The sequence below is a fragment of the Microbacterium sp. NPDC076911 genome (genome assembly GCF_040687125.1).
Classification (GTDB): domain Bacteria; phylum Actinomycetota; class Actinomycetes; order Actinomycetales; family Microbacteriaceae; genus Microbacterium.
In genome coordinates this window covers 456,417-505,274 of record NZ_JBFBMP010000001.1, presented here as the reverse complement: position 1 = coordinate 505,274, position 48,858 = coordinate 456,417, and the positions used below count along the sequence as shown (strand labels likewise).

The following is a 48,858-nucleotide window of genomic DNA, read 5'->3' as shown; positions in this document are numbered from 1 at the left end:
GCCGTAACCTCACCCGGATACAACTCAAAGTCCGTGTCGTTCAAAGCCCGCACATGACCAAACTGACGAGACAAACCCCGCGCCTCCAAAACCGGAGTAGCCATATCAGCTCCTTTCCTCATTGTTGTGAGCGAGGTCTTGATGGCCCCTTAAGAACGCCTGAGCGACGTCCTCGAATGTGTCCGCCGAGCCCGCATGGAGCGCATAGGCGGCAAAAAGCGCGGCACCGTAAGCGGTGCTTTCGTCGTGAGATGACACCGTGATCGATGGCAGCACCGTGCGACGGGCGCGCACGACGCTGTCCATCTGCGCCCAACCTCCGGTTAGCAGGGTCGAGGTCGGTGCGCTCACCTCACGGTTCATGGTCTCGAGCAGCTCTTGGCACACGTCGTTGCCGTGACGCAAAGCCGCGGTAAAGAGTTCTGCCGGCGAAAGGTTGTCGCTCATACCCACAATTTTCAAGACGCCGTCGTGGTTCTGCGCGCCATTGATAGTGAGCCCGCCTGCCACGAGACGCCCCTCAACGGGAAGTTCCATCACCTGAGCATCGAGTACCGCTCGGCCGGATTCATCACTAATACCGAGGAGTTGCAAGACCCGTCGCATCAGGAGACCCGATTTGGTTCCCGCCAAAAGGAGATACTTCCCGGGAAGTACGTGGCGCACGGTGTTGATGCCAGCCAACGCGAGTCTTTCGCGGGCGGCGAAAGGCAAGACCTCGTCGAGCACGCGCACGAGAGCTTCGGCCGTGCCCATCGAGTCATAAATCTGCCCACTCGACGTGGCGCCAGCGACCACGGCGGAAACGACGTGGTCGTGTCCGGCAACCGTCAAAACGGCGTCCTGAAATGCGGAGGGCATGCGCTCGTCACTCACGGTGCCCGCAGGCGAGCCGGCAGCGACGCGCGGGGCCAGTATGTCGGCTTGTACTCCGACGACGTCAAGCGCCGCTGGCCAGGGGGTGCTGTCGTCCTGATCGATCATTCCGGTGCGTGACACCAGCGAGTTTTCCGCGACCCGCGAGCCCCCCAGCGCCGACACGATGAACTCAGGAACGTTGAGAAAGGTCTTGCCCGCCAACGAGATTCCAGACTCACGCAAATACAAGAGCTTGGAAATCGATGCCAACGGACCGACAGGAAGGCCCGTGCGCCCCGGAAACTCCGCGCGAAAATTTGCCGGCGTCGCGAGAATCTGCTCGGCACCGCGGGGGTCAAACCACGCCATGATCGGGGCGCTCGGCACACCGTCCGCGTCGAGAAGCACTCCGGCCTCGGCCATTCCCGAAACGCCGATCGCGTGCACCGTGTAGTCGCCGCGCTCACGGAGGGCGGCATCGGCTCGTGCGGCGAGCGCGCGAACGGTGCCGATCGCTTTCTCCGCCGCCATCTCGGCACGGCCGCCATCGAGGTTCGTCCAGGGAGACCGTTCGCTCACAACCAGCACTTGCTCGCCTTCGCGTGTAGCGATCAGAAGCTTGATGCTGGTCGAGCCAAGATCGAGCCCCGCAACGTAAGACGTCATCGCACAGTTCCCTGGTGCAATGTTGCGGGCCAGCCGCGCCCGGGTGCCGCGACGAGCACTTCCGTATCACCCTCGATATGCCAGGTCCCCAGTGCGTGCGGAATGGCGTATGCCTGTCCGCCGGCGAGCGAGGCAGAACCGGTTTCCCCGACCAACTCACCTTCGCCGCGTGTTACCAGAACAACAGCCACTCCCGCAGCGTGCTCCGCAGTACGAGTGCCTGCGCCGTGTGCGCTCTCGAGAACAAAATGCGGGTCGGCCAGCGAGGGCAATAGCGAACGGAAGTCGCGCGCAACGGGCTGTGAGCCGGTCGTGCACACGAGCGCTGCCAGTTCTTGCGGGCGCAGCTGGCTGGTTGAAACCGAGGGCATGACCGCGTCAAAGCCGAGGTCAAGGTGAGACTCTTCGCGCGTGGATGTGGTGATCGACCACTCAAGCAGAATCGAAAAGTCGGTCGGCTCCTGTACCTCGGCGACGAAGATACCACCGTCGATAGCGTGTGCGGTGCCAGCAGGAACAAGAATTCCCATGCCTTCCTGCACCACCACACGATTCATGTGGGCCAGCATCCACTCGCTGTCTTGCGCGTCTCGGCGCACATCGAGCTCAGCCCGATCGATGTCTTGGTTCCAACCGACGTAGACGGCACAGTCGGCTTCGGTATCCAGGACGTACCAGGCTTCGGTCTTGCCGTAGGGGCAATCAAGGTGCGACAACGCGAAACCTCGCTCGGGGTGCACGTGCACAGGGAGCCGTTGGCGCGCATCGAGCAACTTGACCAGAATGCCGAGATCGTGCGCATTTCGCCCTGTTTCCGGCCCCACCCACGCGCCGGAGTCAGCGGCCACGATGTCACGCAGATATGCGCCTGACTCGGTCAGGGCAAGGCCCACAGTTTCGTCGCCGAAGCGCGACACCGTTGAGCCCAGCCATTCTTCCGGCTGAAACTCGGTCTCGGCCTCGATACCGCGCAGGGCTGCAATGCGATCGCCGCCCCGGTAGAAGTGCTGCACGGGGTTCGGGGGAAGAAGGACGGGATTCATGAAGCTACTCCGGGTGCATCGGCGCGCAGCGCGCGCAGGTCAGAACGAGGGGGTGTTTCTCCGGAGCCACGCTGCACGATGCGCGTGGGCACAACCGTGTGCTGGGGCTCCGCGTCGGTAGCGCCGACGAGGGCAATCAGGCGTCGATAGGCCGCCTCGCCGATATAGCTCGGGTCTTGATCAACACAGCTGATGCCGGGGTTGACGATCGATGCAAGATCGAAGTCGCCGAACGAGATCAACGCGGGCATGGCCACGTCATCGTTATGAACGGCGCGAAGGGTTGCCATCGAGGCAAGACTCGTTGCGCAAAAAACAGCCGTCGGCGCGTCGGGGCGGCGCAGAAGCGTGGTCACCGGAGCAACTACTGCGGAATCATGCTCATGTGAGATGACCAGCGACTCATCGAAGTCGATGCCGGCCCCAGCAAGCGCACTCTTCATACCCTGCAAACGAGCAGCGACCGTGGGGTATCCGATGGTCCCCCGCACGAAACCGATTCGACGGTGGCCCTGTGCGATGAAGGTGCGTGTGGCCTCCAGCGATGCACCGAAGTCGTCGACGACGACCGAGTCGATCCCCTCGCGGGAGCGGTCAATACAGACCGTCGGAAACTGACCTTGCAGGTCACGAAGTTCATCACTGGTGATTCCCACGGGGGCCAAGATCAGTCCGCGCAAGCGGTGGCCCATGAGGCGCTCCAGCTGCGCTCGCTCTCGCGACTCCTCGTATCCGGTGCTCGCAAAGAGCACGCTGAGCCCGTCGGCGAGGGCAAGCTTCTCGATCGAGCTCACTACAGCCGAGAAGAACCCGTCCGAGATGGAATCGATAATCACACCGACCGTGTCGGTGCCGCCGCGCTTTAATGCACGGGCACGTACATCGGGAATGAAATCAAGTTCGCGAATCGCTTCGATGACGCGATCCCGGGTGCCTGGCAGAACGCCAGACTCGTCGTTGACAACGCGAGACACCGTTTTGATGCTGACTCCGGCGCGCGCGGCGACGTCGGTGATACGCGCCCGGATACGGGGCGCCACACCTTCAGTGCGCGCAGGCTCATCGTGCATCATTGCATCCTCGACATCGTTGTCATGCCCGGATTTCCGCGCCTTGCGGATCCGATTGGGCAATCATGCGCGATACTCGACAACGTTGTCAAGCACCGTGACCAAATTTTTGTCTTTTCGCAGCGCGGGTGACGCCGCGCTACATCGCGCCGGGTATTTCCACAGCGAGCCGTACCCCCAGCCGCCGTTGCTCGCCGGGTGCGAGAGGCACGAGCATTCCCCGTTCGCGCGCATCGGCCCGACCATGAATCGTCGGCGTCGTCGCCGGCTCAATACCCAAAACGTTGTGCCCCGCCCCCGCCACGCGCCACTGAAAGAGTCCGGGAAAAGCGTGTGTGTTGAAGCCGATGCGCACTCCGAAACCACTGCGTGCACGCACCGCGACGTCGACGTCGCGATCCACCGGTAATTCATGCCGGAAGACGTGCTCGGGATACTCGTCTGATAGCTCCGGAAAGGTTGACCACGTCGACAGTCCGCGCTCGGCGACTGCGTCGCGCGCCTGCACATCGAGTGCAGGGCTTGTCAGCTCTGTGCCCTCCGCCACGAGCGGCCAGCCGAGGTTGAGATGGTACAAAACCATGGGAGCGACGGGCGAGCCACTTCTGTTGGTCACGGTGTCATCCACGGTGACCTCCAACGATCCGACCTCCATGCGGATGCGGCGGCGTAACTCGAGATGCATGCCCAAAACGCTCGCCTCGCTCACTACCCCCTCTACGATGATTTCCTCGTTCGTAGCCTCGGCTCGTGTGACGTTGGCCGACAACGACGAGTACCGCCCGTGCATCGGATGCGTCTGCCCGTCATCGACCACGGAAGGGCCGAAGTTTAAAAGCCCACAAGTCGTGAGGATTCCGCCACCGAACCCGCGGAGCCACCCGAGCCCATCTCTATCACCGCTGTTGAGGCCGGGAAATCCTGTCGGCGATACCCACGCCAAGGGCACGCCTGCAATGCGAAGCTGCCCGAGATCAAGACCTCGGTCAGGCAGGATCTCGAGGTCAAGCAACCCATTGACGATGCGAATCCGACGCGAGCCAGCGTCGGGCCCGTTGGTGCGGGTGGATGCCTCGATAGCCACTGCTTGCGACAGTGCCCCCAGCCGATTGATCGCCTGATCTACCGGCCGTCCGTAGAGATTCTTTGCCATGATCGCTCCTCCGCGTGGTGGTCCGCTTCAGCGTCACGGTAACACCGACGCACGGGACGCCTCGCATATTCGATTTCGGAAATCCGCAATTGACAACGTTGTCTCACGAGGCACATACTGTCAGCAGGCGCAGAGCAGCGCCCCCTCACACCACACGGAGAATGCACTCGATGTCGAAGTACCGCCTCAATCGCCTCTTCAATGCACGATCAGGTCGCGCCCTCGACGTCGCCGTCGATCACGGCGCTTTTCACGAGCACTCATTCATCGCGGGCATCGAAGACATGCCCAAGACCGTGGCGACACTGGCCGCGGCCGGCCCCGATGCGATCCAGCTCACGCTCGGCCAGGCGCCGTTGCTGCAGTCGATCCCCGGCAAACAAAAACCGGGTCTCGTCTTGCGTACCGACATCGCCAACGTCTACAACAATCCCCTCGAGCCCATCTTGCATAGCGTCCATGTTCCCGACGCCATCGAGGTTGCCGTGCGCCTGGATGCGGTCGCGGTGTGCGTGAATCTTCTGGATTTGCCAGGTCACCCGGAAGTGCGAGAACAGTGCATTCGTTCCATCCTGGCCCTGCGCACCGACGCAGAACGATGGGGCATGCCGCTCATGATTGAGCCGCTCGTCATGCAGACCGCAACGGGCAGCGGCGGGTATGCAGTCGATGGCGACACGAGCAAGATTGTGACTCTCGTACGCCAGGCGCGCGAGCTGGGTGCCGACCTCATCAAGGCCGACCCCACCGATGACATCAACGACTATCACCGGGTCATTCAGGCCGCGGCCGACACTCCCGTCTTGGTTCGCGGGGGCGGCAGGGTCGATGACCGCACGCTACTCACCCGCACGCGCGCCGTGCTCGACCAGGGCGCGCGCGGCATCGTTTATGGCCGCAATGTCATTCAGCATGCTAACCCGGCGGGCATTACGGCGGCACTCATGGCGGTAGTTCACGAAGATGCCACGACAGATGAGGCACTCGCACTCGTAGGAGCACGCGCATGAGCGGCGAGGTTGTCAATGTCGGCATCATCGGTGGCGGCCTCATGGGGCGCGAGATCGCGGCCGCCCTGCGGCGCTGGCCCGCGTTGATCGATCACCCGGCCGATCCTCGCCTTGTGGCCGTGTGCGATATCAACCCCGACGCCATGGAGTGGTTCGACACAATCTCCACCGTCCGCCTCAAAACCACCGACTACCACGAGCTTCTTGCAGACCCCGAGATCGACGTCGTCTACGTCGCCGTGCGTCACGACTTGCACGAGCAGCTCTACATCGACACGATTCGTTCCGGCAAAGCGCTCCTCGCCGAAAAGCCATTCGGCATTGACCGCTCAGCTGCAGACGCCGTGATGAAAGCGATCGCCGCAACTCCGAAATCTTTCGTGCGCGTGTCGAGCGAGATGCCCTTTTTCCCGGGCGCTCAGTGGGCCGTCAACTACATTCAATCGGGCGCTTTGGGTCGCATTGTCGAAGCGAAATGCGCGTTCTTGCACTCGAGTGACCTCGACACACAAAAGCCGCTCAACTGGAAGCGTCAACAGAAGTTTTGTGGCGAAGCCGGTGTCATGAACGACTTGGGCATGCACACCTGGCATGTTCCCCTGCGCTTGGGGTGGAAGCCTGAACGCGTCATGGGAATTCTGCAGGACATCGTCACCGAGCGCCCCGGCCCCGACGGATCGCCCATGCCGTGCGATACCTGGGACAACGCCGTTATTCACAGTTGGGCCTCACACGACGGATCCCCTTTTCCCCTCACCACCGAAACAAAACGCATCGATCCGGGCGAGAAAAACACGTGGGAATTCGAAGCGATCGGCATGTCTGGCGGCGTGCGATACAGCACGAAGAACCCTAAAGAAGTACAGGTCTTTGCCATAATCGATGTGCCCGGTGCCGGGCGTGAGCAAAGTTGGCAGCGCATCGATGTGGGGTCCCAGGCCGTATGGCCGACCGTGACGGGCGGCAATTTCGAGTCGGGCTTCTCCGACGCAATTCTGCAAATGTGGGCTGCTTTTCTTGCCGAACGCGCGGGCAAGCTCGGCAAGGGCTTCGGCGCCGCGCGCCCCGAAGAAGCGGCGCTTACTCACCGCATCTTCGCCGCCGCAAAACAGTCGCATGAGAGCGGTTGCTTTACGCCGCCCCACGAGTGAAGCACGCACGCATTGCCTAACATAGAGGCAGACAAAAGTGCGGGGTGCGGTTGGTGAAGAAAAGCGGCAGGCCAACCATGGTCGATGTTGCGGCACATGCCGGCGTCAGTTTGAAGACGGTGTCGCGGGCAATCAACAGCGAACCCCACGTTGACCCCGTGTTGGCCGCGCGCGTCGCCGCTTCGGCGGAGGTGCTGGGCTACCACCGCAACTCGCTCGCGGCGAGCCTTCGCTCGGGCGCGCGCGACACCATCGGCTTTCTCTCTGCCGATTTATCCAACTCGTTCTATTCGCACATCGCCGCGGCCGCCAGCGCGGTCGCCGTCGAGCACGGCATGCAGCTCATCGTGGCCTCCAGCGAAGAAGACGCGAATGCCGAAAAGGCACTGGCGCTCGATTTTTGCCAACGGCGCGTGGGCGGCCTGATCGTTGTTCCCACGGCATCCGATCATTCCTACCTCGCCACCGAGATGGAACGCGGCACGCCTTCGGTGTTTGTGGACCGCCCTGCGCACGGCATCGACGCCGATCAAGTGCTACTCGATAACCGCGGCGGAGCCTACGCCGCGGTCAAAGAACTGTTGAGTGCGGGACACGAGCGCATCGCGCTGCTGTTCGACTCTCTCGATATCTACACGATGGCCGAACGACGCGCGGGAGCCTGCGCAGCGTTCGCGGATGCTGGCCGCGCCCTCGATCCACGCCTCACGGTATCGGGGCTCCACACCCCCGAGGCGGCACGCGCCGCCATGGAGCGAATCCTTGCCCACGAGCCGGCACCCACCGCTGTTTTCTGCGCAAATAACCGGGTGACCATCGGTGTACTTGAGCAGCTCCTCCCCCTTCGGTCCGATATCGCGCTGTCGTGCTTCGACGACTTCGAACTCTCGCGCGTGCTCCCACGAGCAATCCGCATCGTCGACTACGACACGGCAGAACTCGGCAGACGCGCAACAAAAATGCTCATCGAACGAATCGCGACGGATGCCTCCGCCAAGTCATCCACCGAACTTCTGCCGACCCGTCTCATCACGCGAGGCGGCACCTCTACGCCTGGCGGGTAATCGTCACTGCGACGTTGAGCTTGGCATCGAACGAGCCCGCGTATACGCCACGCAATGGCGGAATGTCGTTGTAGTCGCGCTCGCGACCCACCAACACGTGGCGGTCGCCGATCTCGATGTTGTTGGTCGGGTCAAAGCCCTGCCATTGCCCCGCAAACCACTCGACCCACGCGTGAGACTCACCCTCAACGGCCACACCGACCTCGGATGCTTCGGAGTGCACACCCGTCACATACTCGACCGCGTCGCCAATCGCCAGAGCAATGTCGGAAGCGGCGCGGCCCGGATTAGTGTGGCGACCAGCGATGGACTTTGCAATGTCGATGACTTCGGGGGGGGGGCGTGCGATCGCTCTGCACGAGCTGTTCGACGGTTTCTACGCTGCGCGCCGCATCGCGGGTCAAACGATCTCATGTGAGGTCGTAGTGCTCGAGCGGCCGCGGACGCACCCCGACGAGCGAACGCGTCGTGATCCACAGGTCTGAGTGCCCCGCCGCACATCAACGACCGACACACGCGTGCCGAAGTAGTCGATGTAGAAGTGCACAGCCGTCGCCGGCGATATGTCGAGCAACGATGTCAGTACGAACCGGCTGTTGGCTGAATGCGGGTCTCTGGTCGCGTGTACGGAACGAGTGCTCGCCAAGAAGCTCAAAAGCATCCACTGAGCAGTTGACGCTGAACACCCGACACCCAACCCCCGCCTGATACGCACTCCAATTCTCAGACGGTAGGGCGGGGTTGTAATTTTACAACCCCGCGCAGCGCCCGTGAACCAGACCCGCACCGTGACCGATCGTCCTCGGGTGTACCGCAGTTTGCCTTTTCACTGTGGCCATTTTGTGGCCAGCTTTGCTGCTCTCAGTCTGGCCTTGAGGCCGCATCCCTGTATTCACGGGGATTTTGTAGGGCGGGTGGGACTTGAACCCACGATCGTCGGGTTATGAGCCCGCTGCCTTGACCAGCTTGGCCACCGCCCCGTACATCTCCAGCCTAACGGGAGTATGGGCTTCATCAACGCGTGGACGTACCGTCGCCTTTGTCTTTTATCGGCGGGTCGGGCCAGACTTTCGCTACCGCCTCAGTCACGCGAATCGACCCGGTCTTTGGCTGCCCGGCGTCCGAGAAGGGTTCAGATCCGCGTTCGATAGGAAGTTCGGCGCTCGCACTGACCACTTGCGGGTGGTGGCGCGCTAACTGGAACACACCCCACACCGCGACAGCACCCACAATGGCGAACGCGACGTGCACCCATACCGGCGCACCATCAGCTTCACCGAGCACAAAAATTCCGATCAGAATGGCCACAATCGGATCGACTACCGTCAGCCCGGCGATCACGAGATCGGGCGGCCCCGACGAGTACGCCGTTTGCACAAAGTAGGCGCCCAGGATCGCACCGATGATCAGCGCAGCCAAACACACGAAAGTCAGCCACTCGAAGTCACCGGTCTGGATCCGGCTGATGACGACTTTGGCCAATGTCGCGACAAACCCGTAGATCACGCCAGCAGCGACTATGTAGAAGAGAGCTCCCATGCGCGAACGCAACCAAACCCAGAGGATCGCGAAAACGAGCGTGACCGCTGCGAGCAGGAGCAGAATCGTGATGAGTTGGCGGTCTGTGACAGGGCTCTCTGTGGCGAACAAGGCCGCGAGGGTGACGAAGACGAAGATGCCACCCACGCATGCCGCAATAGCAGTGAGCGAGCGACCGGTGGGCTTGTGTCCACTGATGCGGGCGTTGAGCAACGTCGTTATGACGAGTGCAATCGCGCCCAAGGGTTGGACCACAATCAGCGGTGCATATGACAGGGCAGCAAGCTGACACACAATCGCGAGGCCGAGCATCAGCGAGCCGATCACCCAGGAAGGGCGCGTGAGCAGACGGGCCATCTGCGCGCCGTTCAATCCTTGCGCTGCCGCGGAACCACTCATCTGCTCGACTTTCGTCACGCCACGATGTTGGTACTGCGCGCCGAAAGACATGAATACAGCACCAAGCAGCGCTAACGGAATCCCGATGAGCAAATCTGGACTCGCAAAAACACCGACGAGTTGGTCGCCCACACTGTCGAACTCTTCTGCTGCCCACATCACATGACGACACTAGCCGTTGCCGTTGCTCGGTAGGCTTAAGGCGTGGCAGTTCTTCCGATTCGCATCATGGGCGACCCCGTACTTCATGCACCTGCATCACACGTCGACGCGATCACCGACGAGGTACGATCCCTCGTGGCTGACATGTTCGAGACGATGGATGCTGCGCCCGGTGTTGGCCTGGCGGGTCCACAGGTAGGTGCGGCGCTTCGCATCTACACATACAACTATGAAGACGATAACGGCGAGCCCTGGCGTGGCGTCATCATCAACCCGGAGTTGTGGATGAAGCCGCTCGAGCCCGGATACCCCGATCCTGACGAGGAGTCAGAGGGATGTTTGTCGTTTCCCGGCGAGCGTTTTGCGCTTCGTCGATCCGAATCGGTGATTGTCACCGGTATCGATCTAGAAGGCGAGCCGGTCCGCATCGAGGTGGATGGTTGGCGTGCGCGGATCATGCAACACGAGTTCGACCACCTCGATGGCATTCTCTACATCGATCGTCTCGATGACTCTGATTGGAAGACGGTGCAGAAGATTGCGCGAAAGCGAGGCTGGGCCAAACCCGGTGCGGCGTGGATTCCCGGCATCGACAATCTCGACGCTTAGAGCCGTCAACCGCCCTAATTTCGCCAGGTAATCTGCAGGATCGCTCCGCGATTCCGCACCGGAATGCTCGAGACGTCGCCATAACCGCCCGTTAACGGGAAAGACCCGGGGTGGAAGCCCGGGTCTTAGGTGAGGGCCCACGCAGATAACGCGGACTTCTCGCTCCCCCACTTGGACTCGAACCAAGAACCTACCGGTTAACAGCCGATTGCTCTGCCAATTGAGCTATGGAGGATTATGCCTGCTTGCGCGATGGCAACCCCACTATCTTAGCAAAGCTCTGAGGGTGCTCGTGACATCAGGACACCAAAAGCTTTCGTTCCGACTCTTCGCCCGGGGTCCACACCACTTCGTCTACTCCGGAGCCGAAGCCGATGGTGTGGCCAGCACGCAACACCATCACGTTTGTCTCAAGTTGACGCAGCACGTCGACGTCATTTGTCACGATGACGGCTGACATGCCGTAGTCCTCCTGTCGATGGGCGATTGCATCTATTGCAGTTTTGCGCACTTCGACGTCCATGTTTGCGAAGGGATCGTCTGCGATGAAGACCCTTGGCTGCAACACCAGGGCTCGGGCAAATGCAACCCGCTGGCGCATTCCTGCGCTGAGCTCGTACGGGTACTTGGTCGCACAGCCAAGGGGCAGCAGCAACTCGTCGAGTAGCGTCGCGACTCGCACGGCCAACGCGCGCGAGTTGACGTTGCGGTCGCGACTCGTGATTGGATCGCTGATAACTTCCGATACGGTCTGACGCGCGGGAAGGCGGGCGCCAGCGGACTGCTGCAGGTAGCCAGTGAGATAGGTGAGAACGCGATGCGAGCGTCCGGGGCGGCGCACTGAAATGCCCTCGATCTCGGCGTCGCCGCCGACGACCGAGAGCGCTTCCTCTCGTGAGCCAGAAAGCACACGGGCGAGCGAGGACTTGCCTGAGCCCGTGGGCCCCATCACCGCCATAGCGTGGCCGTGCGGCAATACGAAAGAGACGCCGTCTATTACGCGCTGGGAGCTTCCCAGCCGGCCCGCGCGCGAAACAGAGAGGTCAGTGCAGCGAATCGCTACGTCGGGGTCTTTAGGTTTACCCATTCATTCATCCTGCCTTGGCTCGGTGGCGAATACCAGCGGGGCTAGGCATCGCTATGCAGTCGCTGACGCTCGGCGTCAAGCTCGCGCAGTTGCATACGTATCGCTCGACCCTCATCAGAGGAAGGAGCGACCCGCTGAATTGCGCCGAGTAGTTCGCTCTTCTGCTGATCAATGGAGCGCAGTATGAGCCGTCGCGATAGTGCGATGGTGGAGGCGACCGCCGCGGCATCGGTGAGCGCCGGAAAGTCCGCCGCAAGCAGCTCACCGCCGACAGACCGATACGGCTCGCGAACAGTGCCAATTGCGTCGGCAGCCCACCCTGGCCTGTCGAGATCCTCGGCAGCGGCGACAGCTTTCCGTACGGCATCCAACGCGGGGTGAGCGAAAGGAATCGCCACCGCGCGGGCGAGGAGCTCTGCATCCATACGATGTCCAAACTGCAGAAAGCCCATGAGCGCATCTCGCTCGAGGGCTACCTCTGAGGTGCGCGGCAATGATGCAAGGGTGATGCGCGCCAGCGGTTCGTCGCCGTCGGGCGACGTGTTCGCTTGCGCCGCTCTGCGGGCATTGCGTTCTGCTCCCCCCTCACGACCTGCACGTGATGCGCGTTCGACTTCCCGTCGCACATCTTCAGTGTCGAGCCCCAACCGGCGCGCAAGAACTCGCACGTACTCGGGTTGCAACAGCGGATCCCGCAATTCGGCAACGACGGGTGCCGCAGAGCGCAGCGCTCCAACTCGCCCCTCGACGCTCGCGAGATCAAAGCCGGCGATGCGCTGATCGATGACGAACTCGACCATCGGTATTTTTGCTTCAATGACGCTGCGCACAGCGGCATCACCGCGTTGTAAGCGCAAATCGCACGGGTCGAGACCCTCAGGGCCCGTCGCGACATAGGTCTGAGCGTTGAAACGCTTGGCATCAGCAAACGCTCGCAAAGCCGCCTTCTGACCAGCGGCGTCAGGGTCAAAAGTGAAGACGACTTCGCCGGCCGTCGAGTCATCGCCCATCACACGGCGAAGCACGGTGATGTGATCGGAGCCGAAAGCCGTGCCGCATGTCGCAACCGCAGTGGTGATTCCCGCGAGATGGCAAGCCATGACGTCGGTGTAGCCCTCCACGACGACGACGCGGTGTTGTCGAGAGATGTCACGTTTGGCGAGGTCTAGGCCGTACAGCACTTGTGCTTTGTGGTAAATCGTCGTCTCAGGAGTGTTGAGATATTTGGGACCTTTGTCGTCGTCAAAAAGACGGCGCGCACCGAATCCAATGACTTGACCGGTCACGTCGCGAATAGGCCAGACGAGGCGTCCACGAAACCGATCGTAGACGCCTCGTTGACCTTGGGAGACTAGGCCAGCGCTGGTGAGCTCTTCGTCTGAGAAACCCTTCGCACGCATCGCCTGATGCAGAGATGACCACCCCTGTGGGGCATAGCCAACGCCGAAGTGTGCTGCAGCACCCGCATCAAAACCTCGTTCACCAAGGAACCGGCGCCCCGTGTCTGCATCAGGGCCGGAGAGCTGCGCTCTAAAGAACTCCGCTGCCGCGGCGTTCGCGGCGTACAGCCGTGAACGCCCAGACTGTTCCGGGGCTGCTCCCCCGTCTTCGTAGTGCAGAGTGAGCCCGATGCGTCCCGCGAGTCGCTCCACCGCTTCCGTGAAAGATAGGTGATCCATCTTGCGCAGAAACGAGTACACGTCGCCTGATTCACCACAGCCGAAACAGTGGTAAAACCCTGCTTGCGGGCGAACGTTGAAGCTCGGGCTCCGCTCGTCATGAAATGGGCACAGCCCCTTCATCGCGCCCACGCCCGCGGATTTCAAAGCGACGCGCTCGCCAATGACCTCGGAGATATCGGTGCGTGCTTTGACCTCGTCGACGTCGCTCTGACTGATGCGTCCTGCCATCAGGAACCCACATCGAGTCGCGCGATGGGCGACCAGATGCCGACCGCAGCGGGGTCGATCTCTCCGACGAGTGTGGTGTGCCATGCGATGGCCACCTGGTCGGTGAGACTGGCCACCTGATCAATGACTACGCGGCGCTTCGCCGCATCATCGGCAGCTGATGCGAAATCCTCGGTGTGAAGAGTGTCGAGTTCACCGGGCGACTCCCACAGGGCCGTGGCTAGTCGCTTGAGCATGCGTCGCTGTTCTTTGTAAAGTTCTTTTCGGCCTTCAATCGACACCACAAATGCGCCGATGATTCCCTTGAGAACGGCCATCTCGGCTTCAATTACCCGCGGCACGACGACGTGAGCCCGATAGCGCGTCAGCACATCGGAGGCGTACGCCTCGCGGGTTGCGGTCGTCGCGGCGCGAGCGAAGCGGCCGATGAGGTCTGAGGTGAGGTTCTTCAGCTGCGCGAGTGATGCTCGGGTGCCGTCAAACGAGTCAATCCAGACAGGCATGCTGGTCAGCCTGAACAAAGCATCGTCTAGCTCATCGCGAGCAAAGTCATACCCTACCCATGTCTGGATCGCGGTGAGCAGGGCATCATGATCAGCAGCGTCAGTCAGTTTGGCAGGATCGAGATAGCCATTGACTATCGCGTCCTCGAAGTCATGAACGGAGTAAGCAATGTCGTCGGACAGATCCATGACTTCTGCTTCGATGCACCGCACTCGACCCGGGGCGCCTGCACGCATCCAGTGGAAGACGTCTTCGTCATCGGGGTAGACGCCGAATTTGAGACGACCACCCGGATCGGGTATCGGGTTATCCAGGGTCCACGGGTACTTGCACGTTGCGTCGAGGCTTGCGCGAGTGAGGTTGAGTCCGTGGGTGCGGCCAGCATCATCGAAGACCTTCGGCTCGAGACGAACGACGATGCGCAGAGTTTGCGCGTTGCCTTCGAACCCGCCGATATCAGCTGCCCAGTCGTTGAGTGCTCTTTCACCGTTGTGGCCGAACGGTGGGTGGCCGAGATCGTGATTCAGGCACGCAGTGTCGACGACGTCGGCCGCCAAGTTCAATGAGGTTGCCAGTTCTCGCCCTACCTGCGCCACTTCAAGCGAGTGAGTGAGCCTGTTGCGTGCGAAGTCAGCGGGACTGGCGGGGCTCAGCACCTGGGTCTTCGCGGCTAAGCGGCGAAGAGCGGCTGAATGCAGTACCCTTGCGCGATCCCGGGCGAAGTCGTCGCGCTTTGAACGATGGTGCTCGCTGAAAAAACGCGCGGCGTCGTGATCGTCGTACCCGGCAGGTCGCTGCGACGCCGTACCAGCCAAGGTCGAGGGATCAACCACCACTGTGGTCCGTCTCCGCTTCAGCGAGAGTGCTCGTCGCGTCAGCGCCGAGGGTGCGCGAGTCGAGCCATCCTTCAGGCAGCGCGGGGCGTTTCGGTGTGCCGGCTCGCCCTCGCTGGCCTTCTGCTGCCGCCCCCGGATAGGGGGCGTCAAGATCCAGTTCTGCAATGAGCTCATCGACCTCTGCGAGCGTCGATACTGTCGCGAACCGTGCGCGAAGCTCCCCACCCACCGGATAGCCCTTGAAATACCACGCGACGTGCTTGCGGATGTCGCGACAACCCCGGCCTTCGTCGTCGAAGAAATCCACGAGAAGCTCAGCGTGCCGGCGGAATGCCTGAGCCACGAACTTCAGCGTGGCATCTACCGGTGGGCTGGCAGCGGCATTCGGTCCGCCGAGCGCGCGCGCGAGGTCTCCGAACAGCCACGGTCGGCCGAGACAGCCCCGGCCCACAACCACCCCGTCGCATCCCGTCTCGGCCATCATCCGTGCCGCGTCGTCCGCGGACCAGATGTCGCCGTTGCCGAGAACCGGAACGTCGAGGAGAGTCTCTTTGAGCTTCGCGATGGCCGTCCAGTCCGCCGATCCCGAGTAAAACTCCGCCGCGGTGCGAGCATGCAGCGCGACGGCCGCTACCCCGGCGCCTTCGGCGATGCGGCCGGCTTCCAGGTAGGTGAGGTGATCGGTGTCGATGCCCTTGCGCATCTTCACCGTGAGGGGAACGTCGCCGGCCGCGTCCACTGCTTGGGTGACAATTTCGCGGAAGAGCTCCAGCTTCCACGGCAGGGCAGCGCCACCACCTTTGCGGGTCACTTTGGGCACAGGGCAACCGAAGTTCAGGTCGATGTGATCGGCACGGTCCTCTTCGACGAGCACGCGTATCGCGGCCGCAACCGTCGTCGGATCCACGCCATAGAGCTGGATCGATCGCGGAGTCTCCGATTCATGGTGAGCAATCAGGCGCATTGTGGTGTCGTTGCGCTCGACGAGTGCACGTGAGGTAATCATCTCGCTGACATACAAACCAGCGCCGTACTCGCGGCAGAGACGTCTGAACGCAGTATTCGTGATCCCGGCCATCGGCGCGAGCACCACAGGCGCATCAAGAACGATCGGCCCGATGCGCAGAGAGCGCGCGGGAGCGGCAAGAGTAGTCACGTGGACCATTCTCCCAGAGGAAACTGCCCAACCGCACGTTCCCAGGGCTTAGCCTTTGGATATGACTGAGGCGACCCTGACTGACCCACGCAATATTCCGTTTCTCGGAGCCGACGGCAACGAGATGACTCTCGCTGACTTCGGCAACAAAGCCGTGCTCGTAGTAAACGTCGCATCGAAGTGTGGTCTGACTCCGCAATACGCCCAGCTCGAAGAGTTGCAGCGCACATATGGAGATAAGGGCTTCACAGTGCTCGGTTTTCCGTGCAATCAGTTCCTCGGCCAAGAACCCGGGTCCATGGAAGAAATCCTTGATTATTGTGCGGTGACGTGGGGCGTCAGTTTTCCTATTGCCGACAAGGTGAAGGTCAACGGCGGCAACGCGAGTCCTCTGTACAAGGCACTGAAAGAGTCGCGCGACGACACCGGTAAAAAGGGTCGTGTTATGTGGAACTTCGAAAAGTTCTTGGTAACGCCTTCCGGTGAGATCGTGCGCTTTCGCCCCAAAACGGTCCCGACCGACGCTGCCGTCATCTCGGCCATCGAAGCGAACCTGCCTGCGAAAGCTTAGAACCGCCGAAGCGCAGGTCGTCCGTTACACGTCGGCAGTTTCGAGTCGTTCACTCCAGACTTGGCGCACGATCTGCGCGAAGGCGTCGGACGGCTGAGCGCCTGACACGCCGTACTTTCCCTCAATCACAAAGAATGGGACCCCGGTGATGCCGTACGCCTGCGCTTGTGCCTGATCGGTCCGCACCGCCTCGAGGTACTGTTCGCTACGAAGGGCGTCACGCGCCTTGTCGGTATCGAGGCCCACCTCGCCAGCGAGCGCCACCAACTCATCTTCGCGACCTAGGTGGCGACCTTCGATGAAGTAGGCGCTCATGAGACGCTCGGCGAGTTCGATCTGGCGTCCCTCTTCTTTGGCAAAGTGAAGCAGCTCGTGGGCCTTCACTGTATTGGTGTGCTTGAGAATGTCGAAGTTGTACTCAAGCCCTGCTTCGGCTGCCACGGACGTCACCCGTTCGAGCATCTGTGACACCTGCTCGCGCGGCATCCCCTTGTGCGTAGCGAGAAACTCAAGTTCATCACCATCAAAGTCGACGGGAGTGTCGGGTGATAGCTCGAACGAGTGGTAGGTCACCTCGACTGCCGGAGCATCCTCATCAGATGCCGTCGCTGCGATTCCGCTTTCGAGGTTGCGTTTGCCGATGAAGCACCAGGGGCACGCGATATCGGACCACACATCGATTTTGAGGGAATCAGTCATGCTTGGTCGAACGCCTGAAACCAGTCTCACTATTCCCGATAGCTCAGCATTCCTGGAAAGGGATCTACTCCGAGGTGCCCGGTGAGTCGATTGCTCCGCCGAAGCGACGGTCTCGACCGAGGTAACGATCGATCGCTTCCCAGAGGTCAACGCGCGAGAAGTCGGGCCAGAGTGTGTCAAGAAAGACATACTCGGCGTACGCAGATTCCCAAAGCAAGAAGTTGGAGGTGCGTTGTTCTCCGCTTGAGCGGACGAAGAGATCTACGTCAGGCATGCCAGGTTGGTAGAGCCGCTTCTGGATCAGCTTCTCGGTCACGGCGGACGGCCGCAGGCTTCCCGAAGCGACGTCGTCAGCGATCGATCGCATGGCGTCTACGAGTTCTACACGTCCGCCGTAGTTCACGCACATGGTGAGAGTGAGCACGTCATTGTTCTCAGTGAGGCGTTCGGCATGTTGCAGTTCTTTGATGACGCTCCCCCACAGACGCGGTTTTCGACCTGACCAGCGCACCCTCACGCCCCATTCGTTGAGCTGATCACGCCGGCGGTGCAGAACGTCGCGGTTGAAACCCATCAAAAACCTCACCTCGTCGGGTGAGCGCGACCAGTTCTCGGTCGAGAATGCGTAGACCGAAAGATGTTTGACACCTGCCTGAATGGCTCCAGCCACCACATCGAGTAGCGCTGCTTCACCAGCGCGGTGCCCTTCGACGCGCGTGAGACCGCGTCGGTTTGCCCATCGCCCATTGCCGTCCATGACGACGGCAACATGTTCCGGAACAGCACCCTTTGGGTAGTGCGGGGGATAGAGCCCTGTCCAGTCGATCGGACGATATGCAACCGCGTCACGATGGGTATACGGCTTGGGTGTCATCGAATACTCTCCTGCCGACGAGACGACATTTGGCTGAGTGAGCGAATGCCGCGCTCAAGGTGCCACTGCGCGTATGCCGCGATGAGGCCGGATGCTGCGGCCGAGGCTCCGGCACTCGCGGCATCGACGTGGTCCCACTCCCCTGCCATGAGTGCTTCCAAGAGCGCGGCAGTAGAACGGTGTACCCGGGCAGCACCAGTGGGCGCGCACGTGGCGCACACCATTCCACCTGACTGCGCGAGGAAGGTGTCGTGCGGTCCGGGAGCACTGCAACGTGCGCACTCGGTCAGCCCTGGCGCCCAGCCAGAAAGCGCCATTGCGCGCAAGAGGTAAGAATCGAGGATGCTACGCGGCGCATGCTCGCCCTGGGCTAGAGCGCGCAGACCACCGACGAGCAACAGGTATTGCTGGGGTGTCGCTTCAGCTTCGTTGAGACGGTCAGCCGCTTCGACCATGGCGTGGGCCGATGTGTACCGCTCGTAATGCACCACGATTTCAGCGCCATAAGAGCCCAAAGATTCGGCCTGTTGAATGATATCGAGGCTACGGCCCTTGTAGAGCTGCACATCAGCCACCATGAACGGCTCCACGCGGGCACCGAACCGAGATGACGTGCGCCGCACTCCCTTTGCGACCGCGCGAATCTTGCCGTTGCGCTTGCTCAACATCGTGACAATGCGGTCGGCTTCGCCCAACTTGTGGGTGCGAAGTACGACGATCTCATCGCGATAGGTGGGCATCCATCGATTATCGCTCCGCGGAGCGACATCGCGGCGCTCCGCGCCGCCGGGAGGACCGAAAAGGTGTGCGTCCCTGACAATAGAACTGTGAACGAGCCGACTTTCGTGATCCCGCTGTGGGCGGATCTTCTCGCCGTAGGACTCGGCGGCATTCAAGGAGCGCTATTTGCCTCCGGGTTCCGTGGCGAGCGGCGCTTGGATCTGCTGGGTGTCGCCATCATCGGTGTTGTGATGGGTATGGGCGGCGGCTTGATCCGAGACCTGCTGTTGAACACGACCCCCGTTACGCTGCAGAGCAACTGGTATCTGCTGACAGCGACGTTGGCGGCGCTCGCAGGAATGCTGATGGCCGGGCTCTTTCACCGAATGAATGCGGTGATCGTCGGACTTGATGCGGTCGTAATCGGTCTGTTCGGTGCGTTCGGAACAAGCAAGGCACTCACGCTCGGGCTGCCGATCGTTCCGGCGGTTTTCGTCGGCGTCTGTTCGGCCGTCGGGGGGAGTATTCTCCGCGACGCGATGATGGGGCTGCCCACTGCGCTCATGCATGTCGGTTCGCTGTACGCCGTCGCAGCGCTCGGAGGATGTCTGGTAGTTGCGGGTAGCTATGCCGCCGGACTAGAACTGACCACAGCAGCGATAATCGGCATCGCGGTCACAACCGTCATCAGGCTACTCGCTGTCATCTTCGATATCTCGTTGCCCGAACAGCGCGCACTTTATCGACGCAAAGTCGCTGTGGAAACCTCGGCAATTCCGATCGCCAAGTCCTGAGGTACGTCGTGGGCGGCCTCAGTCGGTGGCCGCCCACGCGCTTGGTCATACCGCTTCGAGCACGCCTGACTGCTCGCGCGTGCGGATGGCACGGTTCACGCACGAGACAATTGCCTTGAGCGAGGCGGTAGCGATATCGCCGTCGATGCCGACGCCCCAGAGCCGCTCGCCGTCGACTTGCAGCTCGACGTAGGCGGCCGCCTGGGCATCTCCGCTGGCGCTCAACGTGTGCTCGACGTAGTCATAGAGTGTGACGTCGAAGCCGTGCGTGCGCAGAATCTCGAGGAACGCCGCCACCGGCCCGTTGCCGACACCCGAGGCTGCATGTTGCACGTCGCCGTCGCGAAGCGTGACGTCGAGCGATACTTCGCCAGCCAGATCGCTCTGGGTCCGCGTTGATACCAGCTCGAAGCGACCCCAACGACGGTCAGCGACGTCGGCGGGGAGATACTCGTCACGGAAGATCGACCAGATCTGGTCGCTCGTCACTTCGCCTCCCTCGGCATCAGTCTTGCCCTGCACCACACCCGAGAACTCGATCTGCAGCTTGCGCGGCAGATCGATAGCGTGATCTGTCTTCAGCAGGTACGCAACGCCTCCCTTGCCCGACTGGGAGTTGACGCGAATGACCGCTTCGTACGAGCGACCCAGGTCTTTCGGGTCGATAGGCAGATACGGAACAGCCCATTCGATCTCGTCAACTGATACGCCGGCTGCGGCCGCCGTAGCATCCATCGACTCGAAGCCCTTTTTGATGGCGTCCTGATGCGAGCCGCTGAACGCCGTGAAGACCAGATCGCCAGCCCACGGGCTGCGCTCGTGCACCGGCAACTGATTGCAGTACTCGGCGGTTCGCTTCACCTGATCGATATCACTGAAGTCGATCTGCGGGTCGATGCCCTGAGTCAGCAAGTTGATGCCCAGCGCAACAAGATCGACGTTGCCTGTGCGCTCACCATTGCCGAACAAGCAACCCTCGATGCGATCGGCACCAGCCATGTAGCCGAGCTCTGCAGCAGCGATTGCCGTACCCCGGTCATTGTGCGGGTGCAGCGAAAGAATCACGTTTTCCCGGTGGGCGAGATTGCGGCTCATCCACTCGATCGAGTCAGCGTACTGGTTGGGCGTGGCCATCTCGACGGTCGCTGGCAGGTTGATGATGACCTTGCGCTCAGGGCTTGGCTCGAAGATTTCGATGACCTGATTGCACACATCCACGGCGTACTCGAGTTCAGTGCCTGTGTAGCTCTCCGGCGAGTACTCGTAGAAGACCTTGGTCTCGGGGATGCGCTCCTCGAACTTGCGGCACAGTCGAGCGCCCTCGAGCGCGATATCGATGATGCCCTGCTTGTCAGAGCGGAACACGACTTCGCGCTGGAGCACACTCGTGGAGTTGTAGAGGTGCACAATCGCCTGCTTCGCGCCGACGATGGACTCGTATGTGCGCTCGATGAGGTGTTCACGCGCTTGGGTCAGCACCTGAATTGTCACGTCATCGGGTATGAGGTCTTCTTCGATGAGTTGGCGGACGAAATCGAAATCAGTCTGGCTCGCCGACGGGAAACCGACCTCAATCTCCTTGTAGCCCATGCCGACCAGAAGGTTGAACATCACGCGTTTGCGTTCAGGGCTCATCGGATCGATGAGGGCCTGGTTGCCGTCGCGGAGGTCGACCGCGCACCATCGCGGCGCAACCGTGATGTGGTTGTCAGGCCAGGTGCGATCAGGCAGGGAGACGGCGAATTGCTCGTGATACGGGCGGTACTTGTGGATGGGCATCCCTGAGGGCTGCTGAGCGTTGTCCATAATTATGCTTCTCTCTCGGCAAAAAATTGGAGGGGCCGACGACAAGCTCCGCGACGAGGATGGCCCTAAATCGAGGCCTCGTCGCGGCAGCTAAGAAGAAGCAGAAAGCCCGCACGCACGGTTACAGACTACACCGGGTTACAAGAATTGCGGCAAAACCCTGTCATAGAAACGATGGGAGCTAGAACCCCAGCCGTCCCAGTTGCTTCGGGTCACGTTGCCATTCTTTCGCGACACGGACATGCAATGACAAAAAGACTCGGGTTCCAATCAGCGGCTCAATCTGGGTGCGGGCGCGGGCGCCGACATCGCTTAGCCGTGCTCCCTTCTTGCCTATGATTATCGCCTTCTGGCTGTCGCGCTCAATAACAATGTCAGCGAAGATATCGGTCAGATCGGTGCCTTCGCGTGGTGCGATCTCTCGCACCATCACAGCGATGGAGTGCGGGAGTTCGTCACGTACGCCGTCGAGGGCGGCTTCGCGAATGATCTCGGCGACTCTGTCGTCGACGCTCTCATCGGTCACGATGTCTTCTGAGTACAGGGCTGGTCCGGCAGGCATCAACGCGAGAAGCTCATCTGACACCACGTCGAGCTGGTCGTTCGTGAGAGCGGAGATGGGGATCACGGCTGCCCAGTCTTCGCGCAGGGCGTCAACTTCCAGGAGTCGCTCCGCGATCTGGTCGCGACTGGCAGCATCGGTCTTGGTCACAATGGCCACCTTCTTGGCACGACCATAGCCGCTGAGCGACTCGGCAATGCGTCGATCCCCCGGACCGACCTTCTCAGTGGCGGGTACACAGAAGCCGATTACATCAACGTCGCCAAGCACTTGCTCAACAAGATCATTGAGCCGCTGGCCAAGTAACGTACGGGGTTTGTGAAGGCCCGGCGTGTCAACAATCACAAGTTGTCCGCCTGGCCGGTTCAAGATGCCGCGGATCGCGCGTCTCGTCGTTTGAGGCTTATCGCTCGTGATTGCTACCTTCTCACCCACCAGAGCGTTTGTGAGAGTCGATTTGCCGACGTTGGGCCGACCCACAAACGTGACGAATCCTGATCGGTTGGTATCGGTCATGACCGATCCCCCTTCTTCGACACCTTCGCGTCTTTGGATGGCTTTGCGTCTTTCGACGCCTTGGTGTCCTTCGGCTCTTTCGAAGTCTTTGCATCGCCGTTGCGAGCGGGGATGGTGCGAATCTCACCGGTCCGCGGCGAACGAGCGCTCGGCGCCTCTTCTTCGGGCAAAGTTCCTCGCTCAACGAAGACGGTGGAAATTCCACGGCCTTGGCCTCGTGACGCGCCACCCGTCATCGCGATGCCGCCAAACTCCGCGGAAGCGCCCGGTTGTGGGACGCGTCCTAGCGCCTTGCCGAGAAGCCCACCGATTGAATCAACATCTTCGTCGTCGAGTTCGAGGCCAAAGAGGTCGCCGACTGCATCTAGTCCAAGTCGCGCACTGACGCGGTACTGACCAGGTGCAAGCTCGGTGACCTCGTCGATGCGCGCGTCATACTCGTCTGCGATCTCCCCTACGAGTTCTTCAATGAGATCTTCCAAGGTCACGAGACCCGAAACGCCACCGTATTCGTCAATCACCATGCACAGATGGATCGCATCGCGCTTCATCTGTTGCAGCAGAGTTTCTGCTTTCATCGATTCGGGCACGAACATCGCGGGCCGCGAAATACGGCTGACCGGAGCATCCCGCCAACCGCTTTCGTCGCGGAAACCGAACTGCACCAAGTCCTTGAGATAGAGCACGCCCACAACATCATCGGCGTCACCGTCGACAATCGGTGCTCGGGAAATCCCGGTTTCCAGAAAGACGCGCATTGCATCGCGGGTATCGGACTGCGCGTCGATAGAAACCATGTCGGTGCGAGGGATCATCACGGCACGAACGAAAGTGTCGGTGAAGTCGAAGACCGAGTGGATGAGCTGGCGATCGTCTTGTTCGATGAGCTCGTTCTCGGCCGCTTCATCGATGATGCTGAGCAGCTGTTCTTCTGACGCGAACGACCCACCTCGGCTGGCACCGGGCGTTATGCGCGTGCCCAGCGCGACCAAGCCGTGAGCAAGCGGACCCAGAATGATGCGCACGCGGCGGATGACTCCGGCCGCCGCGCGAAGCAATCCTTTCGCATGCTGGCGACCGACATTTCGAGGGCTTGCGCCAACGACAACGTAAGACACCCCTGTCATCAGCACGGCAGCGGCGAGCATCGCCCACCAGATGTTCTCGAAAACGAGCGTGAACGCGACAGTGACGAACACGGCGGCCGTGGTTTCTGCCAGCACTCGAATGAAAATGACGGCGTTCGCGTGGGCGTCCGGGTCATTGGCGATCTTCTCTAGAGCCGAGGCATTGCGACCAGACTCCGCGAGCTCGAACAGATCCGCTCGCGAGGTGACGCCCATTGCGGCGTCGATTGCCACCATAAGAAACCCGAAGGCAAGCAGGAGAACTGCGAAGAGAAGAAGAAGTAGCGGGGTCATGCGCGTCGTCGTCGTTCGGCTGCGTTGAAGCTCACGATGAGCTCTCGCTGCAGGCCAAACATCTCGCGCTCCTCTTCGGGTTCTGCATGGTCAAACCCCAGCAAATGGAGCAATCCGTGCGTGGTCAACATGACCAGCTCGTCCATGGTGGAGTGCCGCGCGGCGACAGCCTGGCCCTCCGCAACCTGCGGGCACAACACGATATCGCCCAACAAACCAGGCGGCGTGGGCTGGTCCTCTGTACCGGGGCGCAATTCGTCCATCGGAAAGCTCAGCACGTCGGTCGGGCCCGGCTCATCCATCCACTGCACATGAAGGGCTTCCATAGCCCCTTCATCGACGAGCATGATGGCGACGTCTGCATCGTTGCTGACATTGAGCTGCACCAGATTATGCGCCACCAGTCGCAACAAAACAGCTTCATCGACCGCTATGCCGGATTCGTTGCCGATCTCAATTGTCATGAGTGTCCTCGTTTGGGAAGGTGATCTCGCGGTCCCGGTTTGCGGCCACCGCGTCGCTCCACACGTGATGCAAACTCTGAGGCTTCGTCACGCTCGCGCCTTGCAGAGAGCCGAGACTCGTCGTACTCGGTGTAGGCGTCGACGATTCGGCCTACCAGTGAATGCCGCACGACGTCGGCACTTGTAAGCCGCGAGAAGTGAATATCGTCAATGTCTTTGAGTACGCGTGTCACAAGCCGCAGGCCTGACGTGCCCTGAGGCAGGTCCACTTGCGTGATATCGCCCGTCACAACCATGCGAGTGCCGAATCCGAGACGAGTCAAGAACATCTTCATCTGTTCAGGAGTCGTGTTCTGCGCTTCGTCGAGCACAACGCATGAATCGTTCAAAGTACGGCCGCGCATGTAGGCGAGCGGCGCAACCTCGATCGTGCCTGACGCCATCAATTTAGGCACGATCTCAGGGTCGAGCATCTCGTTCAACGCGTCATACAGCGGGCGTAGATAGGGGTCGATCTTGTCATTCAGGGTGCCGGGGAGAAAGCCCAAGCGCTCCCCCGCTTCCACCGCGGGTCGCGTGAGAATGATGCGGCTGACTTCTTTTCGTTGAAGCGCCTGCACCGCCTTGGCCATCGCGAGGTAGGTCTTGCCGGTTCCTGCTGGCCCGATCCCGAAAACGATGGTGTTCTCTTCAATCGCGTCGACATATTCCTTCTGTCCAACCGTCTTCGGGCGGATGATGCGTCCGCGCGAAGACACGATTGCCTCTCCCATGACCTCAGATGGCCTTGGGCCACCGTCGGTGCGCAACATGCGTTCAGAAGAGGCGACATCGTTGGGAACGAGGTCGTGGCCAGACTGCGTCATTGCCAGCAGCTCATCGACCAGACTTCGCGCAGCCTTGACTGCCTCGCTGGAACCCGAAAGCGTGATCTCATTGCCTCGCACATGCACGTCGACTTCGGGATGTTCCTTTTCGACTACCCGCAGCAGGCGGTCCTGAGGACCTAAGAGCTGCACCATGGCGACGCCATCGGCAAATACGCGGTCGATTGTTGGTTCGTCAGGCACCGACGCTCGTTTCGGTCAGTCCACCGCAGAGCACATGCGCGTGAACGTGGAAAACAGTTTGGCCAGCCGTTTCCCCAGAATTGAATACCAGTCGAAACTCGCCGTTTGCGTGAGCGGTGGCTAGCTCTTCGGCTAGTGTCACCATTTCAGCCAGCAGGGCAGGATCACCAGCGGCAAGCTCAGCGACATCACGATACTGCTGAGTTTTGGGAATCACCAACAGATGAACCGGTGCCTGCGGGGCGATATCGCGAATCGCAAACACATTGTCGGTCTCGGCGATGATCTCCGACGGAATCTCACCCCGGTAGATGCGTGTGAAGATCGTGGGCTCGCTCATCACTTCAGTCTACCGGCGGGTGAGGCCATCGGAAGAGAAGCGCCGCTCACCAACGATCGAGCCGTGCGCTCAGCACCGCGAGGGCGGCCGGTCCAGCGGTTGATGTGCGGAGCACCGTGTCGCCCAATCGAACGAGGTCGGCACCCGCGGCAATCAATGCGGTGAGCTCCTCGGAGTCGATTCCACCCTCTGGCCCAACCACCAGCAGCAGATCACGAGGATCATTCTTCACCTCGAGCGTCGAGAGGCGCTGCGTGGCAGTGGGCTCGAGAATGACGACTCGCGAAGTCTGAGCAAGGGTCGCTAACGCGGCCGTCGTCACCACGTCGGAAACCTCTGGCACCCAAGCGCGATGGGCTTGTTTGGCGGCCTCGCGCACGATGCTCGCCCAGCGAGCGCGTCCCTTGGCCCTCTTCGCCGCATCCCATCGCGACACGCTGCGTGCTGACTGCCAAGGCACGATCGCGTCGATGCCGAGCTCAGTCGCTGCTTGTACAGCGAGTTCGTCGCGGTCGCCCTTGGCCAAGGCCTGCACGAGGATCACCCGAGGGCGTGCTTGTGCAAACTGCTCGCGTTGCGCAACCGTGATGCACACTGCCTTAGGCGCGACAGAAAGCACGGTGCCGCGAAGCCAGACACCCCGGCCGTCGCCCACGGTCACTTCCTCGCCCTCGCGAACACGCCGCACCACCGCAGCGTGATGTGCCTCCGCTCCGGTGAGTGTGACAATGTCGCCCACGCCGACCGATAGCGGAGCATCAAGCAAGAAGTGCAGCGCCACGTCAGATCACCCCCGGAAGCGGTCGCGAAGCTTGGAGAATATCCCCTGGTGAAACTCTGAGAGTCTCGGGCTTGGTGCGTGGGTGCGCTTGGCGAAATCTTCGATGAGGGCGCGCTCTTTCGAGCCGATGCGGGTCGGCGTCACCACGTGAACGCCGACGCGAAGGTCCCCGCGGGTCGACCCTCGCAAAGGCGTGATTCCACGGCCCTTAATCGTGAGTACGTCTCCGGACTGCACACCCGCTCGAATCTCAAGGTCTACTGAGCCGTCCAACGATTCGATGGTGGTGTTGGTGCCCAAGATAGCGTCGCTCATGGACACCTCAAGAGTCGCCAGCAGATCATCGCCTTCGCGTGAGAACACATCGTCGTTGTTCACGGTTATCTCAAGGTAGAGATCACCGTTGGGTCCACCGGCCGGACCAACCTCGCCCGAACCTGGCAACTGCAGTCGCAGACCGTTCTCGACGCCGGCGGGAATGTCGAGTGACACGGTGCGGCGAGAGCGCACTCGACCCTGGCCCTGACACGTCGCGCAAGGGTAAGGGATAGTGGTGCCGTAGCCAGAGCACACGTTGCACGGCTGGTTGGTAACCACGTTTCCAAGCAGGCTACGCACCTGACGCTGCACGTGGCCAGCGCCGTGGCAGATGTCGCATGTCACCAGTGACGTACCGGGTTGGCAACACGAACCCTCGCATGTGTCACACAGCACCGCGGTATCGACTTCAATGTCTCGGTGGACCCCGAAGACCACATCCGCAAGGTCGAGAGTAGCCCGTACCAGGGCGTCTTGACCACGCTCGCGCCTCGAACGCGGTCGACCGCTCCGCGATCCGCCGGCGCCGCCGAAGAAAGTCTCGAAGATGTCGTTGAAGCCGCCGAATCCTCCCGCGCCGCCGAACCCAGCATTGTCGCCGCCCATATCGTAGCGGGCGCGCTGCTCATCGTTGCTCAGCACGTCGTATGCGTGCGTGACAAGCTTGAAGCGCTCTGACGCGTCTTCCCCGGGGTTGACATCGGGGTGCAGTTCGCGGGCAAGTCGGCGATATGCCTTCTTGATCTCATCGAGGGATGCTTCTCGGGAAACCCCGAGGACTTCGTAGTGGTCAGCCACTTTCGCCTTCCTGCCGCGCACAAGCGCGGGATCGTGTTGCGAGCGCGCGTCAGCGGCTCGTGTCGTCTTCTTCGAGCATGCGCGTGAGGTAGCGGGCTACCGCCCTCACGGCCGCAAGGTTTGTGGGATAGTCCATGCGTGTGGGGCCGAGCAATCCCACTCGCGCCCCGGCACCCGTCGCGTCGTAGTCGCTCGTAACGACGGATGCTTCTGCGAGTCCGAATGCTTCGTTCTCGCGGCCGATGCTGGCTGCGAGCCCGTGCTCATCGGCCACCATCTCCCCCATCAGGCGAACCAAAGTCACTTGTTGTTCGATGGCTTCCAGAAGTGGATAGATGCTGCCACGAAAGTCCGATTCGCGTTTTGCCAGGTTCGCGCTGCCTGCCAGCACTAAACGATCCTGCCTGAACTCTTCGAGATCTTCCGCTACGGCACGTGCGAGCACGCGAGTGGCAGCATCCCATGGCTTTGTGGGGTCATCGTGCAACGCCAGGTGAGCTTCAATGCGTTGGAGGCCGTCGCGTACGGATCGCCCGACCAATAGCGTGCTGAGTTCAGCGCGCATGCGCCCGAGGTCTGTTTCGTCGAACTCGTCGTGAACGTTGCTGACCCGTTGTGAGACCCTCCCAGTGTCGGTCACGACAATCACAAGCATCCGTCCACTGCCCAGTTGCACAAGCTCGACATGAGACACACTCGCGCGTTCGAATGACGGGTACTGCACAATCGCCACTTGGCCGGTGAGTTGGGTCAGGGCGCGCACGGTGCGGCTGAGGGCGTCATCTAGATCTACCGGCCCCTCAAGAAACGAGGAAATTGCGGTGCGCTGCGCAGGAGTGAGTGGGCGAACCTCAGCGAGATGATCCACGAAAACGCGGTATCCCTTGTCTGTCGGTATGCGGCCCGATGACGTGTGAGGGGCGACAATGAGCTCTTCATCTTCGAGCAGGGCCATGTCGTTGCGAATAGTGGCCGCTGAGACACCGAACGCATGACGGTCGACGATCGTCTTGCTACCGACAGGCTCGCGCGTGTCGACATAGTCCTGGACGATTGCGCGTAGCACTTCCAGCCCACGTTCGCTGACCATGGCGTTCCTCCCCGCTGGCACTCCTCAACTGTGAGTGCCAATTCTAGACCGGCTCGACACCTGACGTGTCAGCACGGGCCGTGCATGCGGCATTTCGTGCCGCGCGCACCTACGCTTAGTGCGATGAGTAATTCGCAGAGTTCAACGACGAAGCTCCACCTGACCGCCGGAATCGTGCGGGGTACCGAGACGGCGGGTGTTTGCCGTTTTCTCGGCATCCCGTACGCTCGTCCGCCTTTCGACGAGCGACGGTTTCGGCTGCCCGAGGCTGTTTTGCCGTGGGATGGAGAACGCGATGCGACGCAATTCGGTGCCACTGCACCGCAGTCGCCATATCCAGGTGCTATCGGCGAACTGCTTCCGTCCGTAGCGATCGCCGGCGACGACATTCTGACGGCCAATGTGTGGACTCCCACAGAGGCGGACTCCCTGCCCGTCATGGTGTGGTTTCATGGCGGGGCTCTCGAACGAGGAACACCGGCCCTGAGCGCCTACGACGGCTCTGCCTTCGCACGCGATGGCGTCGTCTTCGTCTCCATCGCCTACCGGCTCGGCTCTGAAGGGTTCTCGGTGCTCGACGGTGCGCCGCGGAATCTGGGACTCGCAGACGCTGCCGCGGGTCTGCGTTGGGTTCATGACGAGATCGAACGCTTCGGCGGAGATCCGAACCGCATCACGATTGTGGGCGAGTCTGCTGGCGGCGCGATCGTCGGAGCACTGCTCTCGCGCCCCGACACAGTCAAGTTGGTCGCGGGCGCCGCAATCGAAAGTGCGCCGCTGGTAGCCGATTCAGCACCACGCGCGGGCCGTGTGACCCGCGCATTGGCGAAGCGGCTGGGTCTTCCCGCGACCCGCGATGCGTTCGCCCAGGTCAGTGCTGAAAGTCTGGTCGAAGTGAGAGGACAGCAGTCTGCAGGCGGATCTCCCCTGGGCGGAGCGCCCGGTTTCGCACTTGCCATCGACCCTGACACCTTGCCGGTATCGCCTCATCAGGCGCTGGTCGACGTCAAGATTCCGCTGCTGATTGGCACCAACACGGACGAGTATCGACTGTGGTTTCCCCCGGCGGCGCTGGACGCCATCACCACCCTGAAGCTCCAACTCGGCCGACTTGCTCTAAGAGTTTCATCGCGGGCGATGAAACTGTATCGCGCAGCATGGCCCCACGCGACCACCGGCGAGCTGCTCGGGCAGGTTGCGACCGACGTGCTACTGCGCAAGGCCGCGATCGCGATCGCCGACAAGCGCAGTGCGAACACTTTCGTCTACGAGTTTGCGTGGCAGAGCCCGGTGCGAGAGCTCAAAGCAGCCCACTCGATCGAGATTGGTTTTGTGTTCGATCAGCTGCAAGCCGCCGATTCGGTCCGCATAGCGGGTACGGATTCGCCCCAGGCGCTCGCCGACCGAATGCACGCCGACTGGGTGCGCTTCGTTCGAACCGGTGATCCGGGTTGGCCCGACTATCGTGCTCAACGAACGACACAGGTGTACGACACGACTACGACTACCACTTCGTTGCGCCGCGCCGCCGCGCTCGATTCTTTGCGTGCACCGAAAGCGCGCTGAGCCTAGTCGGTCAGCCGGCGAACGACCGCGTCTGCCAAGAGCCGCCCGCGTAACGTCAACACGACGTTCCCACCGAGCGCCGAGGCACCATCGATAAGTCCGTCGGCAATCAAGGAAGCAACGTTCGTGCGCGAGTGACTCGCGATCTCGGCAATCGGCAGACCCTCGCGAATGCGGCTTCGAAGTAGCACCGATTCGAGAGCGCGGGCCTTCGCGTCGGGAACCTCCCGCCCTGCCGCGGGTGAAACCTGCTGGGCGAGGCGCTGAGCGTACGCAGCGGGATGCTTCACATTCCAAAATCGCACGCCAGCGATGTGGCTATGGGCGCCAGGACCGAATCCCCACCAATCAGAGCCCTGCCAATACGCAAGATTGTGGCGGGAGCGCTGTGAAACGTCGCGTGCCCAGTTCGATACCTCGTACCAATCGAATCCTGCGTCGGCGAGACGGGCGTCGATGTATTCATACATGTCGGCTTGCACATCATCATCGGGCGCGACTACTTCACCCCGCCTAATCTGTCGGGCAAGCTTGGTGCCTTCTTCAATGATCAGGGCGTACGCCGAAATGTGATCGGGTTCTAGGGCGAGCGCGGCGTCGACCGAGGCTCGCCAATCATCGAGGGATTCCCCCGGAGCGCCATAGATAAGATCGATGCTGACGTTCAAGCCAGCGCGGCGTGCCGCGGCGACCGCTGTTGTGACGTTCGCGGGGTTGTGCGTTCTATCAAGCGCGGCCAGCACGCGTGGAACCGCTGATTGCATTCCAATCGATAACCGAGTGACGCCTGCTGCGGCCAGTTCCTCTGCCACCGTGTCGGTGACCGTGTCGGGGTTGGCTTCCACGGTGATTTCGGCGTCGGGTACCACTTCGAATGCGTCCCTCACACCGTCCAGCATGCGGGCAAGGTCTCCGGGCGGCAGAAGCGTAGGCGTGCCGCCACCGAAGAACACAGTGGATGCTGCACGAATGCCGCCAGCACGCTCGAGGACACCGCGCGAGAAGCCCACCTCGCGCAGCAGCGTGTCGGCGTATTGATCCTGCCGTGCACCGTGCAGTTCCTCAGAGGTGTAGGTGTTGAAGTCGCAATAACCGCAGCGCACTCTGCAGAAGGGAACGTGCAAGTAGACGCTAAAGGGGGTCGCGAGATCTATCTGTGTGTGACCGGGCAGGGATCCGTCTTGAGGAACTGGCTCGCCGTCGGGTAGTGCCGAGCCCACTAGTGAACCTTCACGCGGGAGTGTTGTAGAGCGGCGAGATTGCGCGCAAATAGCGGCTGAACAGCTCGCGTCGACGCCGCCGCGTGAGCGCAGGCAGCGCGCGATACAACAGCGACGTTGGCGCGTCGAATGCTCGAACGGTGAACCACACTTGATCGTTGTCGTACCACTCGATCATGAACGATTCTTCGCCGCTGACGACCGAGTCGCCCACGGTACCCAGGGCGAAGCCCACCCGTCGAGGCTCATCGATTGTGAAGATCACCCGCAGCTCCGCGTCGGCTCTCATACCGCCCACTCGTCCGTGAACACGGATGGTGGTTCCGGGGGCAACATACGGGGTACCGTCTGCGTCGTAGCGAAGATCTGCCTCCGCGCGACTGGGAGCTATCGGAGTTCCATCGGCATCGAAGCTCACGCCGGAGTACATCGGACCGGACGCGGGGCGCACGTCGGTGAGGGCGAGCCCGGCTCCCCGCTGCGCAGTCCACGAGAGCAATGTCTCGCTCGCACCGTGAAAACGTTTCTCTCCGCTGCCGATGCGCCAAGACTGTTCCGCAGGAATGCTGCGCTCGGGCGGAAAGTGCATGAGGTCCGGCGCCTGGGTAGCGCCCACCGCCGCATAGTCGACTGTGTCGTCTTTGAAACTCCCGCGCCGCATGTCGAACAGCCTACTTGGCGTTACGGGTCTGATGCTGGGCCAGATGCATGGGTAGCAGCATCCGATTACTTCTTCTCTTTGCCCTCGGTGTCACCAGAAAGCGCAGCAATGAAGGCCTCTTGAGGCACCTCGACGCGGCCGACCATCTTCATGCGCTTCTTGCCCTCCTTCTGCTTCTCAAGGAGTTTGCGCTTACGGCTGATGTCACCGCCGTAGCACTTTGCGAGAACATCCTTGCGCATAGCCCGGATCGATTCGCGAGCGATGATTCGCGCGCCGATGGCTGCTTGAATAGGCACCTCGAACTGCTGACGAGGAATGAGCTTCCGCAGACGCTCGGTCATCAGCTGGCCGTAGGCGTAGGCCTTCTCGCGGTGCACGATCGAGCTAAACGCATCGACCTTGTCACCTTGTAGAAGGATGTCGACCTTGACGAGGTCAGCTTCTTGCTGTCCGCTCGGTTCGTAGTCAAGGCTCGCGTAGCCCTGCGTGCGGCTCTTGAGCTGGTCGAAGAAGTCGAAGACGATCTCACCGAGAGGCATGTTGTACCGCAGCTCCACGCGCTCTTCGCTGAAGTATTCCATTCCCAGCAGAGTGCCGCGACGCGCCTGGCAGAGCTCCATAACGGTACCGACGTAGTCTTTAGGAAGCAGAATCGCCGCCTTCACCATTGGCTCGGTCACCGACGCTATCTTGCCGTCGGGGTACTCGCTCGGGTTCGTCACGATGATCTCGGCACCCGCGTCGGTGCGCACCTCGTATGTCACGCTCGGCGCAGTCGTGATCAGGTCGAGATCGAACTCGCGGGAGAGTCGCTCGGTGATGATCTCGAGGTGCAGCAAGCCGAGGAAGCCACAGCGGAATCCGAAGCCGAGGGCCACGGATGTTTCTGGTTCGTACTGCAGTGAGGCATCGGAGAGTTTCAGCTTGTCGAGAGCCTCACGAAGCACGCCATAGTCGCTGCCATCGATCGGGTAGACGCCCGAGAAGACCATCGGCTTTGGGTCGGTGTAGCCGGGAAGTGCCTCGGTTGCTGGCTTTCGAAAGTGCGTGATCGTGTCGCCCACCTTTGACTGGCGCACATCCTTCACGCCAGTGATCAGATAGCCGACCTCGCCAACACCGAGGCCCTGCGATGGCACTGGCTCAGGACTGGTCACGCCGATCTCTAGCAATTCGTGAGTCGCCCGTGTCGACATCATCTGAATTCGTTCTCGCGGCGCTAGTGCGCCGTCGATCATGCGGACGTACGTCACCACGCCGCGGTACGCGTCATACACCGAGTCGAAGATCATCGCTCGCGCCGGTGCGTCAGGATCGCCCTTAGGCGCGGGGATCTCGCGCACCAATCGATCCAGCAGCTCCTCAACACCCTGACCCGTTTTGCCGCTCACTCTCAGCACGTCGTCGGGGTCTCCGCCAATAAGACCAGCAAGCTCGGCTGCGAAGCGGTCGGGGTCGGCCGCGGGAAGATCGATCTTGTTGAGTACCGGGATGATGTGCAGGTCGTTCTCGAGTGCGAGGTACAGATTGGCCAGAGTTTGCGCTTCGATCCCTTGCGCCGCATCCACCAACAAAATGGCGCCTTCGCATGCGGCTAGGGAACGGCTGACCTCGTAGGTGAAGTCAACGTGGCCGGGCGTATCGATCATGTTGAGCGCGTGCACCTGATCGTCAAGCAACCAGGGCATTCGCACCGCTTGCGACTTGATGGTTATGCCGCGCTCGCGCTCAATGTCCATACGGTCGAGGTATTGCGCGCGCATGTCACGGTCAGAGACCACCCCCGTGATCTGCAGCATTCGATCGGCCAGCGTCGACTTGCCGTGGTCGATGTGGGCGATGATACAGAAATTGCGAATCTGCTCCGGTGGGGTGGCAGACGGCTCGAGAGGCTTCAGGGCGCGGGGTGACATGGCTAGTCGATTCTATGTTGAACGGCTGGATGTCCCGAACGAAGCCCTCTTGCCCAGCGTGTCGAGAGGCACACTGCTCGGCAGCGGTGCAATAGCCTCTGTTGCATGACGGTCGAGGTCGTTCTAGTACATGGGATCCGCACATCAGCGACTATGTGGCGCGCGCAGGTGGACTATCTACGCGCCCGCGGGAATGGTGTCGTTGCCGTCGACCTGCCAGGACACGGTTCTCGGATGAGTGAAGAGTTCACGCTCGAGGAGGCCTTAGCAACTATCGATCGCGCTGTGCACGACGCGGCGACTCGTGGTCCGGTACTGCTCGCCTCCCACTCGATGGGAGGACTGTTGTCGATTGAGTACGTCGGGCGTGAAGAATCATCTCCCGTCGCGGGCTTCATCGCTGCCTCATGCACGGCGATTCCGAGGGGGCTCGGGCTCTCGACCTATCGCACGCTCGCACGCGGCTTCGATTCACTGCCTGACCGCGGAATGTGGCTCACGGATCGAGTACTCGATCGCACACTGCCGCCACACACTCGCGCCGACTTTGGTGCTGGCGGCTATGCATTCGACACTCAAGATGCTGCGTTGCGCAGTCTTTCCGTGCTGAATCTGTTTGAGTCGCTGGGGCGGATCTCCATGCCGCTGTGGTTTATCAATGGTCAGTATGACCAGCTGCGGGTGAACGAACGTCTGTTTGCGAAGGTTGCGCCCCACTCAGAACTGGTAGTTGTTCCACGCACGTCTCATCTTGTGACCGCCATGCGGCCGAACGTGTTCAACGCGCTACTCAACCTGGCGATCACGACACTCGAGCAGACCTGATAGACTCGGACATTGACTTGCGCGTGTGGGCTTCCCATTCCACACGACCGCTGGAACGCACCCCTCTACTGCGAACCGGCATTTCTCATTCACTCTGAACGAAAGACGTCAAACGTGGCGAATATCAAGTCGCAGATCAAGCGCAACAAGACCAACGAAAAGGCCAACGAGCGCAACAAGCGCGTCAAGAGCGAGCTTCGCACCGAGGTGCGTCGCACCCGCGAAGCTGTCGCCGCTGGAGACAAGGCTGCCGCCGAAAAGGCACTCGCAACCGCGTCGAAGAAGCTCGACAAGGCCGTGAGCAAGGGCGTTATTCACGAGAACCAGGCAGCGAACCGCAAGTCGGCAATCGCCAAGCAGGTCTCGGCTCTCTGAGGCTGAAGAACTTCGGGCATCGTCCCGTCAAAGGCTCGACCCTTCGGGGTCGAGCCTTTTCTCTTGGGCAATCGCGGGCGAGTTCTAATCGGCGAACGGCGCGCGCGTAGCGATGACCGTCACGAGGCGTTCGAGCGCAAAGACTGGATCACGTGACCCGCCTTTGACCTCGGCGTCGGCGCGCGCAGCTGCGTGGATAGCCATGCCGAGGCTCGTCTCGTTCCACCCTGTGAGATCGCGGCGCGCCCGATCGACCTGCCAGTCTTTGAGCCCTAGTCGCGCTGCAAGGGCTTTCGCGGGTTCTCGATTCCCTGCCACGCGTGCCATGGTGCGAAGCTTCGAGGCGATTGCGGCAACGACCGGTACAGGGTCGGCGCCCGAAGCGAGTGCATGGCGGAGCGAAACCAGCGCATCACCGTAGCGCCCCGCAATCGCAGTATCAGCAACTGTAAAAGCCGATGTCTCGACGCGGCCGCCGTAATATCGCTCAACAACCTGCTCGGTGATGTCTCCATCGACGTCTGCAATGAGCTGCTGGCACGCGGCCGCAAGTTCGGTCACATCGTCTGCAAACGCAGATACCAATGCGCGTAGTGCCACCGGCGCGATGCGACGACGAGCAGCCTGAAATTCCCCCGCGGCGAAATCGAACCGGTCGGAGTCACGTTTGATCGCAGGACACGCGATCTCGATCCCGCCACCGGTGCCCGCACGAACCGCGTCGAGAAGCTTCTTGCCGCGCACGCTTGACGCGGTGTGACGCAGTATGACCGTTGCTCCCTCTTGAGGCATGTTGAGGTACGAGACGGCCTCAGACAAGAACACATCGGAACACTTTTCGACTCCGGTGACGCGCACCAAGCGAGGTTCGCCAAACAGAGACGGCGAAGTCAGCGAGAGAAGCGTGCCGGCAGCGTAATCGTCAGCCCGAACATCTGAGACCTCTAGGCTCGCATCTTGCGCACGCAGTTGGTCACGAATTCCTGCAATTGCGCGTTCCGCGCAGACATCTTCTGGGCCCGCGACCAACACGATCGGTGCGGGTTGAGGGGCTCGCCACGACACCTGGGGGATGTTGCTTCGTGCCGGGCGTGTGGCAGGACGGCGCGCGGAAGCTGGCATGACACAAGACTACCGACGGACGGCGACACCACCGGTGGAGTCGGGAGCCATCATCCACCACGATCACGCCAGATCCGCGCGCCAGTATCGGTAGTGATCACGGCGATGGTGCCGGCGATATCAGTGCGGGCGATCACTGCCCCGAGGTCGTTGAGCACGACTGTAATCTCGTCTCGCGGATGGCCATAGCGGTTGTCAGCGCCGACGGTGAGTAACGCGATCGACGGTGCCGCCGTCGTGTACAGCGCGGTCGACTGGTCGGCACTGCCATGATGCGCGACTTTCACGATCGCGTACGGCGGCTTCAGAACGTGCGAAGCGAGGAGGCTTTGCTGCGGGGCAGCGGAGAGATCGCCGAGCATCAGCATGGTGGGCACTCCCCCACCACGCACGTCGAGCACAACACTGGCATCGTTGCCCGGCGTGGCGGCAGAGTCCGCCTCTGGCCACAGCACCCGCCAGCGCGAATCCCCAAGAGCGCCGTTCACGCCCGCATGCACTTGCGATACGAGCGCCCCAGAGCGCGCGAGACTGTCAAGAACGAGCGCACCGTCCGGTGTCGGCGGGCCGTGCAGAACACTGTGAACTCGTCCGACAGTTGCGTCCACGCCGCCGACGTGGTCTGCATCGAAGTGCGTCAGAACGAGGATGTCGATCTTGTCAACACCGGCTCTCGTCAAGCAGCGCTTCAACGCCGCCGGGTCCGGCCCTGTGTCCACCAGTGCGATCGCGCCAGCAGACCTCACCAGAATCGCGTCACCCTGCCCAACATCGCAAGCCATCACGCTCCACTCGGCCGGCAAGGTGAATCGTCCGAAGCTCGACGCTAAGAGCGCAGCGCCGCCTCCGATGCCGACCACAACCGCGAGCGACAGAGCCGCGATAGTGACGGTCGCGCGCTGCCATCGACGTTGCCCTGCACCCACCAGCACAACAAAGACCGCAAGACCGATCGCTGTAAGCAGCACCGCACCCCACAGGCCCTCGGCCCAAGGCAGTGACGCGCCAGGGAGCTCGGAAGCAGTTCGCGCGGTCCCAGCGATCCACGATGCCGGCAACCACGTCAGTGCGACCAAACCATCTTGAACCCACGGCGCCCACGGCATCAGACATGCCCCCAAACCAATGACGGTCGCCACCGGCGCCGCCGGTGCGGCCAACAGGTTTGCCAGCACGCCGTAGATCGGCACTGTGGGGGCGATCAGTATTAGCAGCGGTCCGCAGACGAGCTGCGCTGAGAGCGGCACGGACAGAGCCAGAGCGAGCGCCCTAGGCAGCCAGCGCGACAGTCCGTGGGCGAGCGGCCGCGCAAGCAGCAGAAGCGCCGCAGTCGCGGCCGCCGACAGCGCAAAACCCAAAGATGCCGACAACCACGGATCAATGACCAGAAGCAGAGATACCGCCGGACACAGTACGGCCAACCCCGCGGCGGTGCGGGCCAACAACACCCCAAGCATCGCGACAATTGCCATGGCAGCTGCTCGCACGACGCTTGGCTCAGGCGTGACGATGAGCACAAACCCCGCCAAGGCTGTCAGCCCGCACAGCACTCTCAACGCGCGTGCGGCGCCGCACTGCGCTGCCATGAGGAACGCAATACCCACGACGAGTGCGCAGTTCGCACCGGAGACCGCCGTGAGATGCGATAGCGATGAGGTCTTCATCGCCTGGTCGAGCTCGGTGCTCACCAGCGCAGTGTCGCCTATCGCTAGGCCTGGGATGAGCTCTGCGCCGTAGCCGGGCATTCGTGAAGCTGATTCGACGAGGTGGTGACGGAGATGTGATGCCAAAGCAAAGACGCCAGACGGTGCCGTCAGCACTGAGATCTCCCGCGACGCATCGATTTCAAAGAGGGCTCTGGACCCCTCGTAGGCGGGGCGTGCGGTTCCATGCGCCCGGATGACCGCACCGACGTCGATGCTGTTGCTATCGGCGATGTCGGCCGGCTCGACGCGCACGATGACGGGGCCGTGCACGGCGTGTTCATCCTCCCCGAGCACGATGACGGAAACGGTCGCGTCAAACGCGACGCTGTCATCTGTGCGTCGTTCAACCTTGCCGACAACGGTGGCTTCAATAGCGATCGCGCGCCCATCATCTAGGCCGAGCGCCTGCACCTGGGCGCGTAGTGGTGCCTCAAGTGCCACATTCGTGGCGGCCGCCGCGCCCAACGCTGCGGCCACGACGATCACAGTGAGTACGGTCAAGATCGCGTGCGAGAACGTTTCGCTTTTGCTGCGCAGTCCGGCGCACGCCATTGTTGCAAGCGCGACGAACATGACTCCCCACAAGCCAGCAGCGGTGGAACGTGCAGCTTCGGGGAACTCGGTCGTGATGGCACAGACGCTCCACGTCACCGCGACGACGGGGATCAGCCGCACCCCTGGCCGACGCCACACCGCTCAGATCACCACCAGGTCGCGGAGGGTCGCGAGCATCTTCTCTCCGATACCTGACACCGCGAGCAGGTCTTCGACGCTCGTAAAGCCGCCGTTCGCATCGCGCCATTCGATGATGCGTTGAGCCAGCGCCGGCCCGATGCCCGGCAGAGTGTCAAGCTGCGCGAGGTCACTGCTATTGAGATTGACTCGGCCATTCGAAGATGTTTCGGACCCAGTGACCTCTACATTGCTCGCATCAGAGGTACGTTCGAGGTCGGCGGTCGTCGGCGCGACCAACTGCTCGCCATCGGCCAAGAGTCGCGCAAGGTTGAGCGCGCTCGGGGCTGCTTCGTCGTCGAATCCGCCGGCCGCGGCGATCGCGTCGACTACCCGTGCACCGCTGTCAAGAACGTAGAGCCCAGGCGTCGCAACCGCTCCTGATACGTGCACGTAGATCACGCTGGGGTCGTTGACCGCTGTGCTCGATACGTCTGCAATAGCCACGTCTTCGCTCGGCTGCACAGTTGAGCGCACAACGCCGATTCCGACCGTCAAGGCAAGCGCGGCTATGACGATGACGATCGCGGCCCCGAGCCCCAGTCGCTGGCGCGGAGAGGGCGTGGAATGATCCTTCGTCGCTGACACCCGCTCACGCTAGAAGCGCTGGCGCGCGCAAAGCCGCCATGCACGTTCAGTTGTGCATGACGGCTTTGCGGCCCACCGCTAGGAGGAGTGCCTATTTGGTACTGAAGCTGACGACCTTGGGCGGGCGCACCACGGCACGCGTGATCTCGCGACCAGCCAACGCCTTGATCACTCGGTCGTCGGTGCGCGCGAGGTCCTCGAGGGTCGCCGCATCGATCTTGGCGGAGACGTCGAGTGTTGCACGCACCTTGCCATCGATCTGAATAATGGCTTTGGCCGTGTCTTCGACCAGCAGCATTGGGTCGGCAACGCGCCACGGCACTAGACCGACGAAGCCGGTGTAGCCGAGCATCTCCCACATTTCTTCGGCGGTGTGCGGAGCAAACAGATCAAGCACCATCGCGGTTGCTTCGGCTGCTTCACGGACCGCTGCATCGGCGGCGCCTGCGCCTGAATCGATAGTCTTTCGGGTTGCGTTGACGAGTTCCATCAAACGCGCGACGACGACGTTGAACTTCGTCTGGTCGATAAGCCCGGGTGCGTCTGCAAGCAGCCGGTGAGTGACGCGACGCAGTGCCTGATCTCCCTCGGCCCACACGACACTGGGATCGCTGTTGACGTCCTGCGCGACGCGAAGGGCGCGCGCGAGGAATTTCTGCGCTCCCGTCGTCGAGACATCGTTCCAGTCTTTGTCGTCTTCAACCGGCCCGGCGAACCCGAGTGCGACTCGCAGCGCATCGGCGCCATGGGCGTCGATCTCGTCTTTGAACAGCACGAGGTTGCCCTTGCTCTTCGACATCTTCGAACCGCCGAGAATAACCATTCCCTGGTTGATCAGCGAAGAGAATGGCTCCGTGAATTCGATGTACCCCATATCGAATAGCACCTTGGTGATGAACCTGGCATACAAAAGGTGCAAGATGGCGTGCTCAACGCCGCCCACGTAAGAATCGACGGGCGCCCACTTGTTCGCTTCGGCCGAGGGAAACGCCTGCGTGGCATCGTTTGGGGCGAGGAAACGCAGAAAATACCACGAGCTATCGACGAAGGTATCCATCGTGTCGGGGTCGCGTCGCGCAGATTCGCCTGTCTGGGGATCGGTCGTCTGAATCCACTCGGTGGCACCACCCAATGGTGATGTGCCCTTTGGCGTGAGGTCTAGACCAGCAGCATCCGGCAATTGCAGCGGAAGCTGCTCGTGAGGAACAGGAACGATGCGGCCATCTGCAGTATGAATCATTGGAATGGGAGTACCCCAGAACCGTTGCCGCGAGATCAGCCAGTCCCGAAGCCGGTAGGTTTTGGCGGCGCGCCCAGTACCGGCTGCCTCGAGTTGCTCGATGCTGCGCGCGATCGCGTTGCGCTTTGAGAGACCGTCCAGCGCCCCCGAATTGATCATTCGGCCTTCGCCCACAAGAGCCATGCCGGTCTTGGCAGGGTTGAGCTCATCGATTGAATCGTCCATACCTGGATCGATCGGGACGCCCTCATCATCGAGCTCGATGACGGGGATCGCTCCGGTAATGGGGGCTGTGGTGTCGACCACGACTCGAATGGGCAGATCAAAGGCTCTGGCAAAGTCGAGGTCGCGCTGGTCATGAGCGGGGACTGCCATCACCGCACCGTGACCGTAGTCCGCGAGGACGTAGTCTGCGGCCCAGATCGGCAGACGCTCGCCATTTACCGGGTTGATGGCGTATCGCTCCAGGAAGACCCCAGTCTTGGGACGGTCAGTACTCTGCCGCTCAATCTCGGTTTGCCGCGAAACGCCAGCCAGGTAGGTCTCGAAGCGCTCTTGGACCTCGGGTGTTGCCCCGGCGACCAGTTCTGCCGCCAAGTCTCCGTCTGGAGCCAGGACAAAGAACGTCGCGCCGTGCAGGGTATCGGGACGGGTCGAAAAGACCGTTACCGATTCCTCGCGCCCTTCGATTTGGAAATCGATGTCGGCGCCGATTGAACGACCGATCCAGTTGCGCTGCATCTGCAGAACCTTGTGCGGCCAGAAACCCTCGAGTTGGTTCAGGTCGTCAAGCAAGCGGTCGGCATACTTCGTGATCTTGAAGTACCACTGAGTCAGCTTCTTCTTGATTACTTCCGCGCCACAGCGCTCGCAACGTCCCTCGACGACCTGCTCGTTCGCAAGAACCGTCTGATCGTTGGTGCACCAGTTGACCGGGCTCTCTTTACGATAGGCGAGGTCGCGTTCGTACAGGCGCTGGAAGAGCCACTGGTTCCAGTGGTAGTACTCCGGATCGCTAGTGTGGAGCTCGCGACTCCAGTCAAATGACACGCCATATGAACGGAAGCCTTGCTTCTGCTGCTCGATGTTTGCGTAGGTCCACTCCCGAGGCTCGACCCCGCGCTTGATGGCGGCGTTCTCAGCCGGTAGACCGAACGAGTCCCAACCGATCGGGTTGAGTACGTTGTAGCCTCGGTGGCGCCACGCGCGCGCGACGATGTCGGAATATAGATAGTTCTCGGCGTGCCCCATGTGAAGATCACCGGACGGATAGGGGAACATCGCGAGCACGTACTTGCGGGGACGCGTGTCTTCAGCTCCACCCGCGCGGAACGGATCGGCTTTGGCCCAACGCTCCTGCCATTTGTCCTGGATAGCTTGGGTGTCGAACCCACCGGACTCGGGAAACGGCGTATGACTCACGTGGTGATACCAATCATGGGGTGCACAGGAAAGCGCACAGCGCGCTCTTTCCAGGTTACCCGACGATGTCGCACCAACCCGGCGGCAGAGCAGCTCCGAGCGCGGCGAGCGGGCCTCGCGCCTTGATTCCAACTTCGGCCACCTCGTCGGCCGGCTTCGAATGCCAAGTGATTCCTCCGCCAGCACCGACATACGCCCCGTCGGGATGCGCGACGATCGAGCGAATCACCATCGCGAGGTCCAATCCGCCGTCGTCACCGATCCAGCCGAAGCATCCACCGAATAGCCCGCGAGCATCGCCCTCGAGTGCGTGCAGAATTGTCATCGCTGACAGTTTCGGCGCACCGCTCATGCTCCCTGCCGGTGATGTAGCAGCCAGCAGGTTGCCCACGGTCGTTTCTGGCGCGAGCGTGCCAGCCACTGTGCTCACCAACTGATGCACTGCGGCGTATGACTCGACCGCCAGCAACTCCTCTACTGCGACGGACCCTGGCAGGCATACCTTCGACAGATCGTTGCGCATCAGGTCGACGATCATGACGTTCTCAGCTCGTTCCTTCTCGCTTTCTATGAGTTCCGCTCGCGACGCGGCATCGGCCTCGCCGTTCGAGCCTCGGGGGCGCGTGCCTTTGATGGGCCTGGTGCGCACCCTTGAGCGTGAGACCTCTAGGAATCGCTCTGGACTCGCGCTCGCGAGCGCCACGCCCGCAGACATGATGAGCGCCCCGTGGTGAGACGGGGTGGCCAGGCGCAAGCGGGCATAGACATCGTGCATGTTTAGTTGTTCGCCAAGTTCGAGCTCGAAGCGGGTTGCCAAGCAGAGTTGATATGCGTCCCCGCGGCTGATCGAGTCACGACAGCGCTCAATCAGTGAGGCGTAAATCTCCGGACTATGGCGGGGCACAAGGTCGCGACGCGGCGCTCGGGGCACCGACACAGCAGTTGCGCGCGCTGCCCGCTCCCCTATCGCGATAAGCGATGCGAGATCGCCCGCAGGAGCAAGAGCCCACATTCGTCCGTGTGCGTGATCGAAGGCGAAGAACTGAGTGGCTCGCAGCCAAAGTTGTTGAGGAATTGCGAATCGATCTACTGCGGAAGGGGCACCAGCACGCGATGCGGAATCGTCGTAGCCCATCCACCCCACCCAGCCGCCGCGAAACGTCCCGTTGTAGGTGTCGGTTGCCTGGCGATGTTCAACACAGACGACCTCGTTGACGAGCGCGGCGTCTGGTTCGGGAACGCCCACTCCGACCCAGCTCCACCCGCGGGTTGCCGCGGGCCCTGCATCCAGCCAAAACGAATGTTCAGAAGTTGCAGACAGCTCGCTGTGCACTCTCGAAGGATCAATCCATTGATCGCAAAGAAAGCTTGAGAGAACCTGCGCCATATCCCCAGGCTAATGCGCTCCCAACCCCCGTAGGATTTTGGGGTGAACGAGTTGTTGACGTGGTTGCTTGATGCCGTTCAAGCTGTCGATCCGCTGGTTCGCAGTCTTATTGCCGGGGTCGCGATCATGCTTGAAACGAGCGTGCTGATCGGATTGATCGTGCCAGGCGACACGATCGTGATCGTGGCGGGCACAGCGGTCGCGTCGTGGGCTGAGGGCCTCATGCTGGGGCTGGCCGTGGTCGTCGGCGCCCTGATCGGTGAGTCGATCGGGTTCTGGCTTGGCCGCTTACTAGGGCCACGGATCCGCAGATCTTGGCTCGGCCAGCGAATCGGTGACGAGAACTGGGCTCGTTCAGAACGCTACGTCGATCGTCGCGGTGGCCTCGCAATCTTCATTTCTCGATTTCTGCCGGTGCTTCACTCGCTGGTGCCGCTCACGGTCGGAATGACCCATTACTCGTATCGGCGTTTCCTCGCTTGGACCTTGCCAGCGTGCATAGTCTGGGCGTCGCTCTACATCCCCGTGGCGGCACTCGCTGCGGGCACGTACCGCGAGCTGGCCGATCGCCTGCACTTCGCTGGCTATATATTCGTCGGGATCATCGTCATTCTCGTGATCGCCGTGTTCGTGCTGAAGAAGGTCGTTCATCGGCTCGAGCGGCGCCATATGGAGGACGACGCTCTGGGCGACATGAAAGACTAGGAAAATGCCCGAGAACGACGCAGCGCCCGCGCGCAAAAAAGCGCTCTGGTTCGCGCGGTTGGAATATCGGCTGCACGCATGGCGGGAGAGGCGTGCGCGCGCTCGCGGCAAAGTACCGACGATCACCGCATTCCCCGGATACGGCGGCGGAAGCAGTGACAGGGGCTGGGCTCGAGTGCTCGGACGCGCCATGATTGTGCCCCCGTTGCCGACCGCAGAGAGCGGCGAGCTCGCCAGCGTGCGTGGATGGCGCAGTTTCGCCGCTGTCCCGATCGGCTACGCGCAAGTGACCGTGACGATCGGCGGCGCGACACACGAAGTGGTCACCGATCGCGGCGGAGTGCTTGATGCTGTGCTCCCGGTGTCGCTCGAGCCTGGCTGGCAAAGGTTCACCATGTCTGTAGAGGGCGGCGAACCTGTAGAGTCGCGTGTCTTTATGGTTGCGCCGGACATTCGTTTTGGGGTGATCTCCGACGTAGATGACACCGTGATGGTGACCGCGTTGCCTCGGCCACTGATCGCCGCGTGGAACTCGTTTGTCGTCGACGTGCATGCGCGCCAACCGGTCGCAGGCATGGCAGTGTTGCTGGGAAAGGTTGCCCAAGCCACGCCGGGCACACCGATGATCTACCTGTCTACGGGAGCGTGGAATGTCGCCCCCACTCTGAACCAGTTCTTGCGACGCCACCTTTTTCCCTCAGGCTCGCTCTTGCTCACAGACTGGGGGCCAACACACGATCGGTGGTTCCGCAGCGGAATGGCGCACAAACAGGAGAATCTTCGGCGTCTAGCCACCGAGTTCCCCGAGGTCAAGTGGTTGCTTATCGGCGATGATGGGCAGCACGATGACGCGATCTACACCGAGTTTGCGAATGAGAACCCCGACAAAGTTGCTGCCGTCGCCATTCGTCGACTCTCAACCGCGGAGGCGGTGCTGGCGGGCGGGCGCACTGCGGTGAATGACCATGCTGCGTTCGAGGTGCCTTGGCTGACGGAGTCAGATGGTGCAGGACTGCTAGAACAGCTTGAGTCCCTGGGGATCATCCCCCGCTGAGCGAGATGTCGGACGTTCGCCAATGGCGCGTGCGTTGACCCGACGCAGGGCGAATTCGGAGTGAGCAACGGCCTCTTCTATGAGCTCACGTGAAGGTAAATCGCTGGTCAGCCAGTCGCCTGCGAAAGAACGTGGTACAAGCAGCGGTACGCGATCGTGGATCTCGCTTAGTTCTTCTGTCGCGGGCCGCATAACAAGTGAGTAGCACGTGTATTCCGTGCCGTCGGACGTTCGTCCGGGTCGAGTGACCGCGGCCATCGCGAAGAGGGAATGGTCGCCGCCGAACTCGTACCATGTGCGCTGGGGTTTTCGCAGTTCGAACCATCGCGTCGCTGGAACAAGAGCCCGAGGCGGAAGAGCTTCTTTGCGATCTCGCAAGCGCTCGGCTCTCGTGTTGATGGAGGGGAACTTCGCGGGAGCACCGTCGATCAGATAGCCCCACCACGCATTTTCAAGAACTCGTTGACCGTTCTTCGACACAAGGATGGGGTTCAAGTTTCGCAAATTCTTGCCGGTAGGTAACAACGTTGAGCCGTCGTTCACTTGTGCCCAAGCACTGAGGTTCTTGAAAAGATCGTCATCGTCGGCAAGAATCTCGTCCGGATCCGTAAACCGAGGGTCGAGTCCATAGCTTGCGCACATGAGTCCAAGGTAGTCGCCGCATCCGACGGGACGATGAGCATCGGTGCGCGATCGCTCAGCAGCGCAACGTATTGTCGAGGGGTGCCTACTGCTCACGCGCTCGCTTCCCAAGCGCTCGCCCCATCCGAGTGGAACGCTCGCGAGCAGGCGCATCACGAACGAGCTGACGCTCTCACCTACGGTCGGCGTCAACGCGCGTCGCGCGGTCAAACCCATCCTGTCGATGATTTCCTGTACACCTACTACTCCTACAAACCCGCCATCCTCCGGCGGTGGCATCCCGGTGAAGGCGTGCGACTTGACGCCGCAACGCACACGGATCGAGCTGGCTGGCGCTGGTACATTCCGGTTGGCGGATCGGATGGCCTCATCGTTGACGGCGGTAGCTTCCGCCGCAAGTATGGTGCGCTGATCGGCAATATCGGTCGCATCCTGCGGGCGACTGCTGGACGAAATGCTAGCTTTCGGTGTTTCGGCCTGCACGAATGGGCCATGATCTACCGCGACGATGAGCATCGGCATGACGTCCCACTGCGCCTCGGCCAATCGGGCACTAACGCGGTCGTGGAATCGCATGAACTGGGTTGCACCCATTTCGATGCCTTTCGCTTCTTCACGCACCCCGCCACCACCCGCAATTCTGTAGAACTGAGCCGCGAGAGCCAGCCTGAGCGCGAGCAGCCAGGATGTCTGCACGCAGGTATGGACCTATACAAATGGGCGATTAAGCTGGGCCCCTTGGTACCTGGCGAGCTGTTGCTCAACACTTTCGCTCTCGCTCGCGAGATTCGAGTGGTCGATATGAGGGCATCACCCTACGATCTAACAGATTGGGGGTTTAGCCCCATCAAGATTGAGACAGCGCAGGGCAAGGCCGATTACGTGGCGGCTCAACGAGAATTCACCTCCCGAGCTCAGCAACTGCGCCAAGAACTCTTGACAGTCATCGCGCGAGAGTGATCACTCCAGAGGGCCGCAGTCCTCGCACGGCGAGAGTCCGCGTCCGTCACCGCTGAGTTCAAGTCGCAAAACGGCGACGCGCTGCGCGGCTTCTTCGAGACGCTCCATAGACAGTGTTCCGTCTTCGGTTGCCGCAACAATGCCCGCAACGATGCGGGGCGCCGTGTTTTCGTTGGAGTTGAGCAATGTCAGCACCATGTCGTTTCCCGCGACGAGCGCCTCGACCGCGTTCGAGACTGGATCGGCATAGTCAGCGATCCCGGATGCTTCAAGCATCCCGAGGTCATCCGTAATTGCGACGCCCGAGAACCCCAGTTCTTTCCTAGCGATGTCATGCCACTTCGCGGAGAGCGTTGCCGGTTTGCTGTCGATCGAGGTGTAGCGCAGGTGTCCAAACATCAGCAACGGAGCATCGGCGTCTATGCCGGCTTGGAAAGGTACCGCGTCAGTTTCGCGCCATTGGGTGAGCGAGATGTTTGTCTCTGGAATACCCGCGTGAGAATCTCCGGGAGCCGCCCCGTGACCTGGGAAGTGTTTCAGCGTCGACATCGTCGAGGGGGATTCGCCCAATACAGCCGCAGCGACGCGAGACGCGGCAGACGGGGCATTCGTGCCCAGTACTCGGCGATAGATGAACATGTCAGGATCGTCAGTCTCGTCAGCCACGACACCGAAGTTGACTCCAATTCCTGCGCGCAGGATGAGGCCGCCGCGACCTGAGAATGCATCGTAGGCGGCTTCTGCGGAATCGTACTTCAGGGTGAGGGCAGACGGGAAGTCATCCCACGGGAGACGGGAGACGTCGCCTCCTTCTTGGTCGATCGCGAGCAGAGGTGCGAAGGCGGGGTCAACAGTCAACGACTCCGTAAGTTCGCGCAGCAGCTGTTCAGATGAAGGAACGTTTGCTCCCATCAGGATGAACCCGCCGATGCCGGTGTCTTCCATATATGCGCGCAGGATCGCTGGGTCTGTCGACGGAATATGGCCCATGACCACACTCGCCGCTTTGTCGTGCACCGACATCTGCGCGACACGGGCGGTGGCAGCAGCGTCGATAGCTGTTTCGGCGGCGGACTCCACGCGCACGACGCCGGAGCCATGAGCAGTTCCATCACTCGATGTTGGCTTCACAGCAACCGCCGTCGCGGGTGTCGTGAGGCCCAATGCAAGGATGCACACAAGCCCAAGCGCCGCGATCAGTCTCTTAGCCATCATCAGACTGCGCACTTCGCCTCGGCTTCGCGTTCCTTCGCCAGCACCGAGCACGCACGGCCGACAACGCCGAAACGCGGGGACTGGGGCTGAGAACTCACTCACCCACGGTAGCGTTCCGACTGGTCATTCAGCCGCCGCTCGTAGACTTTCTTCGTGCCCGTTTCAAAGATCATCCTGTACTACGCCTTTGCGCCCCTGGCTGACCCCGACGCCGTTCGACTGTGGCAGCGGGATTTGGCAGAGTCCCTTGGGTTGCGAGGACGAATTCTGGTCTCAGAACACGGCCTGAACGGTACCCTCGGTGGACCAATGGCCGCGCTCAAGCGTTACGTACGCAAGACGCGCGAATATGCTGCATTCCGCGACATTGATTTCAAATGGAGCGATGGCAGCGAACTCGATGGCGATGAACGCAGCAGCGACTTTCCTAAGTTGAGCGTCAAGGTTCGTGAGGAAGTCGTCTCCTTTGGTGCCCCAGGCG

The 48,858-nt window shown here is 61.5% G+C and carries 45 protein-coding genes and 2 tRNA genes (1 of these 47 cut by a window edge); 13 read left to right on the top strand and 34 right to left on the bottom strand.

Annotated elements, in window-relative coordinates; translation table 11 throughout:
• Positions 1–105: 105 nt before the first annotated feature.
• The 4 genes from AB0O81_RS02460 to AB0O81_RS02445 form a co-directional block, all read right to left on the bottom strand.
• Positions 106–1,524 carry an FGGY family carbohydrate kinase gene (locus AB0O81_RS02460; RefSeq protein ID WP_363580836.1) on the bottom strand — a complete coding sequence of 473 codons (1,419 nt, stop codon included), beginning with the start codon at positions 1,522–1,524 and terminating at the stop codon, positions 106–108.
• The gene (locus tag AB0O81_RS02455) at positions 1,521–2,567 is read right to left on the bottom strand and encodes a hypothetical protein (RefSeq protein WP_363580834.1); all 1,047 of its coding nucleotides are present in this window, start codon (positions 2,565–2,567) and stop codon (positions 1,521–1,523) included. Before AB0O81_RS02455 ends, AB0O81_RS02460 begins: the two co-directional genes overlap by 4 nt.
• Positions 2,564–3,637 carry a LacI family DNA-binding transcriptional regulator gene (locus AB0O81_RS02450; RefSeq protein WP_363580832.1) on the bottom strand — a complete coding sequence of 358 codons (1,074 nt, stop codon included), beginning with the start codon at positions 3,635–3,637 and terminating at the stop codon, positions 2,564–2,566. The genes AB0O81_RS02455 and AB0O81_RS02450 overlap by 4 nt, the downstream gene beginning before the upstream one ends.
• Before the next feature lie 139 nt (positions 3,638–3,776).
• Positions 3,777–4,790 carry an aldose 1-epimerase family protein gene (locus AB0O81_RS02445; protein WP_363580830.1) on the bottom strand — a complete coding sequence of 338 codons (1,014 nt, stop codon included), beginning with the start codon at positions 4,788–4,790 and terminating at the stop codon, positions 3,777–3,779.
• A 170-nt stretch (positions 4,791–4,960) separates the two neighbouring features.
• Between AB0O81_RS02445 and AB0O81_RS02440 the strand changes: the two genes are divergently transcribed.
• The 3 genes from AB0O81_RS02440 (at position 4,961) to AB0O81_RS02430 (ending at position 8,015) form a co-directional block, all read left to right on the top strand.
• Complete coding sequence (locus AB0O81_RS02440) at positions 4,961–5,800, top strand: aldolase (protein ID WP_363580828.1); 840 nt, start codon at positions 4,961–4,963, stop codon at positions 5,798–5,800.
• Complete coding sequence (locus AB0O81_RS02435; protein WP_363580826.1) at positions 5,797–6,951, top strand: Gfo/Idh/MocA family oxidoreductase; 1,155 nt, start codon at positions 5,797–5,799, stop codon at positions 6,949–6,951. The genes AB0O81_RS02440 and AB0O81_RS02435 overlap by 4 nt, the downstream gene beginning before the upstream one ends.
• Positions 6,952–7,028: 77 nt before the next feature.
• A complete protein-coding gene (locus AB0O81_RS02430) occupies positions 7,029–8,015 on the top strand; it encodes a LacI family DNA-binding transcriptional regulator (RefSeq protein ID WP_363580824.1) in 987 nt (328 codons plus the stop codon).
• Here the strand turns inward: AB0O81_RS02430 and AB0O81_RS02425 are convergent.
• The 3 genes from AB0O81_RS02425 to AB0O81_RS02415 all read right to left on the bottom strand — a co-directional run bounded on the left by AB0O81_RS02425 (position 7,999) and on the right by AB0O81_RS02415 (position 10,112).
• Positions 7,999–8,238 carry a transglutaminase family protein gene (locus AB0O81_RS02425; RefSeq protein WP_363580822.1) on the bottom strand — a complete coding sequence of 80 codons (240 nt, stop codon included), beginning with the start codon at positions 8,236–8,238 and terminating at the stop codon, positions 7,999–8,001. The genes AB0O81_RS02430 and AB0O81_RS02425 overlap by 17 nt on opposite strands.
• 683 nt (positions 8,239–8,921) lie before the next feature.
• A tRNA-Ile gene (locus AB0O81_RS02420) sits at positions 8,922–8,995 on the bottom strand.
• A gap of 34 nt (positions 8,996–9,029) precedes the next feature.
• Positions 9,030–10,112: a DMT family transporter gene (locus AB0O81_RS02415; protein ID WP_363580903.1), complete on the bottom strand. Its 1,083-nt coding sequence runs from the start codon at positions 10,110–10,112 to the stop codon at positions 9,030–9,032.
• A gap of 45 nt (positions 10,113–10,157) precedes the next feature.
• On the opposite strand from AB0O81_RS02415, the gene def reads away from it, so the two are divergent.
• Positions 10,158–10,724 (top strand): peptide deformylase, encoded by a 567-nt coding sequence (gene def / locus AB0O81_RS02410; protein WP_363580820.1) that lies wholly within the window; start codon positions 10,158–10,160, stop codon positions 10,722–10,724.
• A gap of 162 nt (positions 10,725–10,886) precedes the next feature.
• Here def and AB0O81_RS02405 read toward each other — a convergent pair.
• The 5 genes from AB0O81_RS02405 to dusB all read right to left on the bottom strand — a co-directional run bounded on the left by AB0O81_RS02405 (position 10,887) and on the right by dusB (position 16,226).
• Positions 10,887–10,959: transfer RNA gene (locus AB0O81_RS02405), tRNA-Asn, on the bottom strand.
• Positions 10,960–11,022: 63 nt separating this feature from the next.
• Positions 11,023–11,811 carry an ATP-binding cassette domain-containing protein gene (locus tag AB0O81_RS02400; RefSeq protein ID WP_363580818.1) on the bottom strand — a complete coding sequence of 263 codons (789 nt, stop codon included), beginning with the start codon at positions 11,809–11,811 and terminating at the stop codon, positions 11,023–11,025.
• A gap of 41 nt (positions 11,812–11,852) precedes the next feature.
• Positions 11,853–13,721, bottom strand: a complete 1,869-nt coding sequence (gene dnaG, locus AB0O81_RS02395; protein WP_363580816.1) for a DNA primase — start codon at positions 13,719–13,721, stop codon at positions 11,853–11,855.
• Entirely contained in the window at positions 13,721–15,058 is a 1,338-nt protein-coding gene (locus tag AB0O81_RS02390; RefSeq protein ID WP_363580901.1) for a deoxyguanosinetriphosphate triphosphohydrolase, read from the bottom strand. The genes dnaG and AB0O81_RS02390 overlap by 1 nt, the downstream gene beginning before the upstream one ends.
• Positions 15,051–16,226, bottom strand: coding sequence for a tRNA dihydrouridine synthase DusB (gene dusB, locus AB0O81_RS02385; protein ID WP_363580814.1), 1,176 nt, complete (start codon positions 16,224–16,226; stop codon positions 15,051–15,053). Before dusB ends, AB0O81_RS02390 begins: the two co-directional genes overlap by 8 nt.
• A 52-nt stretch (positions 16,227–16,278) precedes the next feature.
• On the opposite strand from dusB, the gene AB0O81_RS02380 reads away from it, so the two are divergent.
• Positions 16,279–16,788: a glutathione peroxidase gene (locus tag AB0O81_RS02380; RefSeq protein WP_363580812.1), complete on the top strand. Its 510-nt coding sequence runs from the start codon at positions 16,279–16,281 to the stop codon at positions 16,786–16,788.
• Between the two features lie 24 nt (positions 16,789–16,812).
• Here AB0O81_RS02380 and AB0O81_RS02375 read toward each other — a convergent pair whose 3' ends face one another.
• The 3 genes from AB0O81_RS02375 to recO all read right to left on the bottom strand — a co-directional run bounded on the left by AB0O81_RS02375 (position 16,813) and on the right by recO (position 19,101).
• Positions 16,813–17,487, bottom strand: coding sequence for a DsbA family oxidoreductase (locus AB0O81_RS02375; protein WP_363580811.1), 675 nt, complete (start codon positions 17,485–17,487; stop codon positions 16,813–16,815).
• 64 nt (positions 17,488–17,551) lie between these two features.
• On the bottom strand, positions 17,552–18,361 hold the full coding sequence (locus tag AB0O81_RS02370; protein WP_363580809.1) for an isoprenyl transferase: 810 nt from the start codon (positions 18,359–18,361) through the stop codon (positions 17,552–17,554).
• Positions 18,358–19,101 (bottom strand): DNA repair protein RecO, encoded by a 744-nt coding sequence (gene recO, locus AB0O81_RS02365; RefSeq protein WP_363580807.1) that lies wholly within the window; start codon positions 19,099–19,101, stop codon positions 18,358–18,360. The genes AB0O81_RS02370 and recO overlap by 4 nt, the downstream gene beginning before the upstream one ends.
• An 87-nt stretch (positions 19,102–19,188) precedes the next feature.
• Between recO and AB0O81_RS02360 the strand changes: the two genes are divergently transcribed.
• Positions 19,189–19,875 carry a TRIC cation channel family protein gene (locus AB0O81_RS02360; RefSeq protein WP_363580805.1) on the top strand — a complete coding sequence of 229 codons (687 nt, stop codon included), beginning with the start codon at positions 19,189–19,191 and terminating at the stop codon, positions 19,873–19,875.
• Between the two features lie 45 nt (positions 19,876–19,920).
• On the opposite strand, the gene leuA is transcribed toward AB0O81_RS02360, so the two are convergent.
• The 9 genes from leuA to hrcA form a co-directional block, all read right to left on the bottom strand.
• Entirely contained in the window at positions 19,921–21,681 is a 1,761-nt protein-coding gene (gene leuA, locus AB0O81_RS02355) for a 2-isopropylmalate synthase (protein ID WP_363580803.1), read from the bottom strand.
• A gap of 181 nt (positions 21,682–21,862) precedes the next feature.
• Positions 21,863–22,759: a GTPase Era gene (gene era / locus AB0O81_RS02350; protein ID WP_363580801.1), complete on the bottom strand. Its 897-nt coding sequence runs from the start codon at positions 22,757–22,759 to the stop codon at positions 21,863–21,865.
• Entirely contained in the window at positions 22,756–24,180 is a 1,425-nt protein-coding gene (locus AB0O81_RS02345; RefSeq protein WP_363580799.1) for a hemolysin family protein, read from the bottom strand. The genes era and AB0O81_RS02345 overlap by 4 nt, the downstream gene beginning before the upstream one ends.
• Complete coding sequence (ybeY, locus tag AB0O81_RS02340) at positions 24,177–24,644, bottom strand: rRNA maturation RNase YbeY (RefSeq protein WP_363580797.1); 468 nt, start codon at positions 24,642–24,644, stop codon at positions 24,177–24,179. Before ybeY ends, AB0O81_RS02345 begins: the two co-directional genes overlap by 4 nt.
• On the bottom strand, positions 24,641–25,666 hold the full coding sequence (locus AB0O81_RS02335) for a PhoH family protein (protein WP_363580899.1): 1,026 nt from the start codon (positions 25,664–25,666) through the stop codon (positions 24,641–24,643). Before AB0O81_RS02335 ends, ybeY begins: the two co-directional genes overlap by 4 nt.
• Positions 25,667–25,706: 40 nt before the next feature.
• Entirely contained in the window at positions 25,707–26,054 is a 348-nt protein-coding gene (locus AB0O81_RS02330; protein ID WP_363580795.1) for an HIT domain-containing protein, read from the bottom strand.
• A gap of 46 nt (positions 26,055–26,100) precedes the next feature.
• Complete coding sequence (locus tag AB0O81_RS02325; protein WP_363580793.1) at positions 26,101–26,835, bottom strand: 16S rRNA (uracil(1498)-N(3))-methyltransferase; 735 nt, start codon at positions 26,833–26,835, stop codon at positions 26,101–26,103.
• Positions 26,836–26,841: 6 nt separating this feature from the next.
• Positions 26,842–27,951: a molecular chaperone DnaJ gene (gene dnaJ / locus AB0O81_RS02320; RefSeq protein ID WP_363580791.1), complete on the bottom strand. Its 1,110-nt coding sequence runs from the start codon at positions 27,949–27,951 to the stop codon at positions 26,842–26,844.
• Between the two features lie 49 nt (positions 27,952–28,000).
• On the bottom strand, positions 28,001–29,041 hold the full coding sequence (gene hrcA / locus AB0O81_RS02315) for a heat-inducible transcriptional repressor HrcA (RefSeq protein ID WP_363580789.1): 1,041 nt from the start codon (positions 29,039–29,041) through the stop codon (positions 28,001–28,003).
• A gap of 123 nt (positions 29,042–29,164) precedes the next feature.
• Here hrcA and AB0O81_RS02310 point away from each other — a divergent pair, with 123 nt between their 5' ends.
• Positions 29,165–30,607, top strand: coding sequence for a carboxylesterase family protein (locus AB0O81_RS02310; protein ID WP_363580787.1), 1,443 nt, complete (start codon positions 29,165–29,167; stop codon positions 30,605–30,607).
• A 2-nt stretch (positions 30,608–30,609) separates the two neighbouring features.
• Here AB0O81_RS02310 and hemW read toward each other — a convergent pair whose 3' ends face one another.
• The 3 genes from hemW to lepA form a co-directional block, all read right to left on the bottom strand.
• Complete coding sequence (gene hemW / locus AB0O81_RS02305; protein ID WP_363580785.1) at positions 30,610–31,827, bottom strand: radical SAM family heme chaperone HemW; 1,218 nt, start codon at positions 31,825–31,827, stop codon at positions 30,610–30,612.
• Between the two features lie 10 nt (positions 31,828–31,837).
• Positions 31,838–32,488, bottom strand: coding sequence for a DUF1990 family protein (locus AB0O81_RS02300; RefSeq protein ID WP_363580783.1), 651 nt, complete (start codon positions 32,486–32,488; stop codon positions 31,838–31,840).
• 65 nt (positions 32,489–32,553) lie between these two features.
• On the bottom strand, positions 32,554–34,404 hold the full coding sequence (gene lepA / locus AB0O81_RS02295) for a translation elongation factor 4 (RefSeq protein ID WP_363580781.1): 1,851 nt from the start codon (positions 34,402–34,404) through the stop codon (positions 32,554–32,556).
• Positions 34,405–34,509: 105 nt separating this feature from the next.
• Here lepA and AB0O81_RS02290 point away from each other — a divergent pair, with 105 nt between their 5' ends.
• Both AB0O81_RS02290 and rpsT read left to right on the top strand, forming a co-directional pair.
• Positions 34,510–35,229 carry an alpha/beta hydrolase gene (locus AB0O81_RS02290; RefSeq protein WP_363580779.1) on the top strand — a complete coding sequence of 240 codons (720 nt, stop codon included), beginning with the start codon at positions 34,510–34,512 and terminating at the stop codon, positions 35,227–35,229.
• 114 nt (positions 35,230–35,343) lie between these two features.
• Positions 35,344–35,604: a 30S ribosomal protein S20 gene (gene rpsT / locus AB0O81_RS02285; protein ID WP_337338008.1), complete on the top strand. Its 261-nt coding sequence runs from the start codon at positions 35,344–35,346 to the stop codon at positions 35,602–35,604.
• An 84-nt stretch (positions 35,605–35,688) separates the two neighbouring features.
• Here rpsT and holA read toward each other — a convergent pair whose 3' ends face one another.
• The 5 genes from holA to AB0O81_RS02260 all read right to left on the bottom strand — a co-directional run bounded on the left by holA (position 35,689) and on the right by AB0O81_RS02260 (position 43,801).
• The gene (gene holA, locus AB0O81_RS02280; RefSeq protein WP_363580776.1) at positions 35,689–36,726 is read right to left on the bottom strand and encodes a DNA polymerase III subunit delta; all 1,038 of its coding nucleotides are present in this window, start codon (positions 36,724–36,726) and stop codon (positions 35,689–35,691) included.
• Positions 36,727–36,776: 50 nt separating this feature from the next.
• A complete protein-coding gene (locus AB0O81_RS02275) occupies positions 36,777–39,107 on the bottom strand; it encodes a ComEC/Rec2 family competence protein (protein ID WP_363580774.1) in 2,331 nt (776 codons plus the stop codon).
• Positions 39,108–39,128: 21 nt separating this feature from the next.
• Entirely contained in the window at positions 39,129–39,752 is a 624-nt protein-coding gene (locus AB0O81_RS02270) for a ComEA family DNA-binding protein (RefSeq protein WP_363580772.1), read from the bottom strand.
• A gap of 91 nt (positions 39,753–39,843) precedes the next feature.
• On the bottom strand, positions 39,844–42,414 hold the full coding sequence (gene leuS, locus AB0O81_RS02265) for a leucine--tRNA ligase (RefSeq protein WP_363580770.1): 2,571 nt from the start codon (positions 42,412–42,414) through the stop codon (positions 39,844–39,846).
• A gap of 55 nt (positions 42,415–42,469) precedes the next feature.
• Positions 42,470–43,801: an anthranilate synthase component I family protein gene (locus AB0O81_RS02260; protein ID WP_363580767.1), complete on the bottom strand. Its 1,332-nt coding sequence runs from the start codon at positions 43,799–43,801 to the stop codon at positions 42,470–42,472.
• A gap of 42 nt (positions 43,802–43,843) precedes the next feature.
• On the opposite strand from AB0O81_RS02260, the gene AB0O81_RS02255 reads away from it, so the two are divergent.
• Both AB0O81_RS02255 and AB0O81_RS02250 read left to right on the top strand, forming a co-directional pair.
• Positions 43,844–44,506 (top strand): DedA family protein, encoded by a 663-nt coding sequence (locus AB0O81_RS02255; protein WP_363580765.1) that lies wholly within the window; start codon positions 43,844–43,846, stop codon positions 44,504–44,506.
• A gap of 4 nt (positions 44,507–44,510) precedes the next feature.
• Positions 44,511–45,560: a phosphatase domain-containing protein gene (locus AB0O81_RS02250; protein ID WP_363580763.1), complete on the top strand. Its 1,050-nt coding sequence runs from the start codon at positions 44,511–44,513 to the stop codon at positions 45,558–45,560.
• On the opposite strand, the gene AB0O81_RS02245 is transcribed toward AB0O81_RS02250, so the two are convergent.
• Complete coding sequence (locus tag AB0O81_RS02245; protein ID WP_363580761.1) at positions 45,522–46,202, bottom strand: SOS response-associated peptidase family protein; 681 nt, start codon at positions 46,200–46,202, stop codon at positions 45,522–45,524. The two genes, AB0O81_RS02250 and AB0O81_RS02245, sit on opposite strands and share 39 nt — an antisense overlap.
• Before the next feature lie 81 nt (positions 46,203–46,283).
• Here AB0O81_RS02245 and AB0O81_RS02240 point away from each other — a divergent pair, with 81 nt between their 5' ends.
• Positions 46,284–47,162 carry a 3-methyladenine DNA glycosylase gene (locus tag AB0O81_RS02240; protein ID WP_363580759.1) on the top strand — a complete coding sequence of 293 codons (879 nt, stop codon included), beginning with the start codon at positions 46,284–46,286 and terminating at the stop codon, positions 47,160–47,162.
• Here the strand turns inward: AB0O81_RS02240 and AB0O81_RS02235 are convergent, their stop codons facing one another.
• On the bottom strand, positions 47,163–48,479 hold the full coding sequence (locus tag AB0O81_RS02235; RefSeq protein ID WP_363580757.1) for a glycoside hydrolase family 3 N-terminal domain-containing protein: 1,317 nt from the start codon (positions 48,477–48,479) through the stop codon (positions 47,163–47,165).
• A 51-nt stretch (positions 48,480–48,530) separates the two neighbouring features.
• Here AB0O81_RS02235 and AB0O81_RS02230 point away from each other — a divergent pair, with 51 nt between their 5' ends.
• A protein-coding gene (locus AB0O81_RS02230) for a rhodanese-related sulfurtransferase (RefSeq protein WP_363580755.1) crosses the window boundary here: on the top strand, positions 48,531–48,858 show its start. 560 nt of this gene lie beyond the right edge of the window; the window shows 328 of its 888 coding nt (coding positions 1–328); the start codon lies at positions 48,531–48,533; its stop codon lies beyond the right edge, outside the window.

Coding starts and splice junctions, on each gene's coding strand:
- AB0O81_RS02375 (WP_363580811.1), bottom strand. CDS start 17,487: ATGACTGATTCCCTCAAAATCGATGTGTGGTCCGATATCGCGTGCCCC.
- AB0O81_RS02460 (WP_363580836.1), bottom strand. CDS start 1,524: ATGACGTCTTACGTTGCGGGGCTCGATCTTGGCTCGACCAGCATCAAG.
- dnaG (WP_363580816.1), bottom strand. CDS start 13,721: ATGGCAGGACGCATCAGTCAGAGCGACGTCGACGAGGTCAAAGCACGC.
- era (WP_363580801.1), bottom strand. CDS start 22,759: ATGACCGATACCAACCGATCAGGATTCGTCACGTTTGTGGGTCGGCCC.
- AB0O81_RS02440 (WP_363580828.1), top strand. CDS start 4,961: ATGTCGAAGTACCGCCTCAATCGCCTCTTCAATGCACGATCAGGTCGC.
- AB0O81_RS02380 (WP_363580812.1), top strand. CDS start 16,279: ATGACTGAGGCGACCCTGACTGACCCACGCAATATTCCGTTTCTCGGA.
- AB0O81_RS02330 (WP_363580795.1), bottom strand. CDS start 26,054: ATGAGCGAGCCCACGATCTTCACACGCATCTACCGGGGTGAGATTCCG.
- AB0O81_RS02245 (WP_363580761.1), bottom strand. CDS start 46,202: ATGTGCGCAAGCTATGGACTCGACCCTCGGTTTACGGATCCGGACGAG.
- lepA (WP_363580781.1), bottom strand. CDS start 34,404: ATGTCACCCCGCGCCCTGAAGCCTCTCGAGCCGTCTGCCACCCCACCG.
- leuA (WP_363580803.1), bottom strand. CDS start 21,681: ATGGACAACGCTCAGCAGCCCTCAGGGATGCCCATCCACAAGTACCGC.
- AB0O81_RS02430 (WP_363580824.1), top strand. CDS start 7,029: ATGGTCGATGTTGCGGCACATGCCGGCGTCAGTTTGAAGACGGTGTCG.
- AB0O81_RS02335 (WP_363580899.1), bottom strand. CDS start 25,666: ATGGTGCAGCTCTTAGGTCCTCAGGACCGCCTGCTGCGGGTAGTCGAA.
- AB0O81_RS02290 (WP_363580779.1), top strand. CDS start 34,510: ATGACGGTCGAGGTCGTTCTAGTACATGGGATCCGCACATCAGCGACT.
- AB0O81_RS02400 (WP_363580818.1), bottom strand. CDS start 11,811: ATGGGTAAACCTAAAGACCCCGACGTAGCGATTCGCTGCACTGACCTC.
- AB0O81_RS02250 (WP_363580763.1), top strand. CDS start 44,511: ATGCCCGAGAACGACGCAGCGCCCGCGCGCAAAAAAGCGCTCTGGTTC.
- AB0O81_RS02260 (WP_363580767.1), bottom strand. CDS start 43,801: ATGGCGCAGGTTCTCTCAAGCTTTCTTTGCGATCAATGGATTGATCCT.
- holA (WP_363580776.1), bottom strand. CDS start 36,726: ATGCCAGCTTCCGCGCGCCGTCCTGCCACACGCCCGGCACGAAGCAAC.
- AB0O81_RS02445 (WP_363580830.1), bottom strand. CDS start 4,790: ATGGCAAAGAATCTCTACGGACGGCCGGTAGATCAGGCGATCAATCGG.
- AB0O81_RS02300 (WP_363580783.1), bottom strand. CDS start 32,488: ATGCGGCGCGGGAGTTTCAAAGACGACACAGTCGACTATGCGGCGGTG.
- AB0O81_RS02435 (WP_363580826.1), top strand. CDS start 5,797: ATGAGCGGCGAGGTTGTCAATGTCGGCATCATCGGTGGCGGCCTCATG.
- recO (WP_363580807.1), bottom strand. CDS start 19,101: ATGCCCACCTATCGCGATGAGATCGTCGTACTTCGCACCCACAAGTTG.
- AB0O81_RS02455 (WP_363580834.1), bottom strand. CDS start 2,567: ATGAATCCCGTCCTTCTTCCCCCGAACCCCGTGCAGCACTTCTACCGG.
- AB0O81_RS02450 (WP_363580832.1), bottom strand. CDS start 3,637: ATGCACGATGAGCCTGCGCGCACTGAAGGTGTGGCGCCCCGTATCCGG.
- ybeY (WP_363580797.1), bottom strand. CDS start 24,644: ATGACAATTGAGATCGGCAACGAATCCGGCATAGCGGTCGATGAAGCT.
- AB0O81_RS02310 (WP_363580787.1), top strand. CDS start 29,165: ATGAGTAATTCGCAGAGTTCAACGACGAAGCTCCACCTGACCGCCGGA.
- AB0O81_RS02370 (WP_363580809.1), bottom strand. CDS start 18,361: ATGACACCCAAGCCGTATACCCATCGTGACGCGGTTGCATATCGTCCG.
- AB0O81_RS02345 (WP_363580799.1), bottom strand. CDS start 24,180: ATGACCCCGCTACTTCTTCTTCTCTTCGCAGTTCTCCTGCTTGCCTTC.
- dusB (WP_363580814.1), bottom strand. CDS start 16,226: ATGGTCCACGTGACTACTCTTGCCGCTCCCGCGCGCTCTCTGCGCATC.
- hrcA (WP_363580789.1), bottom strand. CDS start 29,041: ATGGTCAGCGAACGTGGGCTGGAAGTGCTACGCGCAATCGTCCAGGAC.
- AB0O81_RS02415 (WP_363580903.1), bottom strand. CDS start 10,112: ATGTGGGCAGCAGAAGAGTTCGACAGTGTGGGCGACCAACTCGTCGGT.